47 protein-coding genes, 1 tRNA gene and 3 pseudogenes are annotated in these 57,280 nt (G+C 54.9%); 20 read left to right on the top strand and 31 right to left on the bottom strand.

The genetic code is table 11. The features are described 5' to 3' along the window. The 5 genes and pseudogenes from QK300_RS11710 to QK300_RS11690 form a co-directional block, all read right to left on the bottom strand. Positions 1-288 (bottom strand): annotated as a pseudogene (locus QK300_RS11710) (hypothetical protein); the annotation flags it as partial. 282 nt (positions 289-570) lie between these two features. Continuing rightward, positions 571-912 (bottom strand): YdbL family protein, encoded by a 342-nt coding sequence (locus QK300_RS11705; RefSeq protein ID WP_281301877.1) that lies wholly within the window; start codon positions 910-912, stop codon positions 571-573. A 5-nt stretch (positions 913-917) separates the two neighbouring features. Then, positions 918-1,208 (bottom strand): hypothetical protein, encoded by a 291-nt coding sequence (locus tag QK300_RS11700; RefSeq protein WP_281301878.1) that lies wholly within the window; start codon positions 1,206-1,208, stop codon positions 918-920. A 33-nt stretch (positions 1,209-1,241) separates the two neighbouring features. Continuing rightward, the gene (locus tag QK300_RS11695) at positions 1,242-4,058 is read right to left on the bottom strand and encodes a YdbH domain-containing protein (protein ID WP_281301879.1); all 2,817 of its coding nucleotides are present in this window, start codon (positions 4,056-4,058) and stop codon (positions 1,242-1,244) included. Positions 4,059-4,109: 51 nt separating this feature from the next. Continuing rightward, on the bottom strand, positions 4,110-5,123 hold the full coding sequence (locus tag QK300_RS11690; RefSeq protein ID WP_281301880.1) for a lipid A deacylase LpxR family protein: 1,014 nt from the start codon (positions 5,121-5,123) through the stop codon (positions 4,110-4,112). 567 nt (positions 5,124-5,690) lie between these two features. On the opposite strand from QK300_RS11690, the gene QK300_RS11685 reads away from it, so the two are divergent. The 3 genes from QK300_RS11685 (at position 5,691) to QK300_RS11675 (ending at position 9,292) form a co-directional block, all read left to right on the top strand. Then, on the top strand, positions 5,691-7,034 hold the full coding sequence (locus tag QK300_RS11685) for a hypothetical protein (protein ID WP_281301881.1): 1,344 nt from the start codon (positions 5,691-5,693) through the stop codon (positions 7,032-7,034). A 14-nt stretch (positions 7,035-7,048) separates the two neighbouring features. Next, positions 7,049-7,513 (top strand): hypothetical protein, encoded by a 465-nt coding sequence (locus QK300_RS11680; protein ID WP_281301882.1) that lies wholly within the window; start codon positions 7,049-7,051, stop codon positions 7,511-7,513. 69 nt (positions 7,514-7,582) lie between these two features. Further along, entirely contained in the window at positions 7,583-9,292 is a 1,710-nt protein-coding gene (locus QK300_RS11675) for a methyl-accepting chemotaxis protein (RefSeq protein ID WP_281301883.1), read from the top strand. Positions 9,293-9,343: 51 nt separating this feature from the next. Here the strand turns inward: QK300_RS11675 and QK300_RS11670 are convergent. The 3 genes and pseudogenes from QK300_RS11670 to QK300_RS11660 form a co-directional block, all read right to left on the bottom strand. Further along, positions 9,344-9,803, bottom strand: a pseudogene (locus QK300_RS11670) (transposase). A gap of 158 nt (positions 9,804-9,961) precedes the next feature. Next, positions 9,962-11,368 carry an ATP-binding protein gene (locus QK300_RS11665; protein ID WP_281302312.1) on the bottom strand — a complete coding sequence of 469 codons (1,407 nt, stop codon included), beginning with the start codon at positions 11,366-11,368 and terminating at the stop codon, positions 9,962-9,964. Beyond that, complete coding sequence (locus QK300_RS11660; RefSeq protein WP_281301885.1) at positions 11,283-12,656, bottom strand: sigma-54 dependent transcriptional regulator; 1,374 nt, start codon at positions 12,654-12,656, stop codon at positions 11,283-11,285. The genes QK300_RS11665 and QK300_RS11660 overlap by 86 nt, the downstream gene beginning before the upstream one ends. A gap of 217 nt (positions 12,657-12,873) precedes the next feature. Between QK300_RS11660 and QK300_RS11655 the strand changes: the two genes are divergently transcribed. Further along, a complete protein-coding gene (locus QK300_RS11655; protein WP_281301886.1) occupies positions 12,874-14,184 on the top strand; it encodes an HlyD family efflux transporter periplasmic adaptor subunit in 1,311 nt (436 codons plus the stop codon). A gap of 90 nt (positions 14,185-14,274) precedes the next feature. Then, on the top strand, positions 14,275-14,958 hold the full coding sequence (locus tag QK300_RS11650; protein WP_348651888.1) for an ABC transporter ATP-binding protein: 684 nt from the start codon (positions 14,275-14,277) through the stop codon (positions 14,956-14,958). A gap of 230 nt (positions 14,959-15,188) precedes the next feature. On the opposite strand, the gene QK300_RS11645 is transcribed toward QK300_RS11650, so the two are convergent. The 3 genes from QK300_RS11645 to QK300_RS11635 form a co-directional block, all read right to left on the bottom strand. Next, on the bottom strand, positions 15,189-15,647 hold the full coding sequence (locus tag QK300_RS11645) for a hypothetical protein (RefSeq protein ID WP_281301888.1): 459 nt from the start codon (positions 15,645-15,647) through the stop codon (positions 15,189-15,191). 60 nt (positions 15,648-15,707) lie between these two features. After that, complete coding sequence (locus QK300_RS11640; RefSeq protein ID WP_281301889.1) at positions 15,708-17,084, bottom strand: FtsX-like permease family protein; 1,377 nt, start codon at positions 17,082-17,084, stop codon at positions 15,708-15,710. Positions 17,085-17,182: 98 nt separating this feature from the next. Next, a complete protein-coding gene (locus QK300_RS11635) occupies positions 17,183-18,202 on the bottom strand; it encodes an ABC transporter permease (RefSeq protein WP_281301890.1) in 1,020 nt (339 codons plus the stop codon). 480 nt (positions 18,203-18,682) lie between these two features. On the opposite strand from QK300_RS11635, the gene QK300_RS11630 reads away from it, so the two are divergent. Next, complete coding sequence (locus QK300_RS11630; protein WP_281301891.1) at positions 18,683-19,576, top strand: IclR family transcriptional regulator C-terminal domain-containing protein; 894 nt, start codon at positions 18,683-18,685, stop codon at positions 19,574-19,576. A gap of 19 nt (positions 19,577-19,595) precedes the next feature. Here QK300_RS11630 and QK300_RS11625 read toward each other — a convergent pair whose 3' ends face one another. Further along, on the bottom strand, positions 19,596-20,435 hold the full coding sequence (locus tag QK300_RS11625) for an alpha/beta hydrolase (RefSeq protein ID WP_281301892.1): 840 nt from the start codon (positions 20,433-20,435) through the stop codon (positions 19,596-19,598). A gap of 88 nt (positions 20,436-20,523) precedes the next feature. Here QK300_RS11625 and QK300_RS11620 point away from each other — a divergent pair, with 88 nt between their 5' ends. The 3 genes from QK300_RS11620 (at position 20,524) to QK300_RS11610 (ending at position 25,461) form a co-directional block, all read left to right on the top strand. After that, entirely contained in the window at positions 20,524-21,150 is a 627-nt protein-coding gene (locus tag QK300_RS11620; RefSeq protein WP_281301893.1) for a VOC family protein, read from the top strand. Between the two features lie 388 nt (positions 21,151-21,538). Beyond that, positions 21,539-23,737, top strand: coding sequence for a TonB-dependent receptor (locus QK300_RS11615; RefSeq protein WP_281301894.1), 2,199 nt, complete (start codon positions 21,539-21,541; stop codon positions 23,735-23,737). A gap of 434 nt (positions 23,738-24,171) precedes the next feature. Further along, positions 24,172-25,461 carry a fatty acid desaturase gene (locus tag QK300_RS11610; protein ID WP_281301895.1) on the top strand — a complete coding sequence of 430 codons (1,290 nt, stop codon included), beginning with the start codon at positions 24,172-24,174 and terminating at the stop codon, positions 25,459-25,461. 218 nt (positions 25,462-25,679) lie between these two features. On the opposite strand, the gene QK300_RS11605 is transcribed toward QK300_RS11610, so the two are convergent. The 3 genes from QK300_RS11605 to QK300_RS11595 form a co-directional block, all read right to left on the bottom strand. Next, positions 25,680-26,435 carry a TorF family putative porin gene (locus QK300_RS11605; RefSeq protein WP_281301896.1) on the bottom strand — a complete coding sequence of 252 codons (756 nt, stop codon included), beginning with the start codon at positions 26,433-26,435 and terminating at the stop codon, positions 25,680-25,682. A gap of 155 nt (positions 26,436-26,590) precedes the next feature. Further along, a complete protein-coding gene (locus tag QK300_RS11600) occupies positions 26,591-27,955 on the bottom strand; it encodes an ammonium transporter (protein ID WP_281301897.1) in 1,365 nt (454 codons plus the stop codon). Then, positions 27,939-28,277, bottom strand: a complete 339-nt coding sequence (locus tag QK300_RS11595; RefSeq protein ID WP_281301898.1) for a P-II family nitrogen regulator — start codon at positions 28,275-28,277, stop codon at positions 27,939-27,941. The genes QK300_RS11600 and QK300_RS11595 overlap by 17 nt, the downstream gene beginning before the upstream one ends. Before the next feature lie 57 nt (positions 28,278-28,334). On the opposite strand from QK300_RS11595, the gene QK300_RS11590 reads away from it, so the two are divergent. Continuing rightward, positions 28,335-29,156: a helix-turn-helix transcriptional regulator gene (locus tag QK300_RS11590; protein ID WP_281301899.1), complete on the top strand. Its 822-nt coding sequence runs from the start codon at positions 28,335-28,337 to the stop codon at positions 29,154-29,156. Positions 29,157-29,166: 10 nt separating this feature from the next. Here QK300_RS11590 and QK300_RS11585 read toward each other — a convergent pair whose 3' ends face one another. Beyond that, positions 29,167-29,961 (bottom strand): DUF2189 domain-containing protein, encoded by a 795-nt coding sequence (locus QK300_RS11585; RefSeq protein ID WP_281301900.1) that lies wholly within the window; start codon positions 29,959-29,961, stop codon positions 29,167-29,169. A gap of 150 nt (positions 29,962-30,111) precedes the next feature. Continuing rightward, positions 30,112-30,234, bottom strand: coding sequence for a hypothetical protein (locus tag QK300_RS11580; protein ID WP_281301901.1), 123 nt, complete (start codon positions 30,232-30,234; stop codon positions 30,112-30,114). 207 nt (positions 30,235-30,441) lie between these two features. On the opposite strand from QK300_RS11580, the gene QK300_RS11575 reads away from it, so the two are divergent. Beyond that, a complete protein-coding gene (locus QK300_RS11575; RefSeq protein ID WP_281301902.1) occupies positions 30,442-31,800 on the top strand; it encodes an MBL fold metallo-hydrolase in 1,359 nt (452 codons plus the stop codon). On the opposite strand, the gene QK300_RS11570 is transcribed toward QK300_RS11575, so the two are convergent. Beyond that, the gene (locus QK300_RS11570; RefSeq protein WP_281301903.1) at positions 31,773-33,095 is read right to left on the bottom strand and encodes a DEAD/DEAH box helicase; all 1,323 of its coding nucleotides are present in this window, start codon (positions 33,093-33,095) and stop codon (positions 31,773-31,775) included. The genes QK300_RS11575 and QK300_RS11570 overlap by 28 nt on opposite strands. 391 nt (positions 33,096-33,486) lie before the next feature. Here QK300_RS11570 and QK300_RS11565 point away from each other — a divergent pair. Together QK300_RS11565 and QK300_RS11560 are read left to right on the top strand one after the other, a co-directional pair. Further along, positions 33,487-33,582: pseudogene (locus QK300_RS11565) on the top strand (IS5/IS1182 family transposase); the annotation flags it as partial. Beyond that, positions 33,559-33,720: a hypothetical protein gene (locus QK300_RS11560; protein ID WP_281301904.1), complete on the top strand. Its 162-nt coding sequence runs from the start codon at positions 33,559-33,561 to the stop codon at positions 33,718-33,720. The pseudogene QK300_RS11565 and the gene QK300_RS11560, both read left to right, overlap by 24 nt. A gap of 136 nt (positions 33,721-33,856) precedes the next feature. Here the strand turns inward: QK300_RS11560 and QK300_RS11555 are convergent, their stop codons facing one another. From QK300_RS11555 to gatC, 6 genes are all read right to left on the bottom strand, one after another. Further along, complete coding sequence (locus QK300_RS11555) at positions 33,857-34,132, bottom strand: hypothetical protein (protein WP_281301905.1); 276 nt, start codon at positions 34,130-34,132, stop codon at positions 33,857-33,859. A 784-nt stretch (positions 34,133-34,916) separates the two neighbouring features. Then, positions 34,917-35,007 (bottom strand) — tRNA-Ser (locus QK300_RS11550). 87 nt (positions 35,008-35,094) lie between these two features. Then, positions 35,095-36,279 (bottom strand): ATP-binding protein, encoded by a 1,185-nt coding sequence (locus QK300_RS11545; RefSeq protein ID WP_281301906.1) that lies wholly within the window; start codon positions 36,277-36,279, stop codon positions 35,095-35,097. A gap of 214 nt (positions 36,280-36,493) precedes the next feature. After that, complete coding sequence (gene gatB / locus QK300_RS11540; RefSeq protein ID WP_281301907.1) at positions 36,494-37,996, bottom strand: Asp-tRNA(Asn)/Glu-tRNA(Gln) amidotransferase subunit GatB; 1,503 nt, start codon at positions 37,994-37,996, stop codon at positions 36,494-36,496. Then, the gene (gene gatA, locus QK300_RS11535) at positions 37,993-39,477 is read right to left on the bottom strand and encodes an Asp-tRNA(Asn)/Glu-tRNA(Gln) amidotransferase subunit GatA (protein WP_281301908.1); all 1,485 of its coding nucleotides are present in this window, start codon (positions 39,475-39,477) and stop codon (positions 37,993-37,995) included. Before gatA ends, gatB begins: the two co-directional genes overlap by 4 nt. Position 39,478: 1 nt before the next feature. After that, a complete protein-coding gene (gene gatC / locus QK300_RS11530) occupies positions 39,479-39,766 on the bottom strand; it encodes an Asp-tRNA(Asn)/Glu-tRNA(Gln) amidotransferase subunit GatC (RefSeq protein ID WP_281301909.1) in 288 nt (95 codons plus the stop codon). 199 nt (positions 39,767-39,965) lie between these two features. Between gatC and QK300_RS11525 the strand changes: the two genes are divergently transcribed. The 3 genes from QK300_RS11525 (at position 39,966) to QK300_RS11515 (ending at position 43,929) form a co-directional block, all read left to right on the top strand. Next, on the top strand, positions 39,966-41,144 hold the full coding sequence (locus tag QK300_RS11525) for a DUF3089 domain-containing protein (protein ID WP_281301910.1): 1,179 nt from the start codon (positions 39,966-39,968) through the stop codon (positions 41,142-41,144). Further along, positions 41,141-41,605, top strand: a complete 465-nt coding sequence (ruvX, locus tag QK300_RS11520; RefSeq protein ID WP_281301911.1) for a Holliday junction resolvase RuvX — start codon at positions 41,141-41,143, stop codon at positions 41,603-41,605. The genes QK300_RS11525 and ruvX overlap by 4 nt, the downstream gene beginning before the upstream one ends. 224 nt (positions 41,606-41,829) lie before the next feature. Continuing rightward, positions 41,830-43,929, top strand: a complete 2,100-nt coding sequence (locus tag QK300_RS11515; protein ID WP_281302311.1) for an ATP-binding protein — start codon at positions 41,830-41,832, stop codon at positions 43,927-43,929. On the opposite strand, the gene queE is transcribed toward QK300_RS11515, so the two are convergent. Both queE and queC read right to left on the bottom strand, forming a co-directional pair. Further along, positions 43,926-44,567 (bottom strand): 7-carboxy-7-deazaguanine synthase, encoded by a 642-nt coding sequence (gene queE, locus QK300_RS11510; protein WP_281302310.1) that lies wholly within the window; start codon positions 44,565-44,567, stop codon positions 43,926-43,928. The genes QK300_RS11515 and queE overlap by 4 nt on opposite strands. Continuing rightward, positions 44,564-45,283, bottom strand: a complete 720-nt coding sequence (gene queC, locus QK300_RS11505) for a 7-cyano-7-deazaguanine synthase QueC (protein WP_281302309.1) — start codon at positions 45,281-45,283, stop codon at positions 44,564-44,566. The genes queE and queC overlap by 4 nt, the downstream gene beginning before the upstream one ends. Positions 45,284-45,512: 229 nt before the next feature. Here queC and QK300_RS11500 point away from each other — a divergent pair, with 229 nt between their 5' ends. Together QK300_RS11500 and QK300_RS11495 are read left to right on the top strand one after the other, a co-directional pair. After that, on the top strand, positions 45,513-47,912 hold the full coding sequence (locus QK300_RS11500) for a TonB-dependent receptor (protein WP_281302308.1): 2,400 nt from the start codon (positions 45,513-45,515) through the stop codon (positions 47,910-47,912). Positions 47,913-48,119: 207 nt separating this feature from the next. Then, the gene (locus QK300_RS11495) at positions 48,120-50,210 is read left to right on the top strand and encodes a M13 family metallopeptidase (RefSeq protein WP_281301915.1); all 2,091 of its coding nucleotides are present in this window, start codon (positions 48,120-48,122) and stop codon (positions 50,208-50,210) included. A gap of 226 nt (positions 50,211-50,436) precedes the next feature. Here QK300_RS11495 and QK300_RS13625 read toward each other — a convergent pair whose 3' ends face one another. Continuing rightward, on the bottom strand, positions 50,437-50,646 hold the full coding sequence (locus tag QK300_RS13625) for a Flp family type IVb pilin (protein WP_348651887.1): 210 nt from the start codon (positions 50,644-50,646) through the stop codon (positions 50,437-50,439). Between the two features lie 209 nt (positions 50,647-50,855). Between QK300_RS13625 and QK300_RS11485 the strand changes: the two genes are divergently transcribed. Beyond that, positions 50,856-51,752, top strand: a complete 897-nt coding sequence (locus QK300_RS11485; protein ID WP_281301917.1) for an alpha/beta hydrolase — start codon at positions 50,856-50,858, stop codon at positions 51,750-51,752. 15 nt (positions 51,753-51,767) lie between these two features. Here the strand turns inward: QK300_RS11485 and hisN are convergent, their stop codons facing one another. Next, positions 51,768-52,604: a histidinol-phosphatase gene (gene hisN / locus QK300_RS11480; protein ID WP_281301918.1), complete on the bottom strand. Its 837-nt coding sequence runs from the start codon at positions 52,602-52,604 to the stop codon at positions 51,768-51,770. Between the two features lie 101 nt (positions 52,605-52,705). Here hisN and QK300_RS11475 point away from each other — a divergent pair, with 101 nt between their 5' ends. Further along, positions 52,706-53,821, top strand: a complete 1,116-nt coding sequence (locus QK300_RS11475; RefSeq protein ID WP_281301919.1) for an FAD-binding oxidoreductase — start codon at positions 52,706-52,708, stop codon at positions 53,819-53,821. Between the two features lie 11 nt (positions 53,822-53,832). Here QK300_RS11475 and QK300_RS11470 read toward each other — a convergent pair whose 3' ends face one another. The 3 genes from QK300_RS11470 to typA form a co-directional block, all read right to left on the bottom strand. Then, entirely contained in the window at positions 53,833-54,072 is a 240-nt protein-coding gene (locus QK300_RS11470) for a GlsB/YeaQ/YmgE family stress response membrane protein (RefSeq protein ID WP_281301920.1), read from the bottom strand. After that, complete coding sequence (locus QK300_RS11465) at positions 54,069-54,938, bottom strand: mechanosensitive ion channel domain-containing protein (RefSeq protein WP_281301921.1); 870 nt, start codon at positions 54,936-54,938, stop codon at positions 54,069-54,071. Before QK300_RS11465 ends, QK300_RS11470 begins: the two co-directional genes overlap by 4 nt. Before the next feature lie 112 nt (positions 54,939-55,050). Then, positions 55,051-56,886 carry a translational GTPase TypA gene (gene typA, locus QK300_RS11460; RefSeq protein WP_281301922.1) on the bottom strand — a complete coding sequence of 612 codons (1,836 nt, stop codon included), beginning with the start codon at positions 56,884-56,886 and terminating at the stop codon, positions 55,051-55,053. Between the last annotated feature and the right edge of the window lie 394 nt (positions 56,887-57,280).

Below are 57,280 nucleotides of genomic sequence, written 5' to 3'. Positions count from 1 at the left end.
ATCCGATACCGGCATTATCACTGCCAGCACGCTATGATTACCAGATTTTAAACAGACAACCCCGGCCCCCGAGCCGGCAGCGTCTGCCAGCGCCCGCCGCAGGCAGCTATCATAAGAACCGGTGGCCTCGAAAAGCACCAGCAGGTCCTGACCTTTCCAGCGTTCGATCAGGGGTGCCAAAGCGGAGGCTTCGTTGGCGATCCGTTCGACTTTGCCGATCCGTTCATCAAAAATATCGAGATGGTCTTTTGAAATGTCGCATCCGACACAGCTTGGGTGTATGATCATGGTGCCTATCCCTGTGCTACGAGGTCCGCTCAGACGGCCTCAATCAACTGTTCAGGTTTGGCAACTGTTCAGGTTTGGGTACTCAGGAACGCGGGCGGGGATCCATGCCGGCTCGGGGGCCGGGGTCCATCTGGTCAAGGGCCACAGACTAGCTGCCCCAGCCCTGAGCGCGCTTCATGCGAGTACCGGCGCCAACACCAACGGTTCGATCACGCGCCGCGCCGGGCGGAGCGGAAGCAAACAAAGAGGAGGAGGGATGACGAAAGAAAGCCCCCTGCTGCTCTATTTCTGTCGCCAGCGCCCGGCGGCATCCATGAAATATTGCCCCGAAGGCAAAGCCTGAATGATCTGCCGCCCCGCCCGCGCCTGAACCGCTTGCAAAGGCGCCGAGGTTTCTTCAGCAATCTTGCGATATTCTTCCATCCGCTGGGCATTCACCCTTTGCGCCAAAGCCGTGATATCCGCTGACCCTGATGCCTCGACAATCCCCACAAGGCCATCGGGCCGTTCCCCCAATGCCCCACGCGCCTTCGCTTCCGCCAATCCGGCTTGCGCCTGCGCCTCGGCGTGAAACTGCGGTACCATGACCAGAAGGATCAGGACCGAGAAGACAATCTTCATCATGCGCATCATTTGTTGCTCCCTTGTGGTAATGAGTCCGGGGCCTTGGGCACTGCGCGATCCAGATCATCGGCGCTCAGACCAAAAAGCGCGGGATTGCGGCGAATGAGATCGAGAAGTTCCTGATCGATCTCAAGCCGCTTTTGCTCGGTGATATTGATATTGACGTCAAAGCGGATCGGCTCGGATGGCGCCTGCAGCTTAACGGTGGGCGAACAGCCCGCCGCGATCAGGCCAAAACCGAGCATGAGGCCCAGCCTTGCCCCCATCCGGCCCCCCTTATGGCGCATCTCATTCATGATTATGTCCCTTCACCTTCATTGTGGCCCCGATTATTGGGGATTTTTCTGCACATCATCAAGCGGCATGGGGGGCGGCGGCATCTGCGATTGCCGATAAAGATTTTCGAGATTGGAGGCCCGCCCTGCCCCCATAGCGCTATCGATGGCGCTCATCAAAGCCCCTTGGAGATTGAAATTCAGTTCGATGGGGTGGCCATCGAGAAAATCGGGATTTGCCCCCCGGGCTTCTAAATTCAGGCTTTGCTGGCCAGCCAAATCCCCATTGATCCCCAGATTGAGATGATCATAGTGAAAATTCCGCAAAGCCTGACGCAACATTTGCGACCGCAGATCATCGCCGCGCAAAAAATCCGGCAGATCATTGGGCGCATAATGCATCACCCCATTTTCCGAGGCCTTTAAAAAACCATCCGTGATCTGCACTGTTCCATCCTTGTACTGCAAAGGCAGGCGACCGGTCAAAAGCCCATCCCCCGTCAGCCCATCAACGCCCCCCGCCTGAAAGATTTGGGCCAGTTCCGCATCTTCTACCAGCAAGACCAGATGAGTATCTTCAATCGCGGTTAAATCCACGATGAATGGTTCGGCCCGGATGATCCCGCCCGCCAGATCGAAACGCGCCTGATCCACTGAAATGACATGGCCATCGCTCAGATCAAAAACCGCATAGCCCTCTTCAAGAAGAAGCCCGGCATTGAGGCTTTTGATCGCAAGGGATTGATCCGCTGCGGTTTTAAGGGGCCAAATCTGATCGATCCCGATCTGTGACGATAGCCCCGAAAGGCTGAGCGCATCGCGTTGAAAACCAATCTCATCAAGGGTTAAAAGCCCCCCCATCTGAAGGCGCGACAAGAAAGGATCGCTGGCATCCACCCCCTTTGCTGTAACAGGGGCTACCCATGAAAGGGCCCCATCAAAACCTAATGTACCCACAAAATTTTGCAGCCTATCCCCTAAAAGGGGGAGCAAATCCCCCGGCTCGGCAATATCGGGCATGAAGGTGACGGGATAGAGCAAAAGCGTTGCCTGACCATCGCCGCGTTTTTCTGCGCGCCCATCCATTTCCAGCACAAAAACCCCCATTGGATCAGACGCCCAGGCCTTGAAATCGATGCCTGCCATATCCCAGACCGATTGGCCCTCGATCCGCAAAGGAGCCAGCATTTGCGGATCAGTGGCGCTTTTTAGGGTGCCGATCTCAAAATTCAAACTCTGGATTTGGCCTTTTTCCATCTCTATCCCGCTCGCGATGTCCGCAAAAATCAGCGCCGGATCGGGCCAGTTCATTCGCCCGCCTTCCGCCTTGATCTTCGCTGTGATCCCCGCATCGGGCAGGCTGTGCGCATGAACCAAAACTTGCGGACTCTGCCCCGAAAGTGGCCAGCTTTGGGTGCCATCCTTTATGGCGATGGCAAAGGGGGTTGGCTTGATCGCCATTGCCAGATCGATCCGCTGTGTTGCAAGATCATAGGCCAGAAAAGGCGGAGATGGCTGATCGGATGGGGCATCGGCTTCGGCTGCATGAAGGCACAGTTTGGGCAAGGCGCTGGCTATAAAGTCCACGTCCTCAAGGCTATCAAGGCTTATATCCACACAATGATTTGGCGCGATTGAAATCTTTTGGGGCGTGGCATCTAAGCTGAAGGCAGGCATAGCAACAGCAAGGCCCATGATATGGCTGTTGGCGATCCGCCCCGAAAACCCGCTTTGAACCGCCCCTTCGACCAACAGCTGTGGTCGATCTTTGGCGGACGGCTGATCCCGAGCATCGATCCGGGCCGTGCCCTTGAACTGGCTGGGCGCCAAGCGGCCTTCGATCAAAGCCGGGACCAAAGCCGGATCCGAAATGTCCAAAGAGCCCATATGGATTTCAAGGGGATCAAGCGTTAAAAGCGGGCCATCCGCCCCCCATTCCAAGGCATAATCGGCCCCAAGGCGGGTTTCGGTGCGGCTGGAAATGGCGGGATAAAAAGCGCCCGGATCGCGGCTTTCCGCTTCGATCCGCCCGGTGCTGGCCAAACTGACCAGATCGGCGCTGGCCTTCAGATGCAGGCTGTGATCAGGGGCACGGGCCCTGAGATCGGCCATCAGTGCACCTGTTTGCCAATCCGCCTCTAATGTCCCCTCAAGGCTGACTTTCATCATGTGCGGCCATGAAATCACGCCCTTTTGCAAAAGAAGGTCCGCAAAAAGGGGCACTCCAGCCGTTGAAAAAGCGGCTTCAAACGTGCCCGTCATCTGCCCAAGATCATGATGAAGGCTGATCGCGCTGCTGATTTTTGTCCGCTGATCAATGGCCATGTCTTCATCAGGACCGATATTCAAGCGATCCAGCCCCATGATCAGGGGGCCTTTTAACGGAGCCTCTTTCCCGGCATTTTTGAACACAAAATCAGCGCGGTTGAGTTGCAGCCGATCAAAAGGCAGGGACAAACCTGCCGATTCCCGGTTTTGCGGGAAAACAACCCCGGCACAGGATAAAATCCTGACCGTTTGGCCTTCTAGAAGGGCGGCCTGATCAACCATGATCCGGGCGGAAAGGCTGCCGATCTCCAGATATTGAAGGCGCCCCTTGATAAGCGCCCGGGGCGAACTTTGGGCCGTGATCTGATGAAGCACCAGATCCTTTTCAGCGCCCAAAGATAGGCGCCCGATGGCCACTGTCCAGCCTGCCTTGAAGGAAAGATCATGCACCTGTGGCTGCGCGAAACCGGCATTTTTCAACAGACGTTCAAGCCCCACCGTCAGAATAAACGGGGCAAGGGCATAAAACAGGGCCAAAAGCACGATCAGGCCACCCCCGAGCCAGACCGTTCGCCTTAGCCATCCTCTACGCCACGCTGTCACCGCTTATGATCCATCCGCCAAAGGGTTTCATGCACAACAGCCCAGCACCCATCAAAAGGCAATAGAGAGATTGACCGAGCCAAAAACCTGCGATGTGCGTTGCAGTTCGAATTCCCGGGATCGCTCGATATAGCTATAGGTGAGGGCAAAGCGATCAAAGCTCAAGACAAGCCCGGCGCTGAATTCCCGCACGAAGGTTTTTTTGGCAACGCTTTGGCTTTGATCAAAAATCCCGCCATCCAAAAACAGATTGCGCGCCACCGCCCGGGTTTCATAGCCGGCAAAAAGGCTCCAGCCGATGCCATTGGGCTTGGCGCGCAGGATTTTGCCCGATCCCGTGGCGCTGGGATTGATGCGCGGGGGCAAGGCATGGGGCAGGAAATTGCCGATCCGCCCCACAAGCCCCAGATTCGCATCCACAAAAACCGTGCCAAGATCGGCCCCTATACGCGGCGACAGATCCCCCGCAAGCCAATCCCCCCATTCAAAAATCTGATAAAACCAGGCGCGCTCATAATAAAGCTGCACGGTGGGTTCAGCTTTTATCTGATAATCCCAGCCCTGAGGTTCGGGGGAATTGGTCAGGGTATGAACGAATTTCTGGGTCCGTTCCGCCAGCGAAGGCGACCCGGTCACCCCCAGCGACAGGGTCAGGGTTTCCTGCATGTTCCCCACCTGGCCCGAAGCCCCCACCTCCACAAAAAGCCAGCCCGCATAAGGGCGATCATCGGGCTGGCGTTCGCGGATCGTGATATCCTCAGGGGAAAACATCGATTGACCAATCGCCATGAACAGATCGGTCTCGCTTGCCGCCGGTTTGGAGGGCAGCCAATCCCCGATGAAAGAAACAGCGCCGGGCCGATCATCGGGGGCCAAAGCCAAAGCCAGACGAAAGCCATTGGTAAACCAGCGATCCTTGCCATCACCATAAAGATCATTTTCGCTTTGGAACGATAAAACCGAACGCTGGGGCGATTTAGAAGGCGGCATGCTTTGGGCCAAAGCCGCACTGATGGGCAGAGTGAGCCCTATGAGAAACAGGAAAAAACCGCTTGGATATGTCATGAGACTCAACTGTCATCAGAAAAGATGAAGAAGGATTAAGCACAATCTGAGGTGAGGATCACCCCTTCATCGCATAGACGGGAGGCGTTTCTTCTCAGGCTTCACAAAAATTTTAAATCCAACCCACAGCCATATTATTTCATTATATTTCATATTGGGTTTTTCATAGGGCTTGTAAGTTTAACCACACTATATTGTTATTAATGGGGAAATAAGGCATTTTTTGGCGCATATCCTATATATTTTGTACCCATGCTTTTTTTATTGCGTTCAATATTTGTGATCACGGCCCTGTGATCTCGGCTTAAAGTCGCAAACTTCTTAATAATACATTTCTGTATTGTTTTATTCATCCCCTCATTCAGGCTGGATATTTAATCAAATTTAATCATTTATCGGCCAGATTAGCGTCACATGACGAGATATTTCAAAACGCACTGGCCGGGTCTGGTCATTATCATAGATCAACATTGTTTGTTTGCGGGGGAAAGCGTGTTTTTAAAATCACAATCAAATTATATGGTTTATCGGGAAAATACGGCAGCGCATCGGTTACGCACGCGACTCATGAAATCTGCCGCCAGTCTTGCCATTCTGCTGTGTGCAGCCCCAGCCATGGCCCAATCGGCTACAGCCGATGAACAGGCCCGGATCGAGGCTTTGGAACAGCAATTGCAGCAGGTTCTGGGGGTTGTGCAATCCCTGAGCCAGGAACTGAAAGCGCTGAAATCCAGCCAAACCGAGGCGGGCGATGCAGCCCCGGGCTCTGCCCCCGCCCAAAGCCTATCCGCCGACACTCTGTCTCCACTCGATCTCTCCAAACGCCTTGATGAGGTGACGGCATCCGTGGCCGAAACCAATGCCCGCCTTGATGATGTGGAAGATATCACCTTTGATATCGATGAGCGGGTGGGCAGCCGGTCGTTGGTGCGGGCTTTCGATGCCAAAAGCTTTGATCTGGGGGGTATGCTTCATACCGCCGCCACCTTTGTTGATGGCAAGGACAATAATGAATTTGCCGTCAATCGCCTGACCTTCGAGCTGTTTGCCAAGGCGGAATTGAATGACAAATGGTCCTTGTTCGTGGCTCAGGCGTTCATTCGGGAATCCGATATCAATTTCACTGATCCCGGAGCACGGCGCGATCCCAATTTCAATATCGGTTCCGCCTCTCCTTTGGTGATCGCCACCGCTACCTATAAAGCCAATGACAGATTCGTTCTCGATATGGGCCGCTTCATCACGCCTCATGGTATCGTCAATATCGAGCATTTCCCGGCCATTTTGCTTGATCCTGAACAGCCGCAGTTCCTGCGTCCCTTTGGCGGACAAACGATCTTTGCCAATTTTCTCAATGGGGCGAAAGCCAGCGGCCAGTTCTATAAGCCTTTCGGCCTTGATGGCACCTTTGGCTATGCCGCCTATGCCGGGACCTTTACCGGAAATAGCGACAGTGTGAATTTTGGGGGGCGGGCCTTTTGGAGCTTTGCCGATACCGGCCTGACCATCGGTGCCAATGTCGGCGGCGGTCGGCGTGAAGGCAGCGATAGCGATTATGTGCTTTATGGGGCCGATCTGCTTTATGACAAAGGCATGATCTTGTGGAAAAACGAGTTGTTCGTCACCAGCGAGGATTTAGGCGGCGACCGGCTGGCCTTTTATTCCCAGCCCGCCCTGCGTTTTGCCGATAACTGGACCGCCTTCTATCGCTTTGATTTTCTTGATGATGGCTCCACCAGCGGTGATCGCAAAGAACATTCCATCGGCCTCACCTTCAAGCCCATTCCGCAGGTGCATCTGCGGGCCATCGCCCGGCTCAATCGCTTTGATGCCGGCACCGGCCTCACGGGCAATGACTTCCCAAGTGCCAATGCTGAAAATTATCAGCTTTCAGCCACATTTTCCTTCTAAGGCGGGGCAAAAGCATGTTCAAAACGACGAAATATAGCCTGGTCGCCTTCATGATGATGATCGCTCCGGCTTTTTGGGCCAATGTTGCGCAGGCTGCTGATTATGCTGTGATCATTCATAGCGATAATAAAATCGATCTGGCGGGCAATGCGGCGCGTGAAATCATCAAGCAGCTTTATCTGAAAGAGCTGACCCAATGGCCCAATGGTCTGGCGGCTGAGCCTTTCGGCCGCGAAAGCGGCTCAGCGGTGCAGCTTGCCTTTGAAAAACAGGTGCTTGGCCTTTCAGGATCGGAAAGCAGCAATCACTGGGCCCGCATGAAACAAACCAAAGGGGAAACCCCACCACGGGAAGTGGGGCCTGATCGCATTTTGTTTCGGCTGGTCAGCAAATTTCCCGGTGGTTTTGCTGTGGTCACGGCAGAAGAAATGGCCAATGCGCCATCATCGGTGATGGTCCTTTATAATTTCAGCGATTGATCCCTGTGGGAAAACTCCATGTTTAAAAAAGCGATCACTGCATTTGCCGTCCTTTCCATCCAAGGGAAAATGCTGTTTCTTCTGGGTATATTGGGCTTTCTGGTGATTGGCGGCCTGATGCTTGTGCAATATCAGATTTTTGGCGCCAGAACGGCGATTTCAGATCAATCCATCTATCTCGATACCCTTGAGCGCACCAATGAGATGCAAAAAGCATTTGGTGATATGAAATACTGGTTTTCCGATCTCGCCAACAGCTTGTCGAGCGAGGCCGAAGAGCAAGGCGCGCGTGCGCTCGAAGATTTTCGGGCCAGTGCTCAGGATTTGAACGCCCTTAGCCCGCAAGACCGCGACACCCTCATCCGCAATGCCGAACGGATCGAAAAGCTCTCTTTGGATGCGCTCGTCGAATATATGGTGGAAGAGCGCAGCAAAGGCGATGCCCTGATGGCCCAGGCGCGCAGCCTGATCACGGAAAATGACCGGATCATCGGAGCTCTGCTGGTCAAAACCCGAGACGATGCGGGTATGGCTGCGCAATTGGTGGATAGGGATAGCAAGCTCGCCTCGCTTTTGGGCTTTGCGGTGATTGTTGTTCTCGTTATTTGCGGCCTGTCGATCGTTGTGACCGTGCAAAAATCCGTGGTCACGCCGATCCGCCAGATTACCAATGCGATGAAAGCCGTTTCCCGGGGCGAGCAGGAGTCCGATATCCCCTATCGCGATAATCCCGGCGAACTGGGCGATATGGCCCGGGCCGTAGGAATTTTCAGCGAAAATGGCAAGAAAATCGACCAGATGAATGCCGAACGCGAAGCCCAGCGCGAAGCCCAGGAGCAGGAACGCCAAAGGCTGGAAGCGGAAAAGCAGGCCCGCGATGCCCAGCAGCAAAAAGAACTGACATGCCAGGCTGAACAGCAAAAAGCCATGGCTCAATCGGTGATAGACTTGTTGCAGGGCCGGGTTTTCTCAACTCTTGATCAGGTGGTGTCGTCCGCCCATGAGCTTGAAGACGCATCAAGCACCATGGGATCGGCGGTCACAAAATCGCAAACCACGGCCAGCGATGTGTCGTCGGCTTCGGAAACCGCCACATCCCATGCCCAAAGCGTGGCATCGGCAGCAGCCCAAATGGCCGCTTCCGTGCAGGAAATCGCCAGCCAGATCGCCGCATCCACCCGGGTGACCAGCGAAGCGGTGAGCCAGCAAAGCCGGGTGAAGGGGACCGCCCAGAGAATGGTGGATCTGGTGGGCGAGGTGACCCGCGTGGTGGGCCTGATCGATGAGATCGCCGATATGACCAATCTGCTCGCCTTGAACGCCACCATCGAGGCTGCCCGGGCCGGGGAAGCGGGCCGGGGTTTCTCCGTTGTGGCCGCCGAAGTGCGCACCCTGGCTGGTGAAACCCAAAAAGCCACGGAAAGCATTTCAAAACAGATCACAGAAATCCATACTGCCAGCCGCGAAACGGCTTCGGCGGTGGATGCCATTGGCCTGTCGATCCAGAAAATCGATGAAGTCTCGACCGCCGTGGCCGCCGCCATCGAGGAGCAGCAGGCCTCCACCGATGAAATCAGCCGCTCCATCGCCGAAGCTGCCGACAGCACGGCCGGCATATCGGAAATGATCGCCTCTGTGGTCCGCGATATCGAGTTGACCGGCAAAAGCGCCACCAATGTCTCGGAACTCTCTGAAGTGCTGTTGTCGATTGCATCAAATCTCCGCACCGAAGTGGATGGTTATCTGCAAACGCTGGATGAACGGAAAAAAGTCGCCTAAAAAAAATGCTGACCCTGAGAACTGCCGACCCTTAGAGTCTGATTCAAAAGTTCATGTTTGGTAGCAGTATGTTGCGAGCCTGCGTGTCATGAGCCTTATGCTGGCAATATTGATCCATGCGGTTGCGCTTTCGATTGATTTTTCCCAATCCTTGGCCAGTCGTCGGCACCGGCCGAGCCAGGCGAATGTCCGCTCGACGATCCATCGGCGCGGCAGCATTTCGAAGCCCCTGGCGGCATCGGATCGCTTGATGATCTCGATGGTCCGGGCACCGTTACCGGCCAATGCGGCCCGCAGTTTTTCGCCCGCATAGCCGCCATCGGCGAAGACATGGCGCTGGGGGAAGCCTCGCCCCCCTCCGGATCGCGAGTGGCGGCGACAAAGATATGGTTCATGGTCTTGCCGGCGGGATCATCCCAGCCACCAAGACCCACTCCCGGTCCGTTAAATCGGTTGGATAACGCAGATCATCCCGGCTATGCTGCTGGCGAGCGATATCAGTCCAGGTCATTCGATCCTCCATCTTCTCGACAAAGACGGTTGAATCATAAGCCGCTGATATCACTCCACTCCTTTTAAATCAGTCTCTTAGCGCAGATGGATCATCCTTATCTAATCCGTAACCTCATAAGCGCAACATTTTGGGAATCCCGTTTATGAGATTTCGGCTCAAAATCGCAAGGTGAAGGCCGCGCCGCCGTTGGTTCCCTGTTCGAGTGCGATCGAGCCTTTATGGCCAGCCATGATCTGGCGGGCGAGGGCGAGGCCGATACCAGAGCCGCCGCGCTTTGTGGTGAAAAAAGGGACGAAGATGCGGTCACTGATCTCGTCCCCAATGCCGGGGCCATTGTCGCGCACCGTGATCAACACCCGGCCCCGTACACCGATCCGTGCCGTGATATGGATGGTGGGCGCTTTGGTTTCGGATAGGGCCTCCATCGCATTTCGCAGCAGATTGATCAGCATCTGTTCAAGCTGCGCCCGATAGGCAAGCAGGCTGAGCGTGGGGGGCGAGACGCTGCAGTGAAGGTGGATCTGCTGCTGCTCCAATTCGGCGGCGACCAATCGTTCGAGATGATCCAGAAAGTCGAGGAGCGCGATGCTTTCCAATTTTGGCTTTGCCAGGCGCGTCAGGCTTCGATAGCTGCCAACAAATTGCATCAGTGTTCCGGCCCGGCGGGCCACCGTCTCAACGGCTTCGCGGGCGTCCAGAACGGCTTCCGGATCCGTTTCGGCGCGGGCGAGCAGGTCCGAAGCGGTTTTCGAGAGCGAGGCCACCGGCGTCAGGGAATTCATGATTTCATGGGTCAGCACCTGCACCAATTGCTGCCATGCCTCGATCTCGGTTGCTTCAAGCGCGCCGGAAAGGTTTTGCAGGGCATAGATGCGCTGCCGCGCCTGGCCGCTGATAATCTCGGCGGCGCTCAGCCCAAGCCTGACCGTGCCATCAGAGAGGCGGACGCTTAAAAGCCGGTTTTCGCCCGGCGCAATATCGGTAAAAATCCCCGGAAGATCGGGGCCAAAATGGGCGAGATCGCTTAGTTTCACGGGGCTTTGCGGTGCGAAAAGCCGACGGGCGGCATGATTGAGAAGGATCAGTGATCCATCGGGCCGGAGCTTTAAAAGCGGTGCCGGAACATGATCGATGATCGCCCGAAGCGTGCGGATATCCTGCTCCTGCACTGCCCTGCTGCTTTTAAAATGCCGGATCAGCGCCGTCATCGCCGCGCCCAGTTCCGCAAAACCCGCATCCTTTTGGGGCATCATGAAGCCTTGGGTGAAATCGGCATGGCGAACCGACTCCAGAAAGCGGGCCAGGGCTTCGTTCGTCTGACGGATCTGCCTGATCAGGCTCCACAGCATGAAAAGAGCGAGCCCAGAGCCGGGAATGGCAAAAAGCAAGGGCAAAAGCCCGGCAATCGAAAAGCTGATTACCAGCAGCCCCATCAATAAAAAAGCGAGGCGCAAGATCATGCCGATGGTGAAATGGCTAAAGCCCATGCTTTTCCATCCGCCGGTAAAGGGCCGCCCGGGTAAGGCCCAGCGCCTTCGCTGCGCGCGAGATATTATAGCCATGCTGCAAAAGCGCCTGCTTGATCGTCTGACGCTCCAGCCGGTCGAGATTGAGATCATCGGGCGTGGGGGGCTCCGCCATCGATGGGGAATGGTCGGGCAGAGCAAAATCCTGCGGTTGATAATGATCCGTTTGGCTGAAGATAACGGCGCGTTCCGCCGCATGCCGCAGGGCCCGGACATTGCCCGGCCAATCATGGGCCATCAGATGCGCGCGCGCTGCCTCGGAAAGCGGCTTTGGCGCCTTGCCATAATGGCGCTCAGCTTTTTCGAGATAATGGCGGACGAGCGGGGCAATATCCTGACGACGATCCCGCAGCGGCGGCAGATGAATTTCGATGGTATTGAGCCGGAAATAAAGATCAGACCGGAACCGCGCCGGATCGCCGAGCGCCTCAAGGGGGATATTGGTGGCGCTGATCAGGCGGACATCGATAGAGACGCTGCGGCGTGCGCCCAGCGGCATGATGGTGCGGCTTTCCAGTGCCCGCAGCAATTTCGCCTGCTGGCCAAGGGGCAGATTGCCGATTTCATCGAGAAACAAGGTGCCGCCCGATGCCGCTTCAAATCGGCCGATCCGGTCGGCATTGGCGCCGGTGAAGGCTCCCTTTTTGTGGCCAAACATCTCGCTTTCAAACAAGCTTTCGGGGATGGCGCCGCAATCGACCGAGAGAAAAACCTCGCCCGCCCGCCTTGAGGCGCGGTGCAAAGCGCGGGCAACCAATTCCTTGCCAACCCCATTTTCCCCCAGCAGCAGCACATTGGCGTCGGTCGGTCCGGCCTGTTTGATGCGCTTTAGAACCTGCGCCATTTCAGGACCATCGCCGATGATCTGATGATCAGGGCGGGCGGCATCTTCCATCAGGGCCGCCGTGCGGCCGCGCAAGGCCAGGCTTTCCCGGCGGCTGCGGGCAAGGGCAAGGGCGTTTGCAATGGTCGCCAATAGCCGTTCATTGGCCCAGGGCTTGCTGATGAAATCATTGGCGCCGCGCTTCATCGCTTCCACCGCTATTGCCAGCCCGCCATGGGCGGTAATCATGATGATGATCACGTCTGTGTCGATGGCCCTGATCCGCTCGATCCACTCCAGCCCCTCCGCCCCCGAACTGGCACCGGGGCCAAAATTCATATCGAGCAGGATGACATCGAGCGGCCCGGCTTCGAGGCGTTCGGGCAGGCCCTCTGGCTGATCAAGGGATTCGATATGGCGATAATCGCGTTTTAACAGCAGCCGGGCCGCCGTCACAATATCCGGGTCGTCATCGATGATCAGGATCCGGGCGTCGTCCATCCTGCACCTTATCTGTGGGGGAATCTGTTCGTATTCGTACAGCTTATGTCCGCTATCGGACAATACCCTTTGTTGATAGGGGCCGCTTTATTGCAATTCCGGCGGGTTTTAGGGTCAGGACCCTAATTGGCACGCGAATTGCTGTGATCCGGTTAGCGACCAAGCCGGACGGAATAGACCACACGACATAGACCACACGGCCCGGGGACCGACAGCGATGACAATAAAAACAGAAAAAATCGAAATGATACATGGCGACAAGAGCGGCGTGCGCATGGACCGCAAGATCGAGCGCCGTTTTCCGAAAGGGTTGAAACCGGCGGCTGCCGGGCTTTTCGGCCTGCTTTTGATCATCCTTGCCACCATGATGCTGAAGCCCGAGGCGGGGCGGGCTTTGCGTCTTGATGCGGGGCGCGTCAGCATTGCCACAGTCAGCCGCGGGGTATTTGAAGATTTTATCCCCGTGCGCGGCCGGGTAACGCCCCTGCGCACCCTGTTTCTCGATTCAATAGAAGGCGGCCGTGTAGAGGAAATTTTCGTCGAAGACGGCGCACCTGTGAAGGCTGGCGATCTGCTGGTGCGGCTTTCGAATACGTCATTGCAGCTCGATGTCATCTCGCGCGAGGCCGAGGTGACCGAACAGCTCAATAATCTCAATACGTTGGCTTTACAGCTTGAACAGAACCGCCTTGATCACAAGCGCAGCCTTGTGGAGATCGATTATCAGATCATCCGCTTGACCCGTTTGGCCAACCGTCGGCAAGACCTGTCGGCCAATGGCCATGTGAGCCTGCAGGATCTGGAAACAACCGAAGATGAGCTTAGCTATTGGAAACGCCGCCATGATGTGACTATCGAGGCTCAGACGACCGATGAGCGGCTGCAGAAAGCGCAGATGGTTCAACTCGAAAATTCGGTGGCGCAGCTCAAAACCAATCTTGCCTTCGCCCGCCGCAATCTTGATAGTCTTGATGTGAGGGCACCGATTGCCGGAAAGCTGACGGCCTTCACGGCGGAAATCGGCCAGTCGCTGGCGCGTGGTGAACGGCTTGGCCAGATTGATAGCCCCGAAGATTTCAAGCTTTCAGCCTTGATCGATGAATTTTATCTGCCGCGTGTCGATATCGGCCAAAGCGCCAGTGTTGAGATCGATGGGAGGACCTATCTGCTCTCGATCGCCAAAATTTACCCGCAGGTGCGTGATGGCCAGTTCGAGATCGATCTCGTTTTCAGCGGCACGATGCCATCTGATATCAGGCGCGGACAAACGCTGCAAACGCGCCTTTCGCTTGGCGATCCAACAGAAGCGGTGCTGATCCCGAATGGTGCCTTTTATCAGGATACGGGGGGCAATTGGCTGTTTGTGATGACGCCTGACACCACGCAGGCGATAAAGCGCAGCGTCCGGCTTGGCCGTCGCAATGCCCGCTTCATCGAAGTGCTTGAGGGGCTTGAGCCGGGCGAGCGTGTGGTGACCAGCCCCTATACCGGCTTCACCGACATGGACCGGCTGGAATTCGACCAATAAGGGGGCATGGCCCTCGCCTTTTTAGATGACCTGCTGGATTGATTTTGGAAGGAAAGACGCAAGATGAATGACGACAGGCAGATTGGCGCGATGATCCGGCTTCAGGGGCTGAGCAAATCCTATCAGACCGCTGATATCGAAACGCTGGCGCTTGATGGGATCGATATCGCCATCGAGCGCGGCGAGTTCGTTTCTATCATGGGGCCATCGGGCTGTGGAAAATCGACATTGCTCAATATCGTCGGCATGCTCGATAGCCCCACTTATGGCCATTATTTTTTCCTTGGCGAGGATATTGCCGGCTATGGTGAAAGAAAGCTCGCCAATATCCGCAAAGCCCATATCGGTTTCATCTTCCAAAGCTTTAATCTGATCGATGAACTGAGTGTGCGCGAGAATGTTGAATTGGCGCTGCTTTATCACAAAATTCCGGCAAAAGAACGCCGCGCCCGCGCCGATGTGGTGATGGAAAAGGTGGGCATTATGCACCGCGCCAAGCATATGCCAAGCCAGCTTTCGGGCGGCCAGCAGCAGCGTGTTGCCGTTGCCCGGGCGTTGGTCGCTGAACCCGATCTGATCCTTGCTGACGAGCCGACCGGCAATCTCGATTCCGCCCATGGTCAGGAAGTGATGGATATGCTGCGGGCGCTGAATGACGAGGGCGCAACCATCGTCATGGTTACCCATTCCCCAAGCCATGCCGATTATGCCAAACGCACCATCAATTTGTTTGATGGCCATGTTGTGACCGAAGATATCCGCGAGGTGATCTGAAGGCGGGCCACATATCACACGCCATCAGAAGGCCGATTCATGAACGGATGATCCTGGAAAAAGCCCGCTGCTGCTTTCAAAAGCGACAGCGGGCTTCGTATGCTTGAGGCTTAGTTGGGGGCCGGATTGGCACACTATGGCTTCATTGGAAAGCCTGCCCCGTCATCGCGGCGGCCAAGGCAATGGGGAACAATCGCCGAAACATGAAATCAATGATCATGGTCCGTCCTTTATTCGCTGATTTTTTTCATATAGATGGAACCCATTTCCCGAGGCTTGACATTTGGCGGGTTCAGAGTGACGCCATATATTTCATCACCCTCGCGTTTTCCTTCAAATTGGATAAATCCAATTTTCGGCTCCGGGTGCATCGGGCTTGTAGACGTCGTTTTGATCTTGAAAAATACTTTATCACCCTCTAACCGCAGATCGTAGAATGGGTTTAAATGATATAGTTTTTCATTATCGATATAATTTTTCCATATGACTTCTATCTCGTCTTTTTTATTATAGTGGATAATGATGAAATCATTCTCTTCATGTTCCCCAAAAATATATCGGGTCTGATAAGAGCCAATCAGTTCATCAACATTATTCTGACTAAAGGCAGAACTATTGAAGTGGAAGAAAAAGAGGCAGGTAAGAAGAAGATAAATAGTCCTCGGCATGTCGGATAATTTCAGGAACATTGTTGATTTCCCTTTTTGGTTGTTGAACGTTTCGTAGAAGGCAACCGCTATCGAACGGGGTCAATTCTCGCTCCTGAGAAACAGGATCGGCGAGCGTCGGCTGGCGCTGAGCATGATCGGCAGAACGGCCCCGAGGGCGGCGAGAATGGCGAGAATAACCCCGAACAGAAAGGGCGTGGGGCCAAGCTCGATCCGTTCGGAGAAGGTCTTCAGCCAGGTTGCGTTGAAATGAAAAGCAATCGGCACGGCCACGATAGCAGCGCCGGCAAGCGGGGTCAGGATGCGGCGCGACAAAAGGCCGGTAAGGAGCAGAGTGCTGGCCCCATGCAGCTTGCGCAATGCAAGTTCGCGCCCCTGTTTATGGAGATAATTGGCGGTCAGGCCATAAAGACCGATCAGCGAGAGCGCAACAGAAATGAAGGCAAATCCAAGGACAGCATGCAAACGACCCCGCTCATCGGCAAGCAATGCCTGATATCTGACTTCAAGGCTATCGCCGGCAATATAGCTGCCAATCTCCATTTCCGCCCAGAACGCCGTGAGCCAGGAATGAAATGCGGTCGCGTCTTTCGTTGCCAGGCGATAAAGAATGCCAGCTTCCGGGTTCCCTTCATAAACATAAAGCTGTGGTGCCGGGTCTGCACGGCCCTCGCCCCAAACGATATCCGGTGCGATGCCGATAATCTTGACCAGAGCGCGCGCCCCTTCCATCACCAGATTGAGATCGGTTCCGAGCGCATCCTCGGGCGATGAGAAACCCAATTGGCGCAATGCGCCCTCGCTGATAACGGCGGAACCGGTGCGCCCTAATTTGCGATAGCCCAGACGGTCGACATCCATGGCCTGATCGAACCAACGTCCTGCACGCATCTCGATCCCGAAAAACCTATCGAAACCGGGCACCACATTCATGAAACTGACGGTCAGATCGTTGTCACGTGATCCCGACTGCCCTACAACCGAAATCTGAACTTGATTTTGACCATTATCCGGGATCTTTTGCCCGACCCTTGTCACCGCGAGAACACCTGATTGTGCGGCAATCCGTTCGGCCAAGACATCGAGGCGATGCTCTGTCCCGCTATCAACAGATATCGCATAAACGCTTTCCAGATTTAAACCCCGGTCGAATTTATTCAGATGATCTATCTGCCGAAATATGACAATCGCGGAAATGATAAAAAATATTGTGCAGGTAAATTGTATGAATATAATAACATTTCTATATATAGTTATAATTTTATCATTGTAATATGAAAGCTTTTTATTATGTGCAATGCGATAAGTTATATTATGAGCATATATGGATAATAATGCGATTATTGATATAAATAAAATCGCAATTTTTATTGAAAATTGAGAATTAAATAGGTTTTTATAATCTATATTTATAAATGTAATAGTTTGCAGTAAATTATTAGAGATATAGGCAAACAAAAATAAAGCAATAATGCAAAATATTATCTATACAATATACATAATGATGATTTCTGCAATCATCATATATGATGATATTCCGAATAATTTTTTTAATATTATTTTTTTCTACTGTTATTTAATATATTTGTTTCTATTAGCACATAATTCATAATAGAAAGAACCATCAATATGATACCAAAATATAACAATATATTTATATAATCAATATTAGCCCTCTTTTTCATATAGTGGCTATCGCTTTTGGATTTAATTCTAAGATCGTTTATTCTGTAGATGTCAAAATGAACAGCATTCGTTTCTGTGTTTGAATTAAGGTGTCTCACATGGTTACGTAAAAAAGGCTCCATCGCATCAGCAATCGCTAAGGAATCCAAGCGCTCATGCGTTTTGATATAGGTGAGTACGGTGGCTGGCTCCCACATCGCATCCAGAAAGGCCTGGCCCCGCGATAGGGGTGATGAGACGGGTGCAATCATGCCGAAAAACCGGAAATGCGTTCGGCTTGGCAGGGTTTTCATGACCCCGGCGATGGTGAGCGGGGCGCCGCCATCCACGGCAATGGTTTGGCCAAGCACATCGACGCGACCAAACAGCCGGATCGCTTCTTCCTCCATGATGACCACGCGCTCCGGGCTTTGCAGTGCGGTGGCGGGATCGCCGGAAAGCAGCGGAAGGCCAAAGAATGTAAAGAAATGCGGATCCACAAAATTGATCGCCGTGCGTGCGGGTGCCCCCTCTTTCGGCCTGATGGCAACAACCGATGGCCGATAGATCCGAACGGCATCTTCGATAAAGGGGGCCGAGGCTTTAAGGGCCGGTGCCAAAGCCGCAGGGGCGCTGGTCGAATAGGAGATGATCCCTTGCCCGTTCATATTATGGAGCGAAAATTCAACGCGATGGATGCGCTCCCAATCAGGGAGCCAGGTATCATAGCTGGTCTCATGAAAATGGAGGAGCATCGCCATGAGCAGAATGGTCGTGCCAACCGCCAGCCCAAAAAGGCCAAGCGCGCGCGGCAGGCCCCCCGACCGGAATGACCGGAAGGCCTGCCAAAACGCAATATGAACCTGATCGAAGGCGAGCAACGCCGTTCTGCCGATGGTTTTATCCGCCATAATCACCGCCTCCGGCCATAGGTTTCTATCTTAGTCGGTGAAGGAACCCAGCGAGATGTGGGCATGGCCCCTTCCTTAATCACGACACACGCCAGCGGTGTTATCTTTGTCGTCGGGCTTGGCCCAAGCATCCCATTGATATTTTTCATGTTCTTATCTCATTCTATGAAAAAAGAAGATCATCAATCTATATTCGATATATATCAGAATATAATATCAAACTTCGTTTTCAGTTGTAAGGCATCTCATCGCGCCATCACCATAAAGTGAAAATTATAGAAAATTCCCGCCTCACGATTGTGGGGATTTTTAAACCCATTTTTGGGGGATGGGGGCATGGCTTAGCCAAAGAAAAGGGCATGATGCTCTGGGCTTTAGCGGGTTTAATGCGGCCTGATCCTAATAATATCTATGCAAAGGTCTGAGCCTTGCCTATATCTTTCGGTCAGTTTGCGATGGGTGTTACAGGGAGTTTGGCCAATGGTTGCCGAGAAAGCCGGGGCCACGGTAAAAACCGGGACCACAGAGAAAACTGGCCAAAAAACCAGCAAGAATGACAGCGAATATCTGCTGACCTTTGCCCGTGGCTTATCGGTTTTGCGTGCCTTTGATAGTGATCGCCCGGAAATGACCCTGAGCGAAGTTGCGGCCGTCACGGGGCTGAATGCCGCTGTTGTCCGTCGCTGTCTCAATACATTGCTGGAACTGGGCTATGTTGCCAAAAATGGTCGGCTGTTTTTGCTGACGCCTGAAGTGCTTGGCTTTTCATCGGCTTATTTGAATTCGATGAATCTGGAAACCATCGTGCAACCTTATTTGCAGGATGTTTCCGATAAAACCGGGGATAGCACCTCGATGGCGGTTTTGTGGCGCGATGAAGTGTTATATCTGCAGCATGTATCCACCAATCGGATGATCCGATTGGCGGCGGGCATCGGCACTCGTTTTCCCGCTTATGCCACGTCATTGGGCCGGGTTTTGCTCGCTTTTCAATCCCCCCAAAGCATTGCCGATTATTTCGATCACACCGAATTGGTGCCGCTCACCAGCCATACCACAACATCGCGCAGCACATTGGAAAGCATTCTGGAAGAAACCCGTGCTCAGGGTTATGCCAGTATTCAAGATGAGCTCGATTATGGGATCGTTTCGATTTCTGTGCCGATTTTTGCCGAAAAGCGCGAGATTTTATGCGCCATCAATTGCTCCACCTCCACCGCCCGGATCGATAAAACCGAGATCATCAAGGATCGCCTGCCGATTTTGAATGAAGCCGCCAACCGTATCGAAGCGGCGATCCGCCAATGGCCGCCGCTCGCCCATTCGATCAAGATGCGCTATGCCCCCACCAAGCGGGACAAAACATCGTCCTGAATGTCCCCGAGCCGAGGGATCAGGCGAGAAAGCCACGGATAGCGGCATGATAGGCATCGGGATGGGTAAGATTGACCAGATGCCCACCCCCCGCCACCACGGCTTTTTGGCCAAATGGCAGGCCATAGGCCAGGGCCGACGCCACCAGATCCAGCCAGCGCGTATCCTCTGCCCCCACCAAAGCCAATGTTGGCACATCAATCTGCGTTAAGCGCGCCGCCATGCTGAGGGGGGGCTGAGCTTTTCCCATTTTTCCCTGCCATTGAGGGGCAGGTGCAGGGGCAGGGGCGGGTGCGGGATCGTGCAGAAGATCAAGGCCGCGATAGCCCGCCAGAATGCTATCGACTTGGGCCTGCACCTCGGGCTGATCATGGGGCACCTGCATCAGCCTGTGGGCGCGCCAAGCGGTTCGCACATCATCCATGCGCCCGGCGCGGGCCCAGCGGCGATAATCATCGAGCGGGATCTGCTCATCGCCCTTGGCCAAAGGCAAAAAACCCTCTAAGGGGGCCCCGTGTAAAATCATGGATTTAAGGCGTTTTGGCGATTGTGCCGCATAGCTGAGAGCGAGCCTGCCGCCTTGCGACATGCCGATCAGGCTGGCCTGCGGCAGATCGAAATGATCCAGCACCCGATCGATATCTGCAAGATCTGCCGCCAGATCGGGGGCGGCATCATGATCGCCAAAGCCGCGTCTGTCGATGGCGATGACCATGAAATCCTTTGCGAGTTCAGCAAGTTGTGGGGCCCACATCCGGCGGTTCAAGGTCCAGCCATGGAGCAGGAGCAGGGCCGGGCCGCGCCCCGCATAGCTGACCGGTATAGTGGTGCCATTTCCAGAAACTGTGATGTCTGTCATCGGATTTCCCATGCTTTCGCTGTTCTTGCACAATTTCGATAAATGAATATAATTTCGATCAGCGACATTTGTTCAAAGGAGAGTCAGTATGCCCGAGCCGCAGTTCGATCAAGCCGCTTATGATAAAAAATGCAAAGCGCGTCAGGCGAAAAACAAGGTTCGCATGATGCATCATCATGCTTATCTGGCCAAAGATATGGAAGAAACGCGCAAATTTTATGAAGATCTGTTGTCGATGCCCTTGATCGGCACATGGATCGAACGCACCAATCCGGTGACGGGTGAGCCGGATAATTATATCCACACATTTTTTGAATTGGGCGATGGCTCGTGCCTTGCATTTTTCCAATTCAAGAATGTGGAGCAAAATGCCGATCATGCCATCCAAAGATTCGAGCAGATCAATCCTTTCACCCATCATATCGCTATCGAAGTGACGGATGATGATGCTTTGCAAGAGTATCGCAAGCGTTTGGATGAGGCCGATTATCCTTATGTGCTGACCGATCATGGCTATTTATCATCGATTTATCTGCATGATCCCAATGGGATGCAGGTGGAACTGACAACCCGGGTGCCGAATACGGATGTGATGATGGCCCGGGCTGGTGATGATGCCCGCAGCATTCTGGATCGTTGGATGGCCGAAGATGATGTGCCCACCAATAATTTTGAGCGCGGTGCGGGCTGGGTCGCCAAAGATGCCCAAGCTTGAGAGCATTGCTCCCAAACCCTTGGCCCTGAGCGATTTTTCGATGCCCTACGGAATTGATCAAACAATCAGATAGCCGTTTATGCCGCTTTGGTTTCATCGCCGAAGCGGCATTTTTTCGATTTATGAAATTGACTTCGTAAATCGAAATTCTGTAAACTACATTCATCAGAGGTCAAAAAGTGACAGCCGACAAGCATCCCCCAAAAGAAGGGATGCACAGGTGCCCTTCGGATCGGGGCGCGCTTTAAGGCCTCAGGCAGTGATGAAAGACCAGCCATGCAATCGTCTGGATGCTGCATCGATCAACCCAAGGGGAGGACAAGGCATGTTCAATAGACAGACACCGTTGCCACAAAGCAAAAGGGCCCTGCTGCTCAAAACAGTATGTATGGCCCCATTCCTTGTGGTTTCGGCGCAGCTTTCGGCGCAGGAACAGGGCGGGATTCAAGCACAGGACGAGGCTCCGCAACGCGTGCTTCAACTCGAAGAAATCGTGGTGACCTCACGTAAGCGCGCTGAAAGTTACCAGGATGTGCCGATTGCCGTCACCGCCTTCACGGCTGGCAGTATCGAGCGCACGGGCATCGAAAGGCCGCAGGATTTCATCAACCTCACATCCAATGTGAATTTGGTGCAGACGCAAAATCAGGGCGCGTCTTTTGTTGTGGTGCGTGGCATCGGTCAGGCGCGGAACAGCGAACCATCGGTGGCGGTGGTGGTTGATGGCGTTTTGCAAAGCAATCCTGAAATGTTCAACACTGAATTATTCGATATTTCCCGCATCGAAATCCTGAAAGGCCCCCAGGGCGCGCTATATGGGCGCAATGCCATTGGCGGGGCCATCATCATCGATACCGAAGAGCCGACCCTCGATTATGAAGGCAAGATCAAGGTTGGGGTGGATAATGGCTTTGGCTATCAAACCAAGGGCAGCTTTTCCGGACCGATCACCGAGAGTCTGGGCTTTCGCGTTTCGGCCTCTTATGTGGATACGGATGGGGTCATTCCCAATACCTTCCTCGATGAAGAAGCGCAGCCTTTTGAAGACCTCTCCTTGCGCGCACGCCTGCTTTATGAGCCATCCGAAAAGCTGAAGGTGGATGTGATCGGTAATATCATCCTCACCGATGCCAGGGCCTTTACCTTTCGGATTACTGAAGATGTAAATACGGTGCTGCCGGTGCGGGTGAATAACCCCGGTGTGAATGAGCGCGATAGCTATAATGCTTCTGTGCGGGCGGAATATGATGCCGGTTTTGCAACGCTGACATCCGTGACCGCATGGAATAAAACCGATGAACTGGCAACCGGGGATGCCTTTGATTTCCTGCCGATTGAAGACTCATTCCTGGCCGGTCAGCTTGGCTTTCCTATCGATCTCAATCAAACTGCATTTTTCAAAACGGATTCGATCAGCCAGGAATTTCGTCTCACATCTCCGGTCGGTGAAAAATTCAGTTGGGTTGCCGGAACGTATCTGATCCAAACAGATCGCTTTGCTTCGCTCAGCACGCGCTTTGATACCGGAAACGGCATTGATCCGGAAAAGATCGACCCCAGCACCAATCCGTTGAATTTGCCGACCTCATTCCTTGCGGATCAGCAAAATAACTTCGCCTATGCCTTCTTTGGCGATTTGGTCTATGAACTCTCGCATAAAGTGCAGTTGCAAGCCTCTGTCCGTTATGACAATGACCGTCGCCGCATCACCACATTGACCCCCGATGCCCCCTTCTGTTTTCCCGATGGGGCGACACCTACCCCTTGTCTGCCTGCCAATTCGGCCTTTGAGGGGCAGGAACGGCAAACCCGTTTTGACTCGATCCAGCCAAAATTCACCGCCCGTTATCAGCCCAGCGAAGACGTCAGCCTTTATGCAAGCTGGGGCAAGGGCTTTCGCTCAGGTGGCTTCAATCAATCCGGTGTGGGCACCGTGGCCGCCAATCTGGGCATTGCCGGGGTGAATGATATTTTCGATGCCTCGACCGCCCGCACCACTGAAGTCGGCATGAAGGCGCAATTATTCAATCGCCGCTTAAATGTTGGCGCGGCGGCCTATCATACGGATATGAAGGGCGAGCTGTTCTTCGTGTTCATTGCCCAGAATTCAACGCAAAACCTTGGGACCATCGACAAGGTTGCGCATAATGGCTTTGAAGTCGAAGCCGATGCCTTGCTGCTTGAAGGGCTGCGGCTGAATGCCAGCCTTGGCTTTAACGACAGCAAGATCAAGGATTTCGTCGATCCAACGGCCATCGGCAATGAAACGCCGCTCAATACCCGGCTGACCAGCAATATTGGTCTGGAATATGCCTATCCATTAGGCATTTTCGATGATGCAGATCTGATTTTGCGGGCCGATCATATCCGCTTTGGCAAAACATGGTGGGAGCCCTTCAACACGACGGTGCGGAACCCGGTGAACCTTGTTAATCTGCGGGCTTCGATCGAAAATAATCTCTGGACCTTTGCGGCCTGGGCGAAAAATGTCACCGACAAGGATTATAATGCCGAATTCTCGCCCGGTGGCTTTACCTTCCGTGCGCAACCCAGAACATGGGGTGTCGATCTCACTCGTCGGCTTTGACATGAAAGCTTAGGTTTTCGTCATTCCAGCGCCCCGGCCTTCTGGCCGGGGTGTTTTTTTGTCCTTCGGGGTGGAACCCCAAATCGTCGCTCCGGGCGAAGATTCGTTGTCCACTCTTTAGTTGCTTCCGCTCCGCCCGGCGCGGCGCGTGATCGAACCGTTGGTGTTGGCGCCGGCACTCGCATGAAGCGTGCTCAAGGCTGGGCTGCTCGTCTGTGGCCCTTCACAAGATGGACCCCTGTGCGATGGAACTGTGATATGACGGGTGCAGGCGGTTGTCAGTATTTTTCTGTTTTATCCTTCATCGCCATGTTTTTTTAAAATGATTTTATTATATAGTGGATGTGCGTAGGCGCTTGTCTCTCATCATGCTATAAACCGCTGCGCAAAGCCGTACCCTTATCAAGGCCCTCATCAAGGAAAGACGAGAGTTCATGAAAGCTTACCGGACCGGACACCCCCCACTCATTGAGGGCTCTGCCCCGAAAGCCGATATTCAATGGGGGTCAACGATCCCGTTCATTCTAGCGCATCTGGTTTGTTTTGCCGCTATCTGGACCGGGGTTCATCTGGTTGATGTCATGATCGCCCTTGGTCTTTATGCGCTGCGCATGTTTGGGGTCACCGGCGGTTATCACCGCTATTTTTCCCATCGCACCTTTAAAACCGGGCGCGTGTTTCAATTCATTCTGGCCTTCATTGCCCAAAGCTCTGCCCAGCGCGGCGCTTTATGGTGGGCGTCCACCCATCGGCATCATCATCGCCATTCCGATACCGATGAAGATGTCCATTCACCCGTAAAGCGCAGCTTCATTTATTCCCATATGGGTTGGATTTTTGACCGCAAGCATAGCGAAACCGATCTTTCGACGGTTCCTGATCTCGCCAAATATCCCGAATTGCGGTGGCTGGATCGCAATCGCTATCTGCCCCCCATCTTTTTGGGGTTCGTGGTGTGGCTGCTGGCGGGATGGTCGGGCCTTGTGGTTGGCTTTTTCTGGAGCACAGTGGCCCTGTGGCACGCCACATTCTTCATCAATTCGCTGGCCCATGTGCATGGCAATCAGCGCTATCTGACCGGCGATCAATCCCGCAATAACTGGTGGCTGGCGCTGCTGACCTTTGGCGAAGGCTGGCACAATAATCACCATTATTATCAAAGCGCCGCCTGTCAGGGCTTTCGCTGGTATGAAATTGATATCAGTTTCTACATCCTGAAGGGGCTGGCCTTCATTGGTGTGGTGCATGAACTGAAAACACCCCCTGAAGCCGTCGTCAAAAATGAACAAAGGCTGGGCCGCGCTGTGGTGGAAAAAGCCGCGCTTCAATTGGCGGGCAGCTTTCATCTCGATCGCATCTCCACCGAGTTGCGCCAGTCTCTTGCAAGCGGTCGCGCAAGCTTTGATGCCTCGATGGATGATCTCTCGCACAAGATGGATGAGCTTCACAAAGACATCAATATTCTGCTCGATCAGTGGCAGGCCCAGCTTGATTTCAAGATGGAACATGCCCGCCATGAAATGGGTGCCTTCGTGCATCATCTGCATCTGCCCGATTTGCCTGATCTGCCCAATGGTCAGCAATTGCGTGATCGGGCTTTGCGGATGTTTGCGCAAACCCCATCGATGAATGAGATTCTGGAGCGCGCCCGCCAGATCATGATCGCCAAAGTGCGGGAGTCCTTGATGCATACGCACACAGGTTCGATGCCCGCTTCGGCATGATTTTTTGGGGCCTGATTTTTTGGACCTGATTTTGGCCGGGTCCGATGCCGCGGAGTAAAAGCGGCCCGCCCCGGATTTAGATCCGGCGGCGGGCTTCTGGCGGCTGAGGCCAGAGGGGTGGAGCATGAAACCATCGAGATCGCCGAGGATCGACCGGATATCAAATGGACATCATGCGTCCTAAGGGATGCAGGGTGTGGCCATGCGACTTGTGGCCATCAGAATGACATGCCGATAGAAAAGACCACCGTGGCATCGGTGGTCGTCCCGGCTTTGCTGGTATCCACATAGGCTGCGGAGAAACTCAATCCCTTCCAGCTTCCGGAAAGGCCAAGGCTCCAATCGACTTTATTGTCGCCAAAGGCGCCATCCTCATAGCCAAGGGTGCCATTGATCGAAAAAGGGGTATCGCCCAAAGCCAGCGAACTGGAATTATAGATATAGATATTATCGTTATTGCCGATATTGGATTGATCCGGGGCATAAGCGGCGCCAAATGTAGTGCTGAAGGCTCCAAAGCTGCGGCCCACGCTGACATAAGGCTCTACATAATCGGTATTTTGCCCACCGGGGAACAAAAAGGCCGTGACCCCGGCGGTGATGTCAAAGCCTTTCAGGGTGAACCCATAGCCGGCATAAAGATCAAGCTCGGTCTCGGCGCCGTTAAAGGTTTCGATGCTCGATGCCCAGGTTCCGATGAAAAATCCCGGTGCGGTATTGAGGCTGATGCCCCCCTGGATGGCGGCATCTTCATCGCTTAATGAAACGCCGCGAAAGCGATAATCGGATACGAGGGCCACATTGCCGCTTATGGTGAAAAATTCAGGTTTCTCCTCAGCCTCTTCGGCTTCTTGGGCCTTGGCGGCGGGGGCGGCCAGCAGCGCCGATATGATCATGGCTAAAGCGCTGAAAGATGTGAAGACGCGCGCTTTAGCGGCGGCAGGCTTCAGGCAAAGGGGGACTGTGCGTTCCATGATGGGTTCCTTCCATGGACGTTGAAATGCGATCAATACTGGAGCCGGGCTTTGATGTTTTGGTGGATCAAGGGCGTTTCAGAGCCGGATCACACCCCTGTTCCAAAGATGCGGGAAACCAGCCCCAGACCATGCTGGCCTCCCGCGTCCTCTCCTCAGTTGCCTCGGTATTTATGCGAACCGCCGCCAAATTCGGGATAGGCTTCCAGCCCCAATTCAGCGATATCCGATCCGATGGTTTCCGCTTCTTCATGCAGCCTGATCCCGATGGTATATTTCAGGATGAGCCAGAAGATGGTGCTGAGCACGATGACGAAGGCACCGATGGCAACAACTCCGATAAGCTGGGTCAGGAAACTTGCATCGCCATTGGTCAGGGGAACCGCCAGGGTGCCCCAGATGCCGCTCACCAGATGCACCGAAATGGCGCCGACCACATCATCGATCTTCAGCCGATCAATGAAGGGAATGGCAAAAACCACCAAAGCCGAGCCGATCGAGCCGATGATGATCGCCTGCCCGATGCTGGGGGTCAGCGGCTCGGCAGTGATCGCCACCAGCCCCGCCAGAGCCCCATTGAGGCTCATGGTCAGATCGACCTTTTTATAGATGATCCGGGTGAGGATCAGGGCCGTTACCACACCGCCGGCAGCAGCCATATTGGTATTGGCAAAAATCTGGCTGATGGCGATGGAATCCGCCGCTGATCCAAGGGCTAATTGCGATGCCCCATTAAAACCGAACCAGCCAAACCACAAAACGAAGGTTCCCAATGTGGCCAGTGGCAGGCTGGAACCGGGCATGGCGCGCGGACGGCCATGAGCATCATATTTGCCAAGCCGTGCCCCCAGAATGATCGCCCCCGTGAGCGCCGCCCAGCCGCCGACCGAATGAACCAGCGTCGAGCCGGCAAAATCGGCAAAGCCCATTTCTGAAAGCCAGCCGCCGCCCCAATGCCATGCCCCCTGCAGTGGATAGATGATCCCGGTGAGCAGGGCGGTAAAGATCAGGAAAGGCACCAGCTTCACCCGTTCGGCCATGGTGCCGGAGACGATGGAGGCGGCTGTGGCCACAAAAACCATCTGGAAAAACCAATCGGATGTTGCCGCATAGCCCGCCGAAAAATCACCCGTTTCGGCCAGGGCCGCGCTATCATCGGGCGACCAGAAGCCGATGCTGCCCATGAAGCCGCCATCAACCCCATCATACATCAGGCGATAGCCGATGAGATAATACATGATCCCGGCAATGGAATAGAGCGAGATGTTCTTGAGACAGATATCGGCAACATTTTTGGAGCGCACGAGCCCCGCTTCCAGCATGCAAAAACCAGCCGCCATCCACATCACCAGAAAGCCACCGATCAAAAACAGCAAAGTATTGAAAACAAATGCCGTTTCTTCGGAGACAGCGGCAAAAGCCGGGGCCGGGGCCAGCAGCGCCGAGACCACCAGCCCGGTGGCGGCACAGGCTCGCAAAAGGCGCATCTGCCCCTTCATCTGATCAAAGAGCCGCTTCATTGCTATCCTCCGTTCTGATGCGCATGGCAAATTCCACCGGCAGGACGAAAATTTTCCCGTCTCCCATCTTTCCGGTTTGCGCTGCTTTTTTGATTTCTTCGATCGCGGATTCCATCTGTGCTTCGGGCACAACGGTTTCGATCTTGATCTTGGGAACAAAGCTGATGGCATATTCCGCCCCACGGTATATCTCCGTGTGGCCTTTCTGTCGGCCATAGCCCTGCACTTCGCTCACGGTCATGCCCTCAACCCCGATCGCCGATAAACTGTCTTTCACGGCTTCAAGGCGGGATGGCCGAATAATGGCAATAATCATTTTCATTGGCGCAGCCTTTTCGACTTTGTGTTTCTGTTTATGACACAAACAGACCGTCTTATTGTGCACCGCAAAAGATTTGGTTATAGTCCCCAAAAGGGTGACAGGATAAAAGGTGCCGCCATCACACATGATCTGGAAGCGCTCATCGAATCCATCGGGCTGCCCAATTTTGACGAAATTTTATTGCAAAGGGCCATCAGCCTTGGGCAATGCCATGTCAGCCTTGGGTTTTTATATCTGCCCGGAAGGGTGATCGTTTTATCGGCGGCGGGCGATGGGCCTTATGGCGAATTGGCAACGCTTGCGGCTCTGCGCTATGGCGCGCGCCTGTGGCCCGAAGATCATAGCCTGAAATCGCATCTGAAAGGTCTGGTTGAAAAACAGACACGCCTTCACCTCACTGATCGTGATGAGGTGGGGTCAGAAGCCATCGGCCTGCGATTGTTCGATTTTCTCGATGCCCGCACGCAGATGTCTTTTTATCGCAAGCTGGAAGATGGCACTTATATTCTGCGTTTTTACGCGGCCAAGGCTTTCAGCAAAAAACAGCATCGTGCCATGGAGCAGGAGGGCGGCATGATCATGGCGGCGCTGTCCCGGCATGGCGAATTGCGCAAGAAAAGCCATCGCCCGGTGCTGAAACAAAATGCCCGGACCATGATCGCCGATAGCCTCACGCGGGCGGATCGCCATCTGACCGCGCGTGAGGTGGATGTGTGCAAAAGCACCTTGCTGGGAAAATCGGTGGAAGCCATCAGCCTTGATCTGGGGATCACCGAAAACAGCGTGCGCACCTATAAAAAGCGCGCCTTTCGCCGCTTGGGCATTTCATCGCAAGCGCAGCTTTTCGCCTTGTGCTTTAATGATGCCACCGAACGCTGAGATTGGGGCCTTAGGCAATCAGCGCCCGATAAAGATGCCAGGTGGCATGGCCCAGGATGGGGAAAACCACGGCCAATCCCACAGCCATCGGCAGAAATCCCACAAAAAGCCCAGCCACAACGATCAGGCCCCAATAGCCCATGGCTTTGGGATTGGCGATCACGGCCCGAATTGAGGTGGCAAGGGCCGTTGGGGCATTCACATGCTTATCCAAAAGCATGGGAAAGGATACGACGCTGATGGTGAAGCTGGCCACCGCAAAAACCGCACCCACGATATTGCCCACAAAAACCATCATCCAGCCTTCGGTGGTGCTGAACATCCCGGCCAAAGGGGCCGCAGGGCTGGCGATGGTGCCTAAAGTGTGGCTGTAGATCAGCACGGCGGCCAAAATCCACAAGGAAAAAACCAGCAAAATGAGCAGGCCCAGCATCAAAATCTGGCTGAAGGCGGCGGAGCGGAAAACCCCGAAAGCATCGCGCCAGTGGATTTCCCCTGTTTCTTCGCGCCGCCGGCTCATTTCATAAAGCCCTAAAGCGGCAAAGGGCCCCACAAGGGTAAAGCCTGCAATCAGGGGATAAACAAGGGGCAAAAGATCGCGCCCGGTGACCGCCGCCACCAGAATGAAACACAAGATCGGATAAAGCAGCCCAAGAAAGATGGCATGGGATGGCCTTTTGAGGAAATCACCATAGCCCGCGCGCAAGGCGGCTTTCACATCGCTGATTTCTATGTGCCGGATTTTGGGAAGATCGGCAGAGTGCTCATTCGAGCCAGAAACATTCTGAGCATGTGCAGTGGTCATGGGCGTTCTCCTTCTTGGTGATCGATTGCGATCAACGCCCTACCATTATGCGACATTTTGCCGCGCAGGTCATCCCATCCCTTCAGAAAAGTCAAAATTTATCGTGAAACATCTGTGATAGTGCCGGGTCCTGACCCTATGCTTTGCGGCCTATATCATCAGGCTGTTGATCGCCAGACCACAAAGGGCGGCGAGAATGACGGCGGCCGCATTCAAAAATCGATCGGTGAGGCTGATCGGTGCATCCGAAGGCTGGTTTTGCTCTGTGCGCATCGAAAATCTCCTTCATCATCAAAAGCCATAGCGATTGCGTTCATCGGGAGTCTGGCGATTGTTGCGGTGCAATAGAAGCCCCGAATGCTGCGCGCCTGCCATGCATCACCTGCATAGGTCGGCGGCCTTTCATGTTTTTGCTGCTTTCCTTGCTCATATCTGTGAGGCTGGGTGATCGAAAGACATAATTATCCCCATGGAGCCGATATGAAGATCACATTTCTGGGCGGCGTAGGCACGGTGACTGGCTCCAAATATCTGATTGAACACCAAAAAAAACGCATCCTTGTGGATTGCGGCCTGTTTCAGGGCTATAAGCAGCTTCGTTTGAAAAACTGGCAGCCCTTTCCTGTTCCTCCCGCCTCCATTGATGCTGTCATCCTGACGCATGCCCATATCGATCATTCGGGCTATCTACCGCTTTTGATCAAAAATGGTTTCAAGGGAAAGGTTTATGCCACGAGCGGCACCTGCGATCTTTGCCATATCCTGTTGCCGGATAGCGGATTTCTGCAGGAAAAGGATGCAGACTTTGCCAATCGCCATGGCTTTTCCAAGCATCGGCCTGCGCAACCGCTTTATTCTCAGCGCGATGCCGTGCGGGCCTTGGAGCATTTAAAGCCCATGGCCTTTGATGTGCCTTTCGATCTCGATGGAATTGGCACGGTTTTATTTCGGCCCGCCGGGCATATTCTGGGGGCGGCCATTGTCGAGCTTCAAATAGCGGGGAAACGGATCGTTTTTTCCGGTGATCTGGGGCGGAAGGATAGCCCGATCATGGTTGATCCGGCGATCCTTCATCATGCCGATTATCTGGTTGTTGAATCCACCTATGGCAATAAAGTGCATGATCCCGGCGATGTGGAAACCGCACTGGCCGCCATCATCAATCAAACTGCGGCGCGCGGGGGAACGGTGTTGCTGGCCTCATTTGCCGTGGGGCGGGCGCAAATGCTTTTATATCATCTGTGGCGATTGAAAGAGGCCCGAAAGATTGGCGACCTGCCCATTTTTCTCGATAGCCCCATGGCGATCAATGCCACCGAGCTTTATGGTCGTCATGCGGGCGAACATAAATTATCCCCTGAGCAGTGTGAAAAGATATTCTCCGCCGCCCGATATGTGCGAGAGGTGGAAGACTCCAAAGCCCTTGATCATGATCCCATGCCCAAAATTCTGATTTCAGCCAGTGGAATGGCCACGGGCGGACGGGTGCTGCATCATTTGAAAAGCTATGTTTCCGATCATCGCAACTGCATTTTATTCACGGGATTTCAGGCGGGAGGCACGCGCGGTGAAGCACTGCTGGCGGGGGCGCAATCGATCAAGATCCATGGGGCCTATTATCCGGTGAAAGCCGAGGTGCAATCGCTGCCCATGCTTTCTGCCCATGCCGATAGCAATGGCATCATGGATTGGCTGGGGCATCTGGAAAGCCCACCACGCTGCACGTTCATCACCCATGGCGAACCGGCGGCAGCAGATTGCCTGCGCCACCGGATCGAAGAGGATTTAGGCTGGAAAACCCTGGTCCCCGATTATCGGGAAACCGTGGCTCTGCGCTGAGAGGATTGCGAACGGCGTGGATTTTGGCCTGCCGGTGCGCCCTGGCGTTTGGCGCCGCCATGGCCATGGGATGCGCCCGCAGATGATCCATTGCGACCCCCGCGCCCGCCGCCGCCGCTCTTGCCGCTTCTGGCTGAACGGATCGAGGCCACCGGACCGCTGGGCGGCGTTCCACCAGCCAGATCCAAAGTCCTGCGGGTCAGCTTTTCGATTTCGCGCAGCAGGGGATATTCGGTTTCATCGCAAAAGCTGATGGCAATGCCCTGGGTGCCCGCCCGGGCCGTGCGGCCGATGCGGTGAACATAGCTTTCCGGCTCATGGGGCAGATCGAAATTGATGACATGGGTGATATGATCCACATCAATCCCCCGGGCCGCAATATCGGTGGCCACAAGAATACGCGATTGGCCGGACCGAAAGCTGCTTAAAGCTTTCTGGCGGGCATTTTGCGATTTATTGCCATGGATGGCATCGGCGCTGATCCCGGCACGTTCGAGCTGGGTGGCGATCCGGTCGGCGCCATGTTTGGTGCGGCTGAAAACGATCACGCGGCTTAAGGCTGGATCACCCAGAATTTTGGTGAGCAGGGCGCGTTTATCATTTTGCGCCACATGATGCACATGCTGCTCGATCCGATCAACGGTGATGGTTTCAGGGGTGATATCAACCCGCACCGGCTGATGCAGAATTTCATCGGCAAAGCGCTGGATGGGGGCGGGCATAGTGGCAGAGAAAAGCAGCGACTGACGGTTCTTTTTGATCAGTGCAACAATTTTACGGATATCATGGATGAACCCCATATCCAGCATCCGGTCTGCTTCATCCAGAACCAGAAAATCGCAGCCATCAAGACGCACATGGCGCTGGCTGATGAGATCGAGCAGGCGACCGGGGGTGGCGATCAGAATATCGATACCGCGCGCCACATCACGCACCTGTCGGCCCATGGGAACGCCGCCCACAACCACACTTTGCGAAAGCCGGCTGCCCTTGGAAAAGGTGCGGATGGCATCCGAAATCTGCAAGGCCAATTCCCGTGTGGGGGCAAGGATCAAGGCCCGGGGCTGGCCCGGCTTGACGGTGATGGGGCTGCTGGTCAAAAGCTGGATCAAAGGCAGGGAAAAGGCGGCGGTTTTGCCGGTGCCGGTTTGGGCGATGCCCAGCACATCACGGCCTGAAAGCAGCGGTGGAATGGCTTGTGCCTGAATGGGTGTGGGTTGGGTAATGCCCAATTGATCGAGGGCGGTGCTGATGGTCTTGGTCAGGCCAAGATCTGCAAAGGTCGGGTTGGTCACGAAGCGTAACTTTCTGCACGGCGCAGGCCAGCCATCAATGGCAGCCGGGCGATGCGTTGCCGCAGCCCACACGCATCCGGGCCATGGAAAATAAATATTGAAATGTCTCGAGATGAGAGGCCGTTTAAATCGCTATGATCCGGCGGCGTTTCGCGTGATCGCGAGAAATCAGAAGGTTCAATGCGCCTCATTAGCGCAAATGTCAAGGAGATTGGGCAGGGCAAGGCTGAATAACGGGTTCAAATGCGGGTCAGGAGCGGCAGGGCCTATTCGGCGCGGCCCCGCATCTCCATTTCTCAGGGTCTGATTTAAAAGGAGTGGAGTGATATCACGGGCTTATGATTCAACCGTCTTTGTCGAGAAGATGGAGGATCGAATGACCTAGGCTGATATTACTCGCCAGCAGCATAGCCGGGATGATCTGCGTTATTCAACCGATTTGACGGACCGGGAGTGGGCCCTGGTGGCTGGGATGATCCCGCCGGCGAAGACCGGGGTGCGACCGATGAGCCGGGGCTATATCTACAAGCTGCTGGGCAACCCGCTCTATGCGGGCCGGATCGCCCATAAGGGACAGACTTATGAAAGCCAACATCCAACGATCATCGATGCGGCGAACCTATGAACGGCACCTTGCCGCGTGTCAGAAGCTGGACGATGCCTGCGGGCGGGAAATGCTAAAGTTGATGCGCAGTCTGGGCGTCCCGGTGTAGGCAAGGACGAAAAGGGCGGTGCTATAGAGGACGGAAGGGGGGATTCGATCACCGGTACTCACAATTTCCGACGAGAGTTGCAGACTTATTTATAGCTACTTCAAAACGATGAATTGAATAAAACATTTTATTGTTCATTGTATCAAACGTGTATAATTCATTTACAGAATCATTATATATGACTATTATTGATATAGTGTGTTCCCCAACTCCTATAATTTCCACTGCTTTACTATTTGATTTTGCACTTTGTAGAATTCCTGTTGCATCCTTAAATAATATATCCGCATTATTATCGCTGTCTAAAGCTAAGACTATATTCACCTTCAGTTATCCTATCATCCCTCCAGCCTGCTTCGTTTTTAGGGATAAAATCTCCTGAAAGGAAATACGCATAGCCTTGAATTCCACTGCACGTCATAATAGTTTCGGCTAGTGCCTCGCTCTTTATTATTAGTATAAGTACAACACCACAGATAATTTGTATTAAGAATCGTGTTGGCCGAATGATGCATAAGCGCATGCTATCAGATTCCCTTCGCTATTTCGTTCCACATCGACCAGCCGATATCAATTCCAGTCCTTCGCATCACAAAAGACATAGTGAGGTTCAGTTTCACAGGCTCCTAAGAATGGTATACTAAGCACTGCCAAGGCAATTCGTTGCGGCAACTTCGAGCATCCGGATATTGAGCCGTCACTGATGCTGGCCGGCAAGGGAGGGAGGGCGATCGCCTGATAGGCCTGCGCCTCGCATTCCGCTGGATCGACGGTCTTTTGGCTCGCGGCCATTTCGCCCGCAAGCTCCGGGTGGACCCATTCGTATTATGGCCCCGCCTGCACGCAGCCTGCGACGAGCCCGGTCACAAGCAGGATAAAGAAGCGCATATCGTGCCTCCCCTCGCTCATAGAGAGCGCAATTTATAACTGTATCGGCCTAAGAAATTATTAAGGCGCGCCCTTGCCGAGTGCGGTACGGCCGCTGAAAGCGCGGCACTCGTCTTCAATAACGACCTTCAAGCCATCTATATGTGTGGGAATGAATGTGGGAACGCGAAAAGCCCGAGAGCTTATTTTGTTTTAAAAACAGAATGATAAACAAAAGAGCTGGCGGAGAGGAAGGGATTCGAACCCTCGATGAGCTTTTGACCCATACTCCCTTAGCAGGGGAGCGCCTTCGACCACTCGGCCACCTCTCCGCCGCCGGGTTTATTCGTCTCGGCTCTGTCTGTCAACGCTCTAAACGATTATTGGCGCAAGTTAAGGGCCTATGCCTCTGCGCCACTTCAGACCAGTGTCTGCATCCGGTCGGATGTTTTAAGGTCGATAATCCGGCTGGCGGGCAAAATGATATCAACCCTGGTGCCCTTGCCCAATGCGCTGTGCAGTTCCAATCGCCCGCCATGGGCTTCGGTCAGAGCCTTGCACAAAGGAAGGCCAAGGCCGGTCCCCTCGGCCTTGCGGGCCAGGTGGCCTTCTGCCTGGCCAAAAGGCTCCAGAACCCGGGCCAGATCCTGTTCGGCAATGCCGATGCCATGATCCTCGACCGTCAGGACAAACTCGCCCGTCTCCGTAATCTGCATACGGATATGAATGTCTTTGGACTCGCCGGAAAATTTGATGGAATTATTGATCAGATTAACCAAAATCTGCCGCATCAACTGGCTATCGGCATAGATATCGGGCAGGCCAGCCGGGGCATCCAGATGCAGATTGATCCCCCGGCGCATGGCCGTTTCCCGCAGCATCCGCATCACCACCCGCGCCACATCCTCAAGATCCACATAATCTTCTTGCAAAACAAGCCGATTGGCTTCCACCTTCGACATATCAAGAATGGCATTGATCACATTGAGCAGATGCTTGCCGCTTTCATTCACATCTTCGATATATTCGGCATATTGGCGCGGTTCGATCCGGCCCAGTGTTTCGGCCCGCATGAAATCGGTAAAGCCGATGATGGCGTTCAAAGGCGTGCGCAATTCATGGCTCATATTGGCGAGAAACATGGATTTCGTGCGATTGGCAGTTTCCGCTGCAATCTTGGCCTGTTCCAACTCGGCAGAGCGCATTTTGGCGCGCACCACGCTCATCTGCAGCATCGAAAGCGGCGTGCCGATCCCCGCATAAAGATCGTTTTTTGTAACGATGAACCCTTGGGTGAGGGCGGCGGGCCGCTCATCAAGAATGAACTGACCCAAAAGCTCGATGCTCATGCGGCCATCCACGATCAGGGGGGTGGAATCCATCAGCCGGGTGATCGGCTTCTTCTCAAACAAAGGCCTGCCAAAGCGATCCGCCAGCCGCAAGGTCAGTTCATGGCGATTGACAAGGCCCAAGGGCTTCCCATCCTCAACCACGGCAATGGCCAGAAGATCGGTTTCGCCGGAAAAAATTTCATAGACTTCCGCGCATAAGGCATCCGGGCCAACAACCGGGGCGTCCGTCGCCAGCGCTTCAATGATGTCCATAAGCCTCACCAGTTCACATGATAGAGCGTCTAGGAGAGCGGGCTTGAGATTTCGTTAATTGTGCCTGCACTGCCGTGATCCCCCAAAGGCCGAACTGCGTGCTTGCCTGCACCTTAAGATCAGCAAAAGATTGCGCAATGTTGATCACCGCACCATGACAATTTTATCACAGCGCGGCGATGATGTGTTCACAATCGCGTCAATCCCGAAATTTTCAGGATGACCCCAGCTTTTTTGCGAGGATTTCATTAACCACCGCCGGGTTCGCCTGCCCCCGGCTTTCCTTCATCACCTGCCCCACCAAAAAGCCGATGACCTTGGTTTTCCCGGCTTTATACTGTTCCACCTGCGTGGGATTGGCGGCGATGATCTGATCGGCCATGGCTTCGAGCGCACCGGTATCCGAGACCTGCTTCAGGCCCTTTTCCTCAACAATCACAAGGGGATCACGGCCAGTAGCAAACATATCTTCCAGCACATCTTTCGCTGCAGAGCCGGAAATGGTGCCATCAAGCACCAAAGCCAGCAAAGCCGCAGAACGCGCCGGATCAATGGGGCATTGGGTGATGTTTTGGCCCGCCTTATTCAGATGGCCATAAAGATCCGACAGCATCCAGTTTGAAGCTTTGGCAGCGATTTTGGCAATCGGCTGCCCGGTTTTGGCCACAAGCGCATCGATCAGCTGCTCGAACCAATCGGCGCTTTCCTTTTCCCCCACAAGGGTTGCGGCATTATGTTCGGCCAGGCCCCATTCATGGGTGAACCGGGCCTTTTTGGCATCGGGTAATTCCGGCAGGCTTTGCCGCGCCGCCTCGATAAAGGCCTCGTCAAATTCCAAAGGCAGCAGATCAGGATCGGGGAAATAGCGATAATCATGCGCATCTTCCTTGGATCGCATGGAGCGCGTTTCCCCCTTATTGGGATCAAACAGCCGGGTTTCCTGATCGATGGTGCCGCCCGCCTCGATAATATCCACCTGCCTTTGGGCTTCATATTCGATCGCCTGCATCACGAAACGCACAGAATTGACATTCTTGATTTCGCAGCGCGTGCCAAAGGGCGCGCCGGGACGACGGACCGAGACATTGACATCGGCGCGCATCGATCCCTGCTCCATATTGCCATCACAAGAGCCGATATAGCGCAAAAGCGTGCGCAGCTTTTTCAGATAAGCCCCGGCTTCTTCCGGCGTGCGCATATCGGGTTTGGAGACGATTTCCATCAGGGCAACGCCCGATCGATTGAGATCGACCAAAGTCATGCGCGGATGCTGATCATGGATCGATTTTCCCGCATCCTGCTCCAGATGCAGGCGCTCGATCCCGATGGCCTTGCTCGCGCCATTGGCCAGTTCCACATGCACTTCGCCCTCCCCCACGATAGGATCGGAAAACTGGCTGATCTGATAGCCCTGAGGCAGATCGGCATAGAAATAATTCTTCCGGTCAAAGCGCGAATAGCGGTTGATTTTAGCATCCAAAGCCAGCCCGGTTCGCACCGCCTGACGCACACATTCGGCATTGATCACCGGCAACATGCCCGGGAAAGCGGCATCCACCAGGCTCACATTGGCATTCGGCTCCGAGCCAAATGTGGTGGATGCACCGGAAAACAGCTTGGCTTTCGAGGTCACCTGCGCATGAACCTCAAGACCAACGACGATTTCCCAATCCCCGGTCGCCCCACGAACGACATACCCTTCCGGAGCGATGCTCATGCGCCTTTCCTCCACCATGCTGCGGGCCGGGCAGTGAATGCCGCAGCCTTTTCCATCACTTGGGCAATTTTCAAAACCGTGCCTTCATCAAAAGCGCGGCCCAAAAGCTGCAATCCCAAAGGCAGGCCATCCGCCGATAAAGCCGCCGGGATCGAAATCCCCGGCAACCCTGCCAAAGACGCAGGCACGGTGAACACATCATTCATATACATGGCCAGCGGATCAGGCTTCGCCCCAAAGGCAAAAGCCGCGCTGGGTGCGGTGGGGGTAAGGATCGCATCGACCTTTTGCCAGGCATGGGCGAAATCATCGGCAATCAGGGTGCGCAGCTTTTGCGCCTTCAGATAATAGGCATCATAATAGCCGGCAGACAGCACATAAGTACCCATCAAAATCCGCCGCTTCACCTCATCGCCAAAACCTTCGGCGCGGGTTTTTTCATAAAGTTCGGTGAGGCCATCCCCCGCTTCAAGCTCAGCACGAAAGCCATAGCGCACGCCATCATAGCGGGCCAGATTGGATGACGCCTCGGCCGGGGCCACAATATAATAGGTGGGCAGGGCATAATGGGTGTGGGGCAAAGAGATTTCAACGATCTCAGCCCCCGCATCCTTCAGCCAATCCATGCCTTTTTGCCACATGGTATCAATTTCGGGCGACATGCCATCCACCCGATATTCCTTGGGAATCCCAATCTTCAAGCCGCGAATATCGCCGCCCAAAGCCGCTTCATAATCGGGCACGGGGGTATTGACACAGGTGCTGTCTTTTTGATCATAACCCGCCATCGCCCCCAGCATGATGGCGCAATCGCGTACCGAGCGGGCAATGGGGCCCGCCTGATCGAGGGATGAGGCAAAAGCCACCATCCCAAAGCGCGAACAGCGGCCATAGGTCGGCTTCAAACCCACCGTGCCGGTAAAGGCCGCGGGCTGACGGATCGAACCGCCGGTATCGGTACCGGTGGCGCAGGGGCTGATGCGGGCGGCGACGGCAGCCACCGATCCCCCCGATGATCCGCCGGGAACCGTTTCAACATCGCCAGCCCGCCACGGATTTATAACGGAACCGTAATAACTCGTTTCATTGGATGAACCCATCGCGAATTCATCCATATTGACCTTGCCCAGCATCACCGCGCCCGCCTGCCACAAATTGGCGGTGACGGTGCTTTCATAGGGCGGGATGAAGGGATCGAGAATCCGGCTGCCCGCAGTGGTGCGCACGCCTTTGGTACAAAACAGATCCTTCACCGCCACCGGAATCCCGGTCATCGGGCTGTGGGTTCCCGCTTTCAGGCTGGCATCGGCGCTATCGGCCATCGCCAAAGCCTGCTCAGGCGTTTCGGTGACAAAAATATTGAGGCTGCGGGCTTCCTCCATCGCCTTCAGGCTGGCCATGGTCAGTTCCCGGGCGGAACAATCGCGGGCGGCAAGCTTATCGCGCGCCTCGGCAATCGAGAGATCGGTCAATTCGGTCATATCATTCAATCACTTTGGGAACGGCAAAAAACCCGAATTCGGAAGCCGGGGCATTGGCCAGAATATCATCACGCTTGCTGCCATCGGTGATGGCATCGGTCCGCCAAAAAAGAGCATGATCGACAACGCTGGTCATCGGCTTCACCTGATCCGTATCGACCGCAGATAATTGCTCCACCCAATCCAGGATCTGGTTCAATTCACCGGCCAAAGGGGCCAATCTGTGATCTTCGATGCGAATACGCGCAAGTTTTGCGATTCGCTCTACCGTCGCTTTATCAACCGACATCGTTTTTCCGTATCCTGTGGCATTATTTCATCTGAAATCCGCATCGAAGGCGCAAAAACACCTGTTGCGGCAGCATTGCGGCGGACGCTACACGCTGATTTCAGCCCGCGCAAGAGAGGCCGCATGTCTTTTCCAGCTTGCACGCGGCACGCTTAAAGGCAACAACAAAGACAAGATCGATCATGAGGGACAAAAAACCATGGCACGCATCTTTTTATATGGCATTGCTACCATCATCGGCCTGCTGATTGCCGGCAGCGCGGTGCTTTATGCATTCTGGGATGAAGCCCAGATGTTTGCCCTGCAAAAGATGATCCCCCAGCAAAGCTATTCACAAGCCCCCCAAAGCCCCGCGCCCGATTATAGCCTGCCCGAAAGCTGGGCGGCATGGCCCGGTGCCGATGGTGATGCCACTGTCACCCCTCAGGGTGTTGCCCCTCTTGATCCCCTCTCCGCTTCCTTGGCCGCTGATGTATTTTTCATCCATCCCACCACCTATCTGGGAACGGATTTTTGGAATGCGCCGATTGATGAACCCTCGGCTACGGCGTCGATCCCTTCTGTTTTAAAGGCGCAGGCCAGCCCCTTTGCGGCCTCTGCCCAAATTTATGCGCCGCGCTATCGTCAGGCGGCATTCGGGGCTTTTATCGCCGCCAATGCCGATACGGTTTCAGCCCTGATGCTGGCCTATCGCGATATCGATGCGGCCTTTGATGCCTTTTTGGCCGCGCGCGGGGCGGATCGGCCTTTCCTGCTCGTAGGCCATAGCCAGGGGGCTTTATTGGGCAGTTTTCTCTTGAAAAACCGGATCGCGGGCACGCCTTTGGCCGATAAGATGGTGGCGGCCTATCTGCCGGGTTGGACCTTTTCACTGACCCATGATCTGGGCGCCCTGCCCGCCATGGGGGCGTGCGAAGATGCCCTTGATACCGGCTGTGTGCTAAGCTGGCAGAGCTTTGGCGAAAACGGCAATCCCGATTATATGATCAGGGGCTATCAAAATCAGATGGGCCTTGATGGCCAGTTGAAAGGGCAAAGCCCGATGCTGTGCATCAATCCCATCAACTGGCAGCCCGATGGGGCAGCACCCCGCTCGGCGCATCTGGGTTCGGTGCCGCCGGTGCCCCAGCCCGATGCCGCTTTGCCTGCCCCCCTTCCTCAGGCTTTGGCCGCCCAATGCCGGGACGACGGTTTTTTATATCTCAGCCCCAATCCCGGTGAGGCCTTCAGTCGCTTTTTGATGCCCGGCGAGAATTATCATGTTTATGATATTCATCTTTTTGCCATGGATATTCGCGCCAATGCCCGGGATCGTATCAAGGCCTGGGTGGAAAAACACGGCGCCGCATCCATCTCGCAGCCAAGCCCAGCGCAATGAATGAAGCCATAAGGATATTGGCGGGGGGGCTGGGCAAAGGCCAGCGGCTTTTGGGCTTTGATGTGGGCACGAAAACCATCGGCCTCGCCCTTTCTGATCATTCCCTCGTCATCGCCAGCCCGCTCGAGACCATCCGGCGCACCAAATTCACCAAGGATGTGGAAAGCCTGAAGGCCATCATCGCCACGCATCAAATCGGCGGCTTTGTGATCGGCCTGCCGATCAATATGGATGGCTCGGAAGGCCCGCGCTGTCAGGGGGTTCGGCAATTTGCGCAAAACCTCGAAGAAAAGCTGCCCTTGCCCCTGGCCTTTTGGGATGAGCGGCTTTCCAGCGCCGTGGTGGAACGGATGCTGATCGAAGCCGACCGCAGCCGCAAACGCCGGGCGGAACTGGTGGACAAGCTGGCCGCCGCCTATATTCTTCAAGGGGCTTTGGATAGCCTGCATGGTCGCAAATAAATATCATTTTTTTACTGTAGATTTGTCGTGTGTCAATCAATTTATACTAAACAGAGCGTCTTCTTTTCAGCATGTTTCGTAATTTATTAATGATTTCCACAATATTTTTAAGCACCCGGTGATATGGCCTTATCGCAAGGCCCAAGATCAGGATGATCCTCATAATGCTTCCCGCCAGCGCCCAAAAAACCCTAAAAATCCCTTCCTTTGGTTTTTTAGGAAAAATGAGCAAATCCCTCGGTTTTCTGGTTATCCTTGCGGCCCTCACCTTGATTGCCATGGTGGTTCACTGGTCGATCAGTGATTCCCGCTCGCAGGCCCGCACCCAGCTTGTGTCTGCCAGCTATAATCTCAGTACCAATATCAGCTATGCGTTGCGCGCGGTGGAGCTTGTGCTCAGCACCGCCACCAACCAATTATCTGCACCGAATAAAACCCTTAATTTAAAGCCCTTTTTAGAAGAAATTTCTGCGCGCCTGCCGCCAATCAAAACCATCACCATCATCAGTCCCGATGGCACCATCCAGACCGATCTGCGGGCATCTCAGCCCTCTCGCGGTGTTTCGGTGGCAGATCGCGATTATTTCAAGGTGCATCTCAATCGACAAACCGAAGGTTATTTTTATTCTCCCCCGATCACCAGCCGTGAGGACGGCAAAATGCAGATCACCATGTCTCGCGCTGCCCGGGCCCCCAATGGCGCCCTGATCGCGGTGGTGGTGGTGAGCATCGATGATCGTTTTTTCAGCCGCATCACCAATGATATGGAGCAGATGCACATCTATGAGGCCGATATTGTATATCGGGATGGCAGGATCATCTATCCGCTGATCAGTTCAAGCCCGGATCACATGATCACCCCTTTATGGATGGCGATGCTGGCCGATCTGATGGGCCATGATCCTTGGATCGAAAGCCCAAGCCTGACCATTCCCCATTCGGATCTCGATGTCGCCTTGCGTTTGCAGCGGTCGGTTTATCTTTATGCCGCCCTTGATCGATCATGGCAGCCGGTGCTTTTCATCATGCTGATCACCATCGCCTTTGTTTTCTTTGACCGTTTCCGCCGCCGCGCCCAGGATCGTCATCATCAATCGATGGCAGAAAATATCCGCCTCAATACCCGCCTGCGCACGCTGTATCATGCCGCCCCCGATGCCATCATCACGGTTGATAGCCATCAGGCCATCATTGAATTTAACAAGGTTGCCGAAACCCTTTTTGGCTGGAGCGCGGATGAAGCCTTAGGCATGCCCCTGAGCGCTCTTTTGCCCGAAAAAGCCCGCGCCGAGCATCATCGTTCGGCAGATTATTTCCTTAGAAAAAGCAGGCAGAGCCCCTATCAGATGGCGGCCCGCACCGTGAAGGGCCTGCATCGCGATGGGCATGAATTTCATGTTCGGGTGTCGATTGCCACGGTCAAGCTGGAAAGCGGCATTGCCGCCACCGCCATCGTCCGCGATGTGAATGAGCTGGAGCGGATGAACAGCCGCCTCATTGCCCTATCCCAGGATCTGGAAGCCCAATCGCGCCGGGCAGAAGAAGCCAATCAGGCCAAATCCCAGTTTCTGGCGACCATGAGCCATGAATTGCGCACGCCTTTAAATGCGATCATCGGCTTTTCCGAACTCATCCAAAGAGAAATCTATGGCCCGATTTCGCATCAGCGCTATGAAGGCTATATTTCCGATATCCGCCATAGCGGCGAGCATCTTTTATCCCTGATCAATGATGTGCTTGATCTTGCCCGCCTTGAAAGTGGGGAATCAGCCCTTGAATTTGAAAGCGTCTCCACCCGCATGGCCATTGGCCAGGCCATCAAACAGGTGCGGGGATTGGGCAAAAGCCAGGGCCTGCGGCTCAGGGTTCGGGTGCCGCGCACGATTGCAGCCATTCATGGCAATCGCCGCGCCGTGCATCAGATTTTGCTTAATCTGTTATCCAATGCCATTAAATTCACCCCGGCGGGCGGGCGGATTTTAGTCACGGCATCCCCAACGGCGGATGGCAAGATCAGATTGATCGTTGATGATGAAGGCTGCGGCATTCCGGCCGATAAAATCAACATCCTCGGCCAGCCCTTCCGCAGTCTTTCCGGCAATAGCCATCATGCCAATGAAACGGGCATGGGCCTTGGCCTTGCGATCAGCATGCGCCTCAGCCGGGAAATGGGCGGCAGCCTTGAAATCAGAAGCATCGAGGGTGCGGGCACCAAGGTCATCATCCACCTGATCGCCGTTTCCGATGACGAGACCATCAAAAACATGATCGCATCAGATCACCAGAAGGCCCCGGATAATGCGAGCGAACACATCGCGATTTAGGCGATCCCGATCAGCTTATGGGTTTGCAGGCTGATCCGCCATTGGGGATGCGCCATGCAATAGTCCGCCGCGGCTTTCATATACGCGGCTTGTTGGGGGCAATCCATCGGCTGCAGGAAAAAATGCCGGAAATCGAGATGGGCATAGCGATCCGGCATCCCGCCCTTTTGGGGATAAACCAGCTTCAATTCATCGCCCCGGCGCAAAAGCAGCTCGGCATCGGCCTTGGGGCTGACACAAACCCAATCGATCCCATCGGGGGGCAGCAAAGTGCCATTGGTTTCCACCGCAATTTCAAACCCCGCCTGATGCAGGGCATCGATCAGGGGCGGATCCATCTGCAATAAAGGCTCCCCCCCTGTGCACACCACCAAGGGCCGCACGCCGGGCAGCACCCCATGGGGCCAATGCAAAGCCACCTGCTGCGCCAGATCCTGCGCGTTTTTGAATTTGCCACCGCCCGGCCCATCAGTGCCCACAAAATCGGTATCGCAAAAACGGCAGATGGCCGCATCCCGGTCGGCTTCCCGGCCCGACCATAAATTACACCCGGCAAAGCGGCAGAACACCGCCGCCCGGCCTGCGTTCGCACCCTCTCCTTGCAGGGTATAGAAAATTTCCTTCACGCTATAGGTCATGATGCCTTGTAGCGCGTGGGATCGGCGATCCCTGCCGCCGCAAACCCTTCGCGGCGCAAGAGGCAGGCATCGCACGCACCGCAGGCGCGTCCATGTTCATCAGGATCATAGCAGCTTGTGGTTTGCGCATAATCAACATCAAGCCTTGTGCCAGCGGCCACGATCTCGGCCTTCGACATATGAAGCAGCGGCGTGCGGATTTCAATCCGCGCGGTGCCCGAACGCCCCAGCACGGTTGCCAGATTGGCCATGGTCTCATAGGCCTTGATATAATCGGGTCGGCAATCGGGATAGCCGGAAAAATCCACCGCATTCACCCCGATGAAGATATGCCGGGCTTTGCGCACCTCGGCAAAGGCCAGGGCATAAGACAGAAAAATCGTATTGCGGGCAGGCACATAGGTGATGGGAATGCCCGCGTCCCGATCTTTGTCAGTTCGCCCCTTGGGCACATCGATATCGGCGGTGAGGGCACTGCCGCCAAACAGCGCCAGATCGATGTGGGCCACTTTATGCTCCACCACATCAAGGCTTTTGGCCACCCGATGGGCCGCCAGCAATTCGGCCTTGTGGCGCTGGCCATAATCAAATGACAAGGCATGAAGGGCAAAGCCATCGGCGCGCGCCATCGCCCCCACGGTTGCGGAATCAAGGCCACCCGAAAGCAGCAGTATGGCCGGGATGCCCGGCGATGAATATCTGTGATGTTCGCTCATGGTGGCGGGCTATAGCACCTCGATGCGTCAAGGAAAAGATAGGATTGACCCCGAAGACAGAAGCTTGATGGGGCTTTCCCACCACACCATCAAAAGCCTCCGCATGATGGTCATCATTTTTGATAACTATTCTCATTTTCATTCTTGACCTACTTCCGGCTCCGTATTAACACCACAAGAAGCAATCGCAACTCATTTGCAAAAAATGTGCTCAGGGAGACTCTGTTCCATGTACTCTATTTCCAATAGCCGCCGCACATGTCTGCTGTTCAGCACCCTGCTGGCATCCAATCTTTTGGCTGGCACTGTGAGCGCGCAAACCAACTCTGCGCAGGCACATTCTGCTGATGATGCGCGCAAGACTGAAAGCTATGCCGGTGAAGAAAGGCTGGCTCTTTTGCAGATCAGGAACGAACGGGTTCCGATGGAGCGGTTGATGGTCGTGGGCCACCCCCAAAACCGCGCCAGAATAGCTGGATCGGTTAATTATATTGGTGAGGAGCAGCTGGAAACCTTCAAATATCAGGATATCCAGCGGATTTTGCGTTTGGTGCCCGGGGTCAATATCCGCGAAGAAGAAGGCTTTGGCCTACGCCCCAATATCGGTCTGCGCGGCACCACCGTTGATCGTTCATCCCAGATCACCTTGATGGAAGATGGCGTTTTGATCGCCCCCGCCCCTTATGCCGCACCGGCTGCCTATTATTTCCCTGTTGCCGGTCGGATGAGTGCGGTTGAAGTCACCAAGGGCGCTGCTGCCGTGCGCTTTGGGCCACGCACGGTCGGGGGAGCCATCAATCTTGTCAGCCGCGATATTCCGGAAGACTTCGGCGGCTTTCTCGATGCCCGTTTTGGTGAATTTGATCTTTCAACCTTCCATGGAGCCATCGGCGGCACCTTTCATGTGGATCAGGGTCTCTTGCAGAATGTGGGCTTTCTGGTCGAAAGTTTTCAATCGGAATCCGATGGCTTCAAACGCCTTCCCGATAACAGCCGCACCGGCGGTTTTGATATCGAGGATTATGTGGTCAAGCTGAAGGCCGACACCGGCAATGCCGCCGATATTTTTCAATCCATCCAACTCAAGCTTGGCTATACCGATAATGATAGCGATGTCAGCTATCTGGGGCTGACGGATGAAGATTTTGCCGAAAACCCCTTCCAGCGCTATGCGGCCAGCGCCAATGATATCATGACCACCGAACATTGGCAGGCGCAGCTCAATCATTATGCCGAATTCTCGAAATCCTTCAGCCTCACCACGGTCGCCTATTATAATGATTTCAAGCGTGACTGGTTCAAGGTTGATGATCTGGATTTCGGCGATGGCCGTTTCAGCCCGGTGGTCCTGTTCCAACCGATCGAACGGTTTCAATCGACCTTGCAATCCTTGCGCGGCGGCCCCGTGGGGTTGGATGAGGCCACTGCCGAACGCCAGGCCATTTTGGATGTTTTGCGCGGCGATGCCAACAGTATCGATGATGCCATCCAGTTGCGGCACAATAACCGCAGCTACTGGAGCGCGGGCCTGCAATCCATCGCCGCTTATGAATTCAATGCCTTTGGCGCGACCCATGATCTGGAATTTTCGGTCCGCTATCATGAGGATCGCGAAAATCGGCTGCAAAATCGTGAAAATTTCAAAATGGAGAATGGCACGCTGGTGCTCACATCTGTGGACCCCATCGGCAGCCAATCCAACCGTGTAGACAAGGCCAAAGCCTGGGCGATCAATGTGCAGGATAATATTGAATGGGGCCGCTGGCGCTTCACGCCGGGGGCGCGGGTCGAGATCATTGATCTCGCGCGGCTCGATTTTTCAACCTCCGATCCCGATCGCCTGGCGGGCACAACAGGTGAACGCAATAACAGCCTGACTTTGGTGTCTCCTGGCCTTGGTGTTTTCTACAGCCTTACGGATGAAATCACCCTTCTTGGTGGTATCCATAAAGGGGTCAATCCCCCCAGCCCCAGCGATTCTAATGCCAAAGAAGAAGAAAGCCTCAATCTGGAAGCGGGCCTGCGCTATGAAAACAATGGCGTTTCTTTTGAATTCACCGCCTTTTACAATGATATATCGAATATGCTCGGCACCTGTTCCTTTTCCCGGGGCTGCGTGGATGGGGAAATCGGTGATCAGTTCAATGTTGGTTCGGCCGAAGTTCTAGGTCTGGAAGCACAGGCTGCTTATGATATTGCCCTTGGCGATAGCGGTTTGATCATCCCCCTGCGCGGCAATTACACCTTTACCGATGCCGAATTCCGCGAGGCGGTGGATAGCCCTGTTTTCGGGGCGGTGGCCATCGGTGATGAAATCCCCGATATTCCCCGCCACCAGTTCACCCTAAGCGGCGGCCTTGAAGCCAATGATTGGGCCATCACAGTGCTGGCCAATTATACCAGCGCCACCCGCAGCGAAGCCGGTCAGGGCGACATTCCCGATATTTTCAAAATCGATAATCGCGTCGTGCTCGATCTTGCCAGCCACTATCAACTGCTTGAAAATCTGCGCCTGTTTTTCGAGATCAAGAACCTTACCGATAAAACGCACGCGGTCTCTCGCCTGCCCTATGGCTTGCGGCCCGGTCAGCCACAAACTGTCATTGGTGGGGTGAAGCTGAGCTTTTAAGCCGGATTTCTTAACCAAAAACGAGCCCCACCTTTGGCCAAAGCCGACAAGGGACCGCGCATCTTGCTGGTCCCTTTGATCGTTTTGTCCGGATCCTTGCTTGCCCGGCTGGTTTCTGAAAAAGACATGCTCCCTTGCAAATTGTGGCAGGGAGATTAAAGTTTGCGCCACGAATTCTTTCGGGGACTATAAAAAGGGATCAATGCAATGAAAATCAAAACACTCCTGCTGGCAAGCTGCTGCGCCTTTGCGCTGGCCGCCTGTGGCAATCAAAATGACAGCGAAACGAGCCAGAACAAGGCTGAAAGCGCGCAAACAACCGCCGCCAACAGCCCCGAATTGGGGGCATGGGGTGTGGAGCTTGATGCCCGCGATACCGCCACCGATCCGGGTGATAATTTCTTCCACTATGCCAATGGTACTTGGCTTGAAAATTTTGAAATCCCTGCCGATAAAACCAGCTATGGGGCCTTTACCGTGCTGCGCGACCGTTCGGAAGAGCAGGTGAAAACCATCATCGAGGATCTGGCCGACGAAACATTCGAAACCGGCAGTGTCGAGCAGAAAATCAGCGATTATTATGCAAGCTATATGGATGTGGACGCCGTGAATGCGGTGGGTATTGCACCTTTGCAGCCATTGCTTGACGAAATTGCCGCCATCGATAGCCGCGATGCATTGATCGCCATGTTTGGCCGCGCCAGCCGCGAAGGGCTTTCCAGCCCCATCGGCAGCGGCATCGGCATCGATCGCGTTGATCCTGATCGCTATATGGTCAATGTCAGCCAAAGCGGCCTCACTTTGCCGGATCGCGATTATTATCTGGCCGATGATGAACGCTTTAAAACCGTGCGCACCGCTTATGAAGGCTTTATCGCCCAGATGCTGACATTCACCGGGGCGAATGATCCCGAAACAGCAGCGAAGGACATTCTGGCCCTTGAAACCGAAATCGCCACCCATCACTGGCCTCGGACCGAACTGCGCAATCGCGACAAAACCTATAATGTCTATACCCTCGCCAAGCTGGAAGAAGAGTTTCCGGGCATGGGATGGGATGGCTTCTTTGCTGCTGCGGGCACGCCTGAGCTTCAGGAACTCAATGTCACCACCCCCAGCGCCCTTACCCCGCTGATCAAGCTGATCGATGAAACACCGATTGAAACATGGAAAGCCTGGCTGCGCTTCAAGGCCATTCAAAGCCATGCCAATCTGCTGTCTGCCGAGATCGACGACGCCAATTTCGAATTTTTCGGCAAGGTGTTGTCGGGCCAACAGGAACAGCGCCCACGCTGGAGCCGGGGTGTCAATCTGGTGGGCGGTCGCGGTGGCCTTGGTGAAGCCATCGGCCAGGTTTATGTCGAACGCCATTTCCCCGAAGACTCCAAGACCAAAATGGTCGAACTCGTGGAAAATCTGCGCGAAGCCTATCGCCGCCGGATCGAAGCCATCGATTGGATGGGCGAAGACACCAAAAAAGAAGCCTTTGCCAAGCTCGCCTCGTTCAATCCCAAAATCGGCTATCCCGATCAATGGCTCGATTTCAGCGATCTGACCATCGTGCCGGGCGATCTCTTCGCAAATTCCAAGGCCGTTTCCTATTTCTTCTATGACGATCAGATTGATCGTCTGGATGAAAAAACTGATAAAAGCCGCTGGTTCATGACCCCGCAAACGGTGAATGCCTATTATAATTCTTCGTGGAATGAAATCGTCTTCCCGGCGGCCATCCTGCAGCCTCCCTTCTTTGATCCCAATGCTGATCCGGCCGTGAATTATGGCGGCATTGGCGGGGTGATCGGCCATGAAATGGGCCATGGCTTTGATGATCAGGGCTCGAAATCCGATGCCAATGGCATTCAGCGCAACTGGTGGACCGATGAAGATCGGGCCAATTTCGAAGCCCGCACCAAATCCCTTGGCGCGCAATATGATGGCTATGAACCCATCGAAGGCCAGTTCGTCAATGGCTCGCTCACCATGGGGGAAAATATCGGCGATTTGGGCGGTCTTTCGGTGGCCTATGAAGCCTATAAAATCGCGACCGAAGGCAAGGATGTGCCCGTCATCGACGGTTTGACCGGCGATCAGCGCTTTTTCCTTGGCTGGGCGCAGGTCTGGCGGGCGAAGGATCGGGAAGAAGCGATGCTCCGTCGCTTGAAATCCGATCCCCATTCACCGGCTGAATTCCGGGTCAATGGCGTGGTGCGGAATATGGATGCCTGGTATCAGGCTTTTGATGTTCAGCCCGATGATGCCCTTTATCTGCCACCCGAAGAACGCGTGAGCATCTGGTAAACGCACCCGCGCCACACCTTACGTCATCCCGGCCCCCGAGCCGGGATCCATCTTTGGCACGCTCTGCCCTTCACGAGATGGACCCCGGGTCTCCGCCCGGGGTGACGGAAGGAGGTGGCCCGGGCTGACGGGTAAGGGCGTGGGGAGATGGGATAAAAAAACCCCCGCCGGAGGGGGCGGAGGTTTTTGAAAATCCCGGCTGACTCAGGGAATTATCCATTTAAGATCATTCCGGTGGGGTTGTGGCGCCAGTATTAGCCGTAGTTTCCGCGTTTCCAAGCTGAGTCGAAGCCGAAGTGAAAATATCTTGCAGGCTTCCACCCAGCGCGGTCATGGCGCCGATGGCGGCGACGGCGACGAGGGCGGCGATCAGGCCATATTCGATGGCCGTGGCGCCTTTTTCATTTTTCCGTAAAGCGCGAAGAAGTTTGAACATGGAGTGTGCTCCCATTTGATTTCGAGGTCCGATAACGAGAGCATGTTGTGAAAATATTGATATGAAGTTAAAGGATGAGTGGCATTTGACTAAAGAAAAGAAAGCCGAATTTAGCTCAAAACTTAGACGATTTTTTATAAATATTTGAAAGGCTTTTGGTGACGATGGATCGAACCATCCGGCAAAGAAGCAGAATTTTGCCCAAGGGCATGAAAAAGCTTGATCTTTCAACATCGGATGGCACCCGCCTGCGGATGATGCTGTGGCGGCCCGAAGGGGCCCGGGGCAGCCTTTTGCTGGTGCCGGGGCGGACCGAATTTATCGAACGCTATGCCGAAATCATTGCCGATTTTCTGGATCGCGGGCTGGCGGTGGCCATTCTTGATCTGCGCAATCACGGGCTTTCCACCCGGCCTTTGGCGAATCGGCACAAGCATTATCTGCGCGATTTCGCCCCCATGGTCGATGATCTGGGGCTTTTTGTGGCGCGGGCCGCAGATGAAGGCCTGCCCCGGCCCTTTCATCTTTTAGGCCATAGCATGGGGGGGCATGTGGCCCTGCGCTTTGCCCATGATCATCCGCAAAAGATCGACAAGCTGATTCTATCGGCCCCGATGGTGGGCATCAATTTCGGGGCTTTGCCGCCTTATTTGGTGCGGTTTCTGGTGCAGGGCGCGATGGCGCTGGGGCGGGGGCAATCCTATGCCCCGGGCCAAAGCGATTGGCGGGGTGATGCAAAGGCCCGTGCGGCTTTACGCGATTATCTGACATCGGATGCCGAACGATTCGCTGACGAGGATTGGCAATTAGAGCAGCAGCCCGATCTGAAGCTGGGCGGGGTGACATGGGGATGGATGGCGGCGGCGCTGGCATCTTGCGATCTTTTGCAAAGCCCGGGCTATGGCGAAGGGATCACCGTGCCCACGGCCTTTATTCTGGCGGGGGCTGATCGGGTGGTGGATAATGATGCCGCCCGCGCTTTGGCCCGCAATATGCCCGATGCCCATGTGATCACCATCCCCAATGCCCGCCATGAACTGATGCGCGAGGCTGATCCCATGCGCGATCAATTCCTGAAAGCTGTTGATGATTTTATCGGGAATTGATTGGGGCGGATTTTCTCATGAAGGATTATTTGGCACATCGCGCAGATGATCGAGCACCAGATGATGGAGATCGGCATCCCCCGCCGCAATCACCCGCCCGCCGGATTGGGCATCATCGCCGCGCCAGCCGGTGATCACCCCGCCCGCACCCCGGATCAGCGGGATCAGCGCCTGCACATCATAGGTTTCCAGCCCCGCTTCCACCACCAGGTCGATCATGCCCGCAGCCAGCACCGCATAGGCATAGCAATCAAAGCCATAGCGGGTGATGGGGGCAGAGCGTTCCAGAATTTTGAAGGCATCCTGCTCCAGCGGGCTGAGGAAATTAACCCCGGTGGTGGATAAAATCGCTTGATCCAGGCTTTTGCACGGGCGGCATTGGATCGGTTTATCATTCAAATGGGCGCGGCTGATCCCCGATCCGTGAATCCCTAAAAACAGCTCGCCAATATAAGGCTGGGAGACCGCGCCGATCACCGGCTGATCCCCATCATTGAGGGCGATCAGCGTGCCCCAGCTAGGCAGGCCCGCCACAAAAGCGCGGGTGCCATCCACCGGATCAAGCACCCAGATGGGGCCGCTTTGGCTTTTCTTTTCGCCATATTCTTCACCGATGATGCCATGATCGGGATAGTGCGCTTCGATCAACGCTCGCATGGCCCGTTCGGCCCCGCGATCGGCTTCAGTGACCGGATCAAAGCCGGGCTTGCCGATCTTATCATCCACGGCGATCTGCTGGCGGAAATAGGGAAGCGTGGCATCCGATGCGGCCTGCGCCAGTTTTTTGGTGAAGGCGGCCAGTTCCAAAAGCTGGTCGGCGGGCAGGCGATCCGACATATGCGGTCTGCTCATAGCTGATCCTTTTATCGTGCCTCTTGTGTTGCTCCGCTGTTTTGACCACATTGCCCCCTATCATGCCAAGCCTTCATCCTGACCATCGATGTGATATCCTTGTGATCGGAGCCGGAATCGCCGGGGCTTCGGCAGCGGCGGCTTTATCATCCGATGCGGATGTGATTGTGATCGAGGCGGAAGATCTGCCCGGCTATCACACCACCGGGCGTTCGGCGGCCTTTTATGCCGAAAGCTATGGCGGGCCTTTGATCCAGCCTTTGACCAGTGCTTCGAAAGATTTTTATCTGCACACGCCTAATGGCTTTGCTGATGTGCCTTTGGTGCATGATCGCGGCTGTTTGCATCTTTATACCGCCGAAGATAAGGCCAAAGCAAAAGCCCGGGCCGAAGCGCTGGCAGCCCGGCTGCCCGCCATTATGCAGATTGATGCCGATGAGGTTTTGGCCCGGGTGCCGGTTTTGCGACCACAGGCGCTGGCCGGGGCGATCTGGGACCCCGATTGCCGCGATCTGGATGTGGCGGCGATCCATCAGGGCTATTTGCGCCAGATGCGCCGGCAGGGCGGGCGGCTGATCTGCGATGCCCGGCTTTTGGGGCTTTCCCGCCAGCCCAAGGGCTTTTACGCCCAAACCAGCCAAGGTACGATTGCGGCATCCATGGTGATCAATGCCGCCGGGGCCTGGGGGGATGAGGTGGCGCGGATGGCCGGGCTTTCGCCCATCGGCCTTTCGCCCAAGCGGCGCACGGCGCTGGTTTTCAAGCCCGAAAAAACGACCGTGATGGATGATTGGCCGCTGGTGATCGATTTTGCGGAAACCATTTATTTCAAGCCGGAAAATGGCCGGATTCTCGCCTCGCCCGCCGATGAAACGCCGATGCCGCCCTGCGATGTGCAGCCCGATGAAATGGATATCGCCCTCACCATTGATCGGCTGGAAAAGCTCAGCACCCTCGATGTGCCGAAAATCCTCAATCGCTGGGCCGGTTTGCGCAGCTTTGCGCCCGATCGCGCGCCGGTGGTGGGGCCGGATGGCGATTGCGGCGATTTCATCTGGTGCGTGGGACAGGGCGGCTATGGCATCCAAACCGCCCCCGCCATGGCTGCCCTGACCAAAGCCCGGGCGCTGGGCCGCGATCTGCCCGATTGGCTGGCAGCCCATGATGTGCGGGCGGCGTGCTATGATCCCGCCCGCTTTCGCCCGACGAAGCTTTAGGGGGCTTTAGGCTATTTGCGTAAAAGGGACGACAGCCATAAAAGCACGATGGCACCAAGGGTGGCGACCACCAGATTGCCCAACAGGCCATAAGCCTGAAGGCCAAAAAGCCCAAAGAGGAAGCCGCCGAGCACCGCCCCGATGACCCCCACCAGCAGATTGCCCAAAAGCCCAAAACCCGCGCCGCGCATCAGCTTGCCCGCGATGAACCCGGCGGCCAGACCGATCAGCAAAAACCACAGAAGACTCATGCCCCTGCTCCTTTTTCAGTGTGCGAGGACTTTTGCAAAGGCGCATTGCCAGCAACATGCACCGTGCGCTGGGGAAAGGGAATTTCAATGCCTTCGCGATCAAAGGCGAGCTTGACCGCCTTGGTCATATCCCATTTCAATTGCCAATAATCAGCCGAGGCGCACCAGAAACGGGCGATCAAGTTCACCGAACTATCGCCCAGCCCGTCCACCAGCACATTGATCGCCGGATCGGCCAGCACCCGGGGATCGGCTGAGATGGTGGCCTGCATCACCGCCATCGCCCGATCCAGATCATCGCCATAGGAAATGCCGCAGGGAATATCCAGCCGACGGGTTTCATGAAAATTGAAATTTCTGATCGATTGGCCCCAGATCTGGCCATTGGGGATGGTGATGCGGATATTATCGGGGGTATCGAGATCGGTGGAAAACAGGCTGATGCTTTTTGCCGTGCCCGCAATGCCGCCCGCATCCACATATTGCCCCACCTTGAAAGGGCGAAAGATGAGCAGCATCACCCCGGCCGCGAAATTGGCCAAAGTGCCCTGAAGCGCCAGGCCGATGGCCAGGCCCAATGCCCCGACCACCGCCACGAGGCTGGCTGTTTGCACACCAAATTTTTGCAAAACTGCAATGATGGTGAACAAAATGATGGCATAGCGCACAAGGCTCGATACAAAGCCGGTAAGGGTTTGATCGATTTTTTCCGACCGCCCCATGATTTTGCGCACAGTGCGGTCGGCCAATCCCGCCACATAAAGGCCAATGATCAAAATGACCACAGCGCCCACCGCCGAGAGACCATAAGCGGTCAGCAATTGCAGTGCGGTCTGCCACAGGTCTTCAAGCGCTTGTGCGTCCATGAGCAGCATCCCCCTTTTGGATAATGGTTAAAATCAAGATATGATTTATGCCATGAAGCAAGGGGAATAGCGAGCAAGGAAGGCAAAAGAGAGGCAGAAAAACGCTGGCGGATCAGCCTGCGGTTTCAGATTTCCGGGCTTCGCGCTTTCTTTCATGGGGATCGAGATAGCGCTTCCTGAGGCGAATGGCTTTGGGCGTCACCTCGACCAGTTCATCATCATCGATATAGGCCAGCGCCTGTTCAAGGCTCAGCCGCCGGGGCGTGGTCAGCACCACCGCTTCATCCTTGCCCGCAGCGCGGATATTGGTGAGCTTTTTGGCCTTCAAGGGATTGACCTCAAGATCCTGACCCCGGCTGTTTTCGCCAATGATCATGCCCGCATAAACCGGCTCGCCGCCATCGATCATGATGATGCCGCGTTCTTCCAGATTCCACAGGGCATAGGTCACCGCCTTGCCGGATTCCATGGAAACCAGCACGCCATTGCGGCGGCCCTGAATCGGGCCTTTATAGGGGCCATAGCGATCAAAGATGCGATTCATGATGCCGGTGCCACGGGTATCGGTGAGAAACTCGCCATGATAGCCGATCAACCCGCGTGAGGGGGCCGAGAATGTGAGGCGTATCTTGCCGCCGCCAGAGGGGCGCATATCCTGCAATTCCGCTTTGCGCAGGCTCATTTTCTCGACAACGATGCCCTGCCAGGCCTCATCCACATCCACCATCACGGTTTCCATGGGCTCGGTGCGATTGCCGTCTTCATCGGTTTTAAACAGCACGCGCGGACGGGAAACAGAGAGCTCAAACCCCTCGCGGCGCATGGTTTCGATCAAAACCCCAAGCTGCAATTCGCCGCGCCCGGCCACTTCATAGGCATCGCGCTCATCGCTTTCGGAAATGCGGATGGCCACATTGCCTTCCGCCTCGCGCAGCAGGCGATCGCCGATCACCCGGCTTGTTACCTTGTCGCCCTCGCGCCCGGCAAGGGGGCTGTCATTCACCGAAAAGGTCATGGCCAAAGTGGGGGGATCAATGGGCAGGGATGGCAAGGGCTGGGTGAGGCTGATATCGGCCAGCGTATCGGAAACGGTGGCATTTTGCAGCCCGGCAATGGCCACGATATCGCCACAGCGGGCTTCCTCGACCGGCACCCGCTCCAGCCCGCGAAAGGAAAACAGCTTGCTGATGCGGCCCTGTTCGGCCAGCTTGCCATCCAGATTGATGGCTTTCACCGTCATCCCGGGGCGAACAATGCCCTGTTCGATGCGACCGGTGAGCACGCGACCCAGAAACTGATCGCGCTCCAACATGCTGGCCAGCATGGCAAAGGGCATATCCTCGCGCTTATCGCGCATGGGGGCGGGTTCGGGCACATATTGCACAATCAGATCAAACAGCGCTGAAAGGTCTTTGCGCTCGTCATCAAGATGGGTGACCGCCCAGCCATCACGGCCAGCCGCATAAAGGGTGGGGAAATCAAGCTGCTCTTCCGTGGCATCAAGAATGGCAAACAGATCGAACACTTCTTCATGGGCTTCATCGGAGCGGGCATCGGGCTTATCAACCTTATTGATCACCACAATCGGGCGCAGCCCCAAAGCCAGCGCCTTTTGGGTGACGAATTTGGTTTGTGGCATCGGCCCTTCGGCGGCATCAACCAGCAACACCACGCCATCGACCATCGATAAAATCCGCTCCACCTCACCACCGAAATCGGCATGGCCGGGGGTATCGACGATATTGATGCGGGTATTCTTCCACATGACAGAGGTGCATTTCGCCAGAATGGTGATGCCCCGCTCACGCTCCAGCGCATTGGAATCCATCGCACGTTCGGCAACGCGCTGATTATCCCGCACGGCACCCGATTGCCGGAACATCTGGTCCACAAGGGTGGTCTTGCCATGGTCAACATGGGCGATGATGGCGATATTACGCAAGGTCATGAATTTTCGACTCACTAAAAGAACAGGCGCGCGGACTATAGGCAGAACGCACATAAATACAAGTGCGGTGGATCGCTCTGCACGGATCTTGCGCACATTATCCCAAAAAGATGCTGAATGGCATGTGGGAAGCCTCTGCTGCATTGCAATATGAACAGAGGTGTTTTTTGGGTTGGGAAGGTTCCTTCTTCCCTTGTCACCAACTTTCGTCATCCCGACCCCTCACCCTCGTCGTCCTGGACGCGGTGCAGCACAAAGTGATGCGCCGCAGAGCCGGGACCCATCACGTGAAGGGCCCGGCGTGGGAAAGAGTGGATCCCGGGTCAAGCCCACTGCTGTCCGGTTTAAATTCACTGCCATTGCAGCACCATTTGGTTCGTGTTTTCCGGTGGGC

Origin of the sequence: Iodidimonas sp. MBR-22, assembly GCF_029946565.1 — a bacterium.
GTDB classification, from domain to species: Bacteria; Pseudomonadota; Alphaproteobacteria; order Sphingomonadales; family Rhodothalassiaceae; genus Iodidimonas; species Iodidimonas nitroreducens.
This window is presented reverse-complemented; position numbering and strand designations above follow the sequence as displayed.

Coding starts and splice junctions, on each gene's coding strand:
- QK300_RS11705 (WP_281301877.1), bottom strand. CDS start 912: ATGATGAAGATTGTCTTCTCGGTCCTGATCCTTCTGGTCATGGTACCG.
- QK300_RS11700 (WP_281301878.1), bottom strand. CDS start 1,208: ATGAATGAGATGCGCCATAAGGGGGGCCGGATGGGGGCAAGGCTGGGC.
- QK300_RS11690 (WP_281301880.1), bottom strand. CDS start 5,123: ATGACATATCCAAGCGGTTTTTTCCTGTTTCTCATAGGGCTCACTCTG.
- QK300_RS11685 (WP_281301881.1), top strand. CDS start 5,691: ATGAAATCTGCCGCCAGTCTTGCCATTCTGCTGTGTGCAGCCCCAGCC.
- QK300_RS11680 (WP_281301882.1), top strand. CDS start 7,049: ATGTTCAAAACGACGAAATATAGCCTGGTCGCCTTCATGATGATGATC.
- QK300_RS11675 (WP_281301883.1), top strand. CDS start 7,583: ATGCTGTTTCTTCTGGGTATATTGGGCTTTCTGGTGATTGGCGGCCTG.
- QK300_RS11665 (WP_281302312.1), bottom strand. CDS start 11,368: ATGGCTATAATATCTCGCGCGCAGCGAAGGCGCTGGGCCTTACCCGGG.
- QK300_RS11660 (WP_281301885.1), bottom strand. CDS start 12,656: ATGGACGACGCCCGGATCCTGATCATCGATGACGACCCGGATATTGTG.
- QK300_RS11655 (WP_281301886.1), top strand. CDS start 12,874: ATGACAATAAAAACAGAAAAAATCGAAATGATACATGGCGACAAGAGC.
- QK300_RS11650 (WP_348651888.1), top strand. CDS start 14,275: ATGATCCGGCTTCAGGGGCTGAGCAAATCCTATCAGACCGCTGATATC.
- QK300_RS11645 (WP_281301888.1), bottom strand. CDS start 15,647: ATGTTCCTGAAATTATCCGACATGCCGAGGACTATTTATCTTCTTCTT.
- QK300_RS11635 (WP_281301890.1), bottom strand. CDS start 18,202: ATGGCGGATAAAACCATCGGCAGAACGGCGTTGCTCGCCTTCGATCAG.
- QK300_RS11630 (WP_281301891.1), top strand. CDS start 18,683: ATGGTTGCCGAGAAAGCCGGGGCCACGGTAAAAACCGGGACCACAGAG.
- QK300_RS11625 (WP_281301892.1), bottom strand. CDS start 20,435: ATGACAGACATCACAGTTTCTGGAAATGGCACCACTATACCGGTCAGC.
- QK300_RS11620 (WP_281301893.1), top strand. CDS start 20,524: ATGCCCGAGCCGCAGTTCGATCAAGCCGCTTATGATAAAAAATGCAAA.
- QK300_RS11615 (WP_281301894.1), top strand. CDS start 21,539: ATGGCCCCATTCCTTGTGGTTTCGGCGCAGCTTTCGGCGCAGGAACAG.
- QK300_RS11610 (WP_281301895.1), top strand. CDS start 24,172: ATGAAAGCTTACCGGACCGGACACCCCCCACTCATTGAGGGCTCTGCC.
- QK300_RS11605 (WP_281301896.1), bottom strand. CDS start 26,435: ATGGAACGCACAGTCCCCCTTTGCCTGAAGCCTGCCGCCGCTAAAGCG.
- QK300_RS11600 (WP_281301897.1), bottom strand. CDS start 27,955: ATGAAGCGGCTCTTTGATCAGATGAAGGGGCAGATGCGCCTTTTGCGA.
- QK300_RS11595 (WP_281301898.1), bottom strand. CDS start 28,277: ATGAAAATGATTATTGCCATTATTCGGCCATCCCGCCTTGAAGCCGTG.
- QK300_RS11585 (WP_281301900.1), bottom strand. CDS start 29,961: ATGACCACTGCACATGCTCAGAATGTTTCTGGCTCGAATGAGCACTCT.
- QK300_RS11580 (WP_281301901.1), bottom strand. CDS start 30,234: ATGCGCACAGAGCAAAACCAGCCTTCGGATGCACCGATCAGCCTCACC.
- QK300_RS11575 (WP_281301902.1), top strand. CDS start 30,442: ATGAAGATCACATTTCTGGGCGGCGTAGGCACGGTGACTGGCTCCAAA.
- QK300_RS11545 (WP_281301906.1), bottom strand. CDS start 36,279: ATGGACATCATTGAAGCGCTGGCGACGGACGCCCCGGTTGTTGGCCCG.
- gatB (WP_281301907.1), bottom strand. CDS start 37,996: ATGAGCATCGCTCCGGAAGGGTATGTCGTTCGTGGGGCGACCGGGGAT.
- gatA (WP_281301908.1), bottom strand. CDS start 39,477: ATGACCGAATTGACCGATCTCTCGATTGCCGAGGCGCGCGATAAGCTT.
- gatC (WP_281301909.1), bottom strand. CDS start 39,766: ATGTCGGTTGATAAAGCGACGGTAGAGCGAATCGCAAAACTTGCGCGT.
- QK300_RS11525 (WP_281301910.1), top strand. CDS start 39,966: ATGGCACGCATCTTTTTATATGGCATTGCTACCATCATCGGCCTGCTG.
- ruvX (WP_281301911.1), top strand. CDS start 41,141: ATGAATGAAGCCATAAGGATATTGGCGGGGGGGCTGGGCAAAGGCCAG.
- QK300_RS11515 (WP_281302311.1), top strand. CDS start 41,830: ATGAGCAAATCCCTCGGTTTTCTGGTTATCCTTGCGGCCCTCACCTTG.
- queE (WP_281302310.1), bottom strand. CDS start 44,567: ATGACCTATAGCGTGAAGGAAATTTTCTATACCCTGCAAGGAGAGGGT.
- queC (WP_281302309.1), bottom strand. CDS start 45,283: ATGAGCGAACATCACAGATATTCATCGCCGGGCATCCCGGCCATACTG.
- QK300_RS11500 (WP_281302308.1), top strand. CDS start 45,513: ATGTACTCTATTTCCAATAGCCGCCGCACATGTCTGCTGTTCAGCACC.
- QK300_RS11495 (WP_281301915.1), top strand. CDS start 48,120: ATGAAAATCAAAACACTCCTGCTGGCAAGCTGCTGCGCCTTTGCGCTG.
- QK300_RS13625 (WP_348651887.1), bottom strand. CDS start 50,646: ATGTTCAAACTTCTTCGCGCTTTACGGAAAAATGAAAAAGGCGCCACG.
- QK300_RS11485 (WP_281301917.1), top strand. CDS start 50,856: ATGAAAAAGCTTGATCTTTCAACATCGGATGGCACCCGCCTGCGGATG.
- hisN (WP_281301918.1), bottom strand. CDS start 52,604: ATGAGCAGACCGCATATGTCGGATCGCCTGCCCGCCGACCAGCTTTTG.
- QK300_RS11470 (WP_281301920.1), bottom strand. CDS start 54,072: ATGAGTCTTCTGTGGTTTTTGCTGATCGGTCTGGCCGCCGGGTTCATC.
- QK300_RS11465 (WP_281301921.1), bottom strand. CDS start 54,938: ATGGACGCACAAGCGCTTGAAGACCTGTGGCAGACCGCACTGCAATTG.
- typA (WP_281301922.1), bottom strand. CDS start 56,886: ATGACCTTGCGTAATATCGCCATCATCGCCCATGTTGACCATGGCAAG.